This window comes from Mangrovimicrobium sediminis, assembly GCF_004745945.1.
Taxonomy (GTDB): domain Bacteria; phylum Pseudomonadota; class Gammaproteobacteria; order Pseudomonadales; family Halieaceae; genus Mangrovimicrobium; species Mangrovimicrobium sediminis.
The window spans coordinates 225920-283590 of sequence record NZ_SRLE01000004.1 but is presented as its reverse complement, the minus strand read 5'-3'; the positions used below and the strand labels follow the sequence as shown (position 1 = coordinate 283590).

Sequence of the window (57671 nt, the reverse complement as noted above, 5' to 3'; positions counted from 1 at the left end):
AGCGCAACGGCCACACCGTGCTGGATATCACCTCATTGCTGAGTTCCGACGGTAAGTTTGCGTCCGGAATGTACCAGGCCGGACCTTCACGGTGGGACATCACTGAGCCCTACGGCGTGGACGAGTTCATGTACTTCCTCGAGGGCAGCGTGAAGCTGACCTCCAGCGATGGCAGCGTGCAGACCATCGAGGCCGGGGAGGCCGTCACCATTCCCAAGGAGTGGACCGGGGTCTGGGAGACCGAGGGGTATACCAAGATCTGGGTGATTTACTCCGAGGACGGGTCCGCGTTCGAGTAACGCGTCGCTTCTCGTTTTACCTGTCGCGGGACACGCCAGGGTGTCCCGCAATTCAACTCCTTCCTGCCAGTCACGCTGTATCCGTTAAACGCATCCCAGCCGGCGGCCAGTCGGCGAATATTCCCCGGCCAGACGGCTGCCTTGGTTCGCTACAGATAGTTACAGCAGTTGTCCCTCGGAGCGCACCCAAACACGCTCAGGCCAACCAAAGACTTCACGAGGCGCCCGCATTCCGCGTACGACCCACTCAGCTTCTCGCCAATCGAACAGACGCTTAGCGGACCCGGACTGACAATCTGTCATCACTGGATGCCGCCCGTAAGGCCCGCAAACTCCCGGAAGTGCCTAAAACACCGCGTTTTACGCTGATCCCCACCCACGCCTGATTTATCCACACCTGCGCATAATATATATTATGTTAAATTAAGAATGTACACACGTATTCATCCACAGCCCTCCCTCCCTGCCTGATTCGTGCACGATGTTTTACAGGCCTAGCAGGCGCTGCCATACTTCCCCGCGATGTCAGTGCTGTAAACATTGGCCTCGTCGCGAGCGTCCCCACGACGTTGTGCTCGCAGGCGAAGCTACTCACCCGACCAATAACGAATAATTCGAATCAGGGAGAGCCATCATGTTGTATGCCTGTACCCGGCGTATCGCGCCGCACATCCTCGCGCTGTTGTGGTCTGTGTTGTTTGTTATTCCAGCCCACGCGCAGCACTCGGCCGGCAAGACCACGACACTGGGCACACGATCCCAGTTGGCCGTCGGAGTCACTTCCCAGCGATCGCCAGCGGCTGGGGCCTGGGACGCCTACGCGCGTCCGGCGGACTATCCGGGCATTGCGCGACAGCCACTGCAGTTCATCGAGACCGCCAACGGTGAACGCCTGGCGGTGCTGGTGACCCTGCCCGGCGACGCGGACGGCAACCCGGTGCCGGGGAAATTTCCGGTCATCCTCACGCAAACCGCCTATCGCATAGATCTGGGCGCCCTGCTGGGCCGCATAGAAACGTTGCCGGCAACGCTGATGATCGGTGGCGAAGACCCGTTCATGATCACCCGGGGTTACATCACCGTAGCGGTCGACGCCTATGGCACGGGAATGTCCTCCGGGGTATCCGCCTTGCTGGGCGCGGAGGAACAGGCGGGCTACGCCGCGGCGGTCGACTGGGTGACGCGCCAGCCCTGGTTTGACGGCAACATCGGCGTTGCCGGCACTTCCTACCTCGCCATCACCGCCCTGCTCACCGCGGCCCAGGGCCACCCGGCAATCAAGGCAGCGTTTGCCGAGATGCCGATGGGCGATGCCTACCGGGGCACGGTTGGCACGGGGGGCTTGATCAACGCGAATTTCATCAGCACCTGGATGACACTGACGCAGAACCTGAGCGTCGCCAACGGGCCGGCACTGCGGCGCTACCCGCAATACAGTGAACAGATTGCTGCGGCGGACGCCGACCATGTCGCCGCCGTCCAGCAGTGGTACCTGCCCACCGTAGAACGCGCTTTGGCCGGCGAGGCAGGTTACGCGTCGGACGACGGCGAATTCTGGGCGCTGCGCTCGCCGGTGGAGCTGGCGCGCGATATTCGTGTGCCAACCTTCATCATGGGCAGCGCCAACGATATCTTCCAGCGCGGCGAACCCCTGCTCTACGAGCAACTCAAGCAGCAGGTCAACAGCAAGCTGGTGATCCTGCCGGGCGCGCATGTGCAGTCGATCCTCGCTGCCGCCCAGGGAGCCAACAATTACATCAGCCGTGGCGCGCCGGCATCGGCCGAGCTGCTCCTGCGCTGGTTTGACCAGTACCTCAAGGGCATGGATACGGGCGCCGAAACCCTGCCCAATGTCACCCAGTACGTAGCCGGGCTCGGTCGCAACGACACGCCACGTTATGTAGTTTCCGCTGACTGGCCGCACCCGGGCCTGACGCCGCAGCGCTGGTTCATGAGGGGTGAGGGCCTGTCCCTGCAAGGGCCCCGGGAAGCAGACCAAAGCGCCCTGCTCTACGAGCCTGCGGCGCCCGTGGTCTCCATCAACGCCAGCGGGGACGGCCGGCACCTGCGTGGCAACGTCGAGCCCGCCGATGGCAGCGCCTGCTCTTCCAGTGCGGTGCAGTGGTCTTTGGGATTCGCCGGCCTGCTGCCCCAGGACTGCCACGAAGACAATTCCGAGGTCGAACTCGCACAGGACGCCCTTGTTTTCGAGACGCCTCCGCTGGAGGAAGACCTCTACCTGAATGGTCCGATGCAGGCGGATATCTGGGTATCGTCTGCTGCCCCTCACGCGACTGTGGCAGTACGCCTGAGTGACGTGGATCCCGCCGGCGTGGCGCGACCGATCACGACCGGCCTGCAGTCCGCGGCCTACCGCGCCCTGGACCCGACCCGCTCTCGTTTCGTGAAGGGCATCATGATGCAGCCCTGGCATCCGTTTACCCAGGCGTCATTGCAGCCCTTGATTGCGAACGAGCCGGTACGAGCTTCGGTGGAACTCTTCCCGGCGGCCGCACTGATCCGTGCGGGCCACCGACTGCGCGTTTCGATCAGTGCGAGCAACCAGGTCCAGGGCATCTGGCCGCTGGACCAACAAATGCTGGTGACGGCCAATGCGCTGCGTGTGCACTATTCAGCGACCTACCCCTCCAGTGTTGTACTGGCGGTAGTTCCTGGTGCGCAGATGGGCTTTTGAGGAAACCTCGGAGGAAGTTTGGAAAGTAACTTCAACTAATTGAAATTACAGACTTTATCGGGTGGCATCAGGACGGGAGTCGGGAGTTCTTCGCACTCTTTTTCCTGCTCCTGCTCCTGCTCCTGGTCCTGGTCCTGGTCCTGGTCTTGGCCATTGGGCGGTGTGGGAGGCGCAAAACACCAGGTGTCACGACCGCCCTGCTTGGCCTGGTACATGGCGAGGTCGGCCCGGTGCACGAGATGGGCCGCGTCCGGGTGCTGGGGCTCGAAGATAGCAATGCCCACGCTGGCGCCGATTCGGGCACTCTCCCCATTTTCCAACTCGATCGGCTTGTGGACGCGGCGGAAGAGTTTGTTGAGTACCGGCGACACTTTCGCCTGTTCGTAGGCACCCTCCAGCAGCAACACGAACTCGTCGCCGCCGAGGCGTCCGGCGTAGTCGGTCATGCGGCAGATTTCCCGCAGGGTCTGGGCGACGTACTTCAGCACGGTGTCCCCCGCGGCGTGGCCGTGGGTATCGTTGACCTGCTTGAACAGGTCCAGGTCGATCAGCATCACGGCAAACACGGCGGATGGATCTTTCCTGGCCTCGACGATCATCTGCTCCAGGCGCTGCTCGAAGCCCAGGCGATTCCCCAGTTCGGTCAGCGGGTCGGTCAGGGCAAGCTTGCGCGCCGCCTCCTCCGCGTATTTGCGTTCGGTAATATCGTTGACGACGCCCTGTATCATGCCGTCTTCCATCGGCGTCAGCACCACGTCCACCCAGCGTCCGCGGCCACCGCCATTGCGGCGTTGAATCTCGAAATCCAGGTTGACGGAGCTGTCGCCGAACTGGCACTGCCCGAACACCTCACGGACACCCGGGTTCTTGGCACAGATCGCCTCCAGCAGGTTGAAGCCATCGCCGCGCAAGTCTTCTGGTCGACGCGGAAGATCAGCGAAGCGCGCGAAGGCGGGGTTCCAGGACACCAGTATGCCTTCGCGGTCGACCTGGAAGATGCCGGTGGCAGCGTTGTCGAAAATCGCCCGGAAGCGGCGCTCCTCGACCTCCCGCTGCATGCGCAACTGGCGCTCGTCGGTGAGGATATTGACCAGGTAGTCGATCAGCGCGTTGACGTCGCTGACCAGCTGGCCGATTTCATCCTGTTCGTTGCCGTGCGGGAACTCGAGCTTTTCCCCGGTCTCCGCACGCAGGCCGTGCAGGCGCGAGGAGATAATCGTAATCGGCCGGGTGATCAGGCGCACCACGACCAGGATCGTGCCGATGGCAATCGCGGTCGCCAGCAGCGACACCGCCAGCACCACCCAGCGGCGCGCCTGCGTGATGCGGCTCTGGATCTCCCTGCCGTCCGGGACTACCACGATGTGGCCGATGATCTCGTTCGCGTCGAAGGGCGAGCGGATCTCGCGCTCAATGGCCTCGTAGCCGTGCTCCCCGGTGGCGTTGATATCGACATAACCCTCGAGTTGCTTCGACTGGGTGGCCAGTTGCTCGCCATCCGCTTCAATGACCACGCCGTTGATGGTCGCGTTCTTCATCAAACCACTGGCGACTTCCCGCGCCAGTTCACGATCCTGCAGGAATGCGGCGATACCGACCGTACTCTCCACTGTGCTGAGCAATTCCTCCAGCCGGTCATGCTGTCGCGATTCTTCCTGGTGCTGGGTGACCGTAATGACAACGCTGAGGAAGACGCCGCCCACCACGAACACGATCAGCAGCATGAAAGCCGAGCTGCGCAGTGCGAGGCGGGTGTGCATCATATTGCCGAACATCATGGCTGTCCTGCGGGCAGGCGGAAGACGATCAGCACGTTGCCGCTGACCTCGCTCTCGTCGAGGTAACCCAGGGCGCCACGGTTGCTGGCGACGGTTTCCAGCACCTCCTCACGGCTGCCCATCTGCCGCGGCGGCGAGGCGCGACCGGTAAACACCAGGCGTGCCCAGTAGGAGTTGATCTCGGCGATGGTCTTGTCCACCAGCCGCTTGTAGAAGCGCTCGCGCGCGTCGGCGAGGTCTACCGGGAAGGCGATGACCCCGGAAGAGAGTTTCTGGTAGCGCCCCATGTAGATGTTGATGACCTCGTTCTGGCTGAGTTCGGTCACCCCGCTTTCGGGGTTCGCGATAACTACCAGTTCGGCCAGTGCCGGCTTCGCCGCGAAGGTGGCGAGAACCAGGAAGATAGCGACGATTACTCTGCTCATGCTCGGGCCGCCGTTAGAAGATGAAGTCGACGGTCAGGCTGAAAACATCGGCGTCTCCATCCCAACCCGGTTTGACATCGCGCCAGTACGAGGGGTAGCCCTCGCTCTGGATGTGTTCCACCTGCAGCTTCAGCGCCGCCTTTGGCATGAAGTCGAAGCGCACTCCCCCTTTCCAGCTGTGTTGTTCCCAGTCCGTCGACTCGATCAGGAGCTCGCCGGCGAAATACAGCGGGTTATCTGGCGAAAGGTCGACGCTGTCGTCGAAGTTGTACAGCCAGGTGCCGGTGTAAATCAGGTAGGGCGTGAACTGGCCGATGCGGTAGCCGAGCAGGCCCAGCAACTGGTAGTGATCGGAGATCATGCGCTTGTTCGACTGGCTCAGGTTGGCCAGGAACTGGGCCTGCAGCCCGCCGTTGTCGTAGGCCACGCTGTAGTTGACGTTGTAGGTGTCTGAGCCGGCGATGTCGAAGTCGTTGGCGAACCCCGGAGCGAGCGGGTCGTCGGTCGCCCGCAGCAGGTCGGTAAACGTCGAGTACGGTGGCGGCAGGGAGTTCGGGTTGTGGTAGAGGCTGGCGCCAATCCGGTGTGACCAGTTGCGGGTCTGCAGCCCAAGATGTGCACCATAGGCCTCGATGCCCTTTAGGTCGAACAGGTCCCCGTCATCCAGTAGCGGCAGCTTTTCATCGGCCTGGCCCACGTAGAGCTTGAACGAGGCGATAGTCTCGCCAAAGGCATGGCGTACCTCGATATCAGCGCCGTCCAGGTGGGAGAACTGCAGGGCGCCGAAATACTCGATGGGCGGCCGGACCCACAGGTAGGAGTAGCCGATATTGCGCGAGTCGGCGAGCATGTAGGCATCCCAGCCGAGGCGGCCAGCGCGCACCGCCACATCCGGAGTGAGCTGGTATTTGATGAACGCCCAGGAAACGCGCGGCTGGAAGGTATCGTCGTAGCTGTAGCGACTGACTCCCTGGATGACCGCCTCGAATTTCTCGTTCGGGCGATAGGCGAGCTGCAGGCCGACCATGGAGTCCGTGGCGGTCTCCCACCCGGTTGCCCCCTTGGGCTGGCCGAGGTCGCGAATAAAGCCGGCGTTGTCCGTGGTGTTGTAGACGGCGCCCAGCGTGCCGAAGCCCTGGACCGAGAAAGGATTCATGGCCACGGCACCACTGCCAGCAAGCATGAGAATCAGGGTGGCGAAGGCGAGAATGCCCGTGCGTCCGGCAGCCAACATCGTTACTCCTCAAAACCAGGGTGAGCGCGTATGCTGTTGTTTTCGGCCTGAATTGACGGAAATTGAGGCCGTCGCTGGGGAGGAAAACAAATTGCGTGACAGTTTTGTGGCCCGGTTCTCTACCGGTGACGCGCAGGGGCGTGTCGAAGAAATCTCTCTTGGGCAAGAAAATACGCGAGAATAGCTAGATAATAGATTGATATTAATGGATTTTAGGTTCGAGAAATCAGGGCTTTCATGGGTGAGCTGATCGTCAACGCCAGGGTCTTCGACGGTGAGCAAATGGTCGATGCCGCGGGTGTCCTGCTCGCCGAGGGGCGGGTCCAAGGAGTACTGTCCGCGGACAAGCTGCCGGAGGATTGCCCGCGCTTCGACCTCGCGGGCGGCACCCTGCTGCCCGGCTTTGTCGATTTACAGGTCAACGGCGGCGGTGGCGTACAGTTCAACGATGCGCCCACGGTCGAGTCCCTGGCCACGATTGCCGCGGCGCACCGCCGGTTCGGTACTACCGGCTTCCTGCCCACCCTGATCAGCGACAGCTATGCAAAGATGCGCGAAGCCGCCGCCGCGGTGGATGCCGCGATTGCCGCGGACATTCCCGGTGTACTGGGCATCCACTTCGAAGGGCCCTTCCTGAATCCTGGGCGCTGCGGCATCCACGACCGCGGTCACCTGCGCCCTCCCGACGAGGAGGGTCTGTCCATCCTGTGCGCACCGCGGCGGGGTGTGACCCTGGTGACGCTGGCACCGGAAGTCTGCGACGCGCAGGTCATCAGCCGCTTGCACAGGGCCGGTGTGATCGTCGCCGCCGGGCACACCGAGGCCAGCTATGAGCAGGCCCAGGCCGCCATGGACGCGGGATTGCGCGGATTCACACACCTGTATAACGCCATGAGCCCACTGGCCAGCCGCGCACCCGGTGCGGTGGGTGCAGCGTTGGGCGACGATCGCGCCTGGTTCGGTATCATCGCCGACGGCCACCACAGTCACCCCGCCGCGCTGCGTGTCGCCCTGCGCGCCAAACCCCCGGGCGGTGCGCTGCTGGTCACCGACGCCATGGCCACGGTGGGCGCCGAAAACAAGCGGTTTACCTGGAACGGTGAACAGATCGAGGCGCGTGGCGGCTGCCTGCGCACCGCCGCGGGCACCCTCGCCGGCTCCGACCTGGACATGCTCTCCGCGGTGGACAACGCGGCGCGCTTCGCCGACATCGACTGGTTCGAGGCCGCGCGCATGGCCTCCCTCTACCCGGCTACTGCGCTCGGCCTGGAGGCGGAACTGGGTTGCATCCGCCCGGGCGCACGGGCCTGTCTGCTGGCCCTGGACGACGCGCGGCGCCCGTTGCGGGTGTGGGTAGACGGCCGCGGTTATACCCCCTCCCGGGCCTGAACTTTTCCGCTCCCGGGGAATCTCAGGAAAGCCCGACAGGCGCTTGAACCGCGCCTCGCCGGGGAGTACCTTTAGCTGTATTTCCTTGAATTTTCGGTAACTTCGATTTGAATATGCACGCCTTTCCCGCCGTTCGGGGCCTGATGCGCTCCAGCCTTTTCGCGCTCGGCCTGTCGCTGTTCGCTCTCCCCGCGGCCGCCAGCATTGACTACACCGATGCCCAACGCGACACCATCGCCGAACTGGTGGAGCAACTCGAGGAGCGCCACTACTCGAAGCAGCACTATGATGACACCTTGTCCGCCCAGCACCTGGACGCGTACATCGATGCCCTGGATGGCGGCAAGATGTTCCTCACCGCCGCGGACATCGCCGAGTTCCAGAAGTACCGCACACAGATGGACGATCAGCTGCCCAAAGGCAACCTGGATGCCGGCTACGCTATCTTTAACCGCTTCCAGGAGCGCCTCGAGGCCCGCCTGCAGGGTCTGATCGACGACATGCCGGCGCTGGTGGCCGCCATGGACTTCACCGTGGACGAGAACTACGAACTCGACCCGGAGGCCCGTGAATGGGCGTCCAGCGCAGCCGAACTCGACGACCGCTGGCGCAAGCACCTGAAGAACCAGGTGCTCAGCCTGCGCATGGCGGACAAGCCCGCCGAGGAAATCCCGGAAACGCTGGTCAGCCGCTACCGCAACCAGCTCAAGCGGGTGAAACAGTACAACAGCCACGACGTGTTCCAGATCTACGCCAATGCGCTGACCGAGCTGTACGACCCGCACACCAATTACTTCTCGCCGCGCCGCTCGGAAAATTTCAACATCAGCATGAGCCTCTCGCTGGAGGGCATCGGCGCCCTGCTACAGTCTGAGGACGAGTTCACCAAGGTCTCGCGCCTGGTGCCCAAGGGCCCCGCGGACAAACAGGGTGAGCTGCACCCCTCGGACCGCATCGTCGGTGTTGCCCAGGGCGACGACGGCGAAGTGGTGGATGTTATCGGCTGGCGCCTGGACGACGTGGTCGACCTGATCCGCGGACCGAAAGGCTCCACCGTACGCCTGCAGGTCATCCCGGCGAAATCCGCCGCCACCGACGAGCGCAAGATGATCACCATCGTGCGCAACGAGGTGAAACTTGAGGAACAGGCCGCGCAGAAGAAAATCCTCGAGATCCCCAACGGCGACCAGACCCTGCGTATCGGGGTTATCGATATCCCGGCTTTCTATATCGACTTTGAAGCCATGCGCCGCGGCGACCCGGAATACAAGAGCACCACCCGCGACGTCAGCGTGCTGCTCGACGAGTTGCAGTCCGAAGGCATCGACGGGCTGGTCATCGACCTGCGCAACAACGGCGGCGGTTCCCTGCAGGAGGCCAACGAACTCACCGGACTGTTCATTGAGTACGGCCCCACCGTGCAGATCCGCCACTCCTCACGCCGGGTATGGCGCGACGGCAAGCGGGTCAAGAGCGGTTACTACGAGGGCCCGCTGGCGGTGCTGATCAACCGCCTGTCCGCCTCTGCTTCGGAGATTTTCGCCGGTGCCATCCAGGACTACGAGCGCGGACTGATCGTCGGTGACCGCTCCTTCGGTAAGGGCACGGTGCAGACCCTGGTGCCGCTTACCGAGGGTCAGCTGAAAATCACCGAGAGCAAGTTCTACCGCATCTCCGGCGACAGCACGCAGCACCGCGGCGTCATCCCCGACGTCGAGTTCCCCTCGCTGTACGACGATTCCGAAATCGGCGAGAGCGCGCTGGACCACGCCCTGCCCTGGGATCAGATCAACCCGGTGCGCCACCGCCGCTACGACGACCTGAGCACCGTGCTGCCGCGACTCACCGAGATGTTCCAGGAGCGCAGCCAGCACAACCCGGACTTCATCTTCCTCGAAGACCAGATCGATCTCGCCGCGCAAACCCGCGACCTGAAGGAACTGCCGCTCAACGAGGCCAAGCGTATTGCCCTGCGCGACAAGCAGAAGGCGGACGCCCTGGCGATCGAGAACAAGCACCGCGTGGCCATCGGCGAAGAGCCCCTGAAGGAGCTTGAAGAGGAGGCCGACGAAGAGGATGGCGACAGCCTCGCAGCGGCCGAAGAGGCCGCAGAGGAAGATGCCGACGCTGAAGCCTCCGAAGAGGAAGCGGACGATGTCCTGCTGTCCGAGGCCGGCAATGTACTGGTCGACGCCCTGGTGCTGAAGCAGCAGCGCTACGCCATGCACACCCCGGAGCAGCCCGAGAATTAAGCCGGTTCGGCACCCCCGCCGAACCAGGCCAGGGAATCGCGCAATTTCACCACGTCGCCGACGATGATCAGGGTCGGCGCACGTGGCTGTTCCCGCTCCACGATCGCCGGCATGTCCTGCAGGGTACCCGCCAAAACCCGCTGCTCTGCGAAGGTTGCGCGTTCCACCAGCGCCACAGGCGTTTCCGGCCGGCGGCCGTGGGCGATAAGCTGCGCGCAGATCTCCGGCAGTCCCACCAGCCCCATGTAGAACACCAGCGTCTCGTTGCTCGAGCGGAACGATTCCCAGGGCAGGTCCAGGCTGCCATCGCGGCGGTGCCCGGTGACAAAACGCACGGACTGGGCGTGGTCGCGGTGGGTCAGTGGAATCCCCGCGTAGCAGGCGGCACCCGAGGCGGCGGTGATTCCCGGCACCACCTGGAACGGCACCTGGTGCGCCGCCAGTTGGTCGATCTCCTCTCCCCCGCGGCCGAAAATGAACGGGTCACCGCCCTTCAGGCGCACCACGCGGTTGCCGGCCAGCGCCAGTTCCAACAATAGCTGGTTGATCTGCTCCTGCGGCACCGCGTGGTCGTCTCGCTGCTTGCCGACATAGATCATCTTCGCGTCGCGGCGCGCCATTTCCAGAATGGGTTCGGATACCAGGCGATCGTAGAGGACGACATCGGCGCTCTGCAGCAGGCGCACCGCCTTGAAGGTCATCAGGTCCGGGTCGCCGGGTCCGGCACCGACGAGGTAGACCTCACCGGTGTACAGGCGTTCGGTATCCGCCAGCCGCTCCTCGAGCATGGCCTGGGCGCGCTCCTCCCGCCCTACCAGCACCTGCTCGGCGATGGCGCCCTCCATCACCTGCTCCCAGAACAGGCGGCGCGGCGTATCCGCCGGAATCGCCGTCTTGACCGTATCGCGCAGCCGCCCGGCGAAACGCGCCAGGCGACCGTAGGCTGCGGGTACGAGGGATTCGATCTTGCGGCGCATCAGGCGCGCCAGCACCGGGCTTTGGCCGCTGGAGCTGACCGCGATGATCAACGGGTCGCGATCGACGATCGAAGGGAAGATAAACGTGCACAGGTCCGGCGAGTCAACCACGTTGACCGGCAGGCCCCTGGCCGTTGCGTCGCGCGAGACCTGCGCGTTCACCGCGGACGAGGGCGTCGCCGCGACTGCCAGCGCGCTGCCTTCCAGGTCCGCGTCCCGGTACTCCCCTTCGCGCCAGTGCCCGCCGTGTTCGGTCAGCAATTGCGTCAGCCCCGGCGCGATGTCCGGCGCCACCACCTGCAATTGCGCGCCGGCCCGCGCCAGCAGGCGCGCCTTGCGTGTAGCCACCGTGCCGGCACCCACCAGGGTGACCCGGGCACCATGCAGGTCCAGGCAGACGGGCAGGTAGCGCATGTCAGGCGGTCAGGCTTTCCAGCCCACCGAGGTAGGGACGCAGGGCCTGCGGCACACTGATGCTGCCATCCGCCTGCTGGTAGTTCTCCATGATCGCCACCAGGGTGCGGCCGACCGCCAGGCCGGAGCCGTTGAGCGTGTGCAGGAGTTCGGGCTTGCCGGTCTCGGGATTGCGCCAGCGCGCCTGCATGCGGCGGGCCTGGAAGTCGCCGAAGTTGCTGCAGGAGGAGATCTCGCGATAGGTGTCCTGGGCCGGCAGCCAGACCTCGAGGTCGTAGGTCTTGCGCGCCGAGAAGCCGATATCGCCGCTGCACAGGATGACTTTGCGGTAGGGCAGCTCCAGCCGCTGCAGCACCGTTTCTGCATGGCCGGTCAGCGCCTCCAGTGCGGCATCCGACTGCGCCGGGCGCACCATCTGCACCAGTTCGACCTTCTCGAACTGGTGCTGGCGGATGATGCCGCGGGTGTCGCGGCCGTAGCTGCCCGCCTCGCTGCGAAAACACGGGGTGTGGCAGGCGAAGCGCACGCCCTCCTCGCCGAGTTCCGCATCCTCGAAGATTCGCTCGCGGGCGACGTTGGTCACCGGCACCTCGGCGGTGGGAATCAGGTAGTAGCCCTGCTCGCCCTCCAGGCGGAACAGGTCCTCGGCGAATTTGGGCAGCTGGCCGGTGCCGCGCAGGGAGTCGCGGTTGACGATGTACGGCACGTAGATCTCGCGGTAACCGTGTTCGTTCGTATGCAGGTCGAGCATGAACTGGATCAGCGCGCGGTGCAGGCGCGCCAGCGGGCCGTACATCACGGTGAAGCGCGAGCCGGTGATCTTGCCGGCGGTATCGAAGTCCATGTCGCCCAGGCCTTCGCCGAGGCTCACGTGGTCGCGGACCTCGAAGTCGAACGCGCGCGGCTCGCCCCAGCGGCTCACCTCGCGGTTGTCATCCTCCGAGGCGCCCGTGGGCACGGCATCGTCGAGCAGGTTGGGCACGGACAGCAGCAGGTCCTCGATCTCGGCCTGCACGTCCTTGGCCGCCGCGGTCGCCGCGTCGATCTGGCCAGCGATTTTCTGCAGGGTCTCCTCGACCTGGGCCTTGGCCTCCTCGATGCTCATGCCCTGTGCCTTCAACACACCGATCTGCTTGGACGCCGCCTTGCGCTCGGCGAGCAGGTTCTGGCTGTCGACGTCCGCCTGCTTGCGGCGCGCGTCCAGCGCCTCGAACTGTGTCACGTCGAAGTCGAATCCGCGTTTTTTCAGTACCGCGGCTACCGCTTGCGGGTCCTGCCTGACGGCCTTGATGTCCAGCATGTTGTTGTTTCCTGTAACTGCCAATCCGGTGATCGGCGCGGGTCCGCCTGAGGCTAGACCAGCGCCCGGGTGAGGTGAATGGAGAGTCCCGTCATCAGCACGCAGAGCACCACGCTGGCCAGGGTGTAGCCCAGCGCCGGTGCGAGTTGCCCCTGTTCCAGCAGTGCGATCACATCGAGGGAGAAAGTGGAGAACGTGGTGAACGCGCCGAGGAAGCCGACCATCAACACGCTGCGCCAGTCCGGATGCAGGACCTGCCGCTCGATAAGCACGAAAATCGCGCCGATACAGAACGAGCCCAGCGCGTTGACGAACAGGGTGCCCGCCGGCCAGCGCGCCTGGAACAACTCGTGCGCCCAATTGGAGAGCAGGTAGCGGGATACCGCCCCGCACGCCCCGCCCAGGGCGATGAACAAGAGGTATTTCATGTCGGTCGGGAGAGACTCAATCGTAGCGGCGTATTGTACTGGTTTTGTCCCGGCTGCGCAGGTAATCGAGCTTCTCGCGGATCTTCTGCTCCAGGCCGCGATCCACCGGGTGGTAATAGACGCGGTCCTTCAGCGACTCGGGAAAATAGTTCTCGCCTGCGGCGTATCCGCCCTCCTCATCGTGGGCGTAGCGGTAGTCTGCACCGTGATCCATGGACTTCAACAACTGGGTCGGCGCGTTGCGCAGGTGCAGCGGCACCTCCTGGCTGTCGCCCTGGGCGATTTCCGCGCGTGCCGCATTGTAGGCGGTGTACACGGCGTTGCTCTTGGCCGCACAGGCAAGGTAGATGATGGCCTGGGCGATGGCCAGTTCGCCTTCGGGGCTACCCAGTCGCTCCTGCACCTGCCAGGCGTCCAGGGCAATGCCCAGCGCGCGCGGGTCGGCGTTGCCGATGTCCTCGCTGGCCATGCGCACCACGCGCCGCGCCACGTACAGCGGGTCGCAGCCGCCGTCGAGCATGCGGCAGAACCAGTACAGGGCGGCATCCGGGGCGCTGCCGCGCACTGCCTTGTGCAGGGCGCTGATCTGGTCGTAGAACACGTCGCCGCCCTTGTCGAAGCGGCGCAGGGATTCCTGCAGCACTTCTGCCACGGTGGTCTCTTCGATGCGCCCGTCGACAGCCAGGTCCGCGGCCAGCTCAAGCAGGTTGAGCGCGCGGCGGGCGTCGCCGTCCGCCTGGGCCGCGAGCAGGTCCAGCACATCAGGGTCGGCGCCTACCGGCGTTTCCAGTGCGGCGATGCCGTTGTCGAGCACCGCGCGGATATCCTCGCGTTCCAGTGGACGCAGCTTGTACACGCGCGCGCGGGACAACAGCGCGTTGTTCAACTCGAAGGAAGGGTTCTCCGTGGTGGCACCGATGAAGATCAGCGTGCCGTCCTCCACGTAGGGCAGGAAAGCGTCCTGCTGGGATTTATTGAAGCGGTGGACCTCGTCGACGAACAGGACGGTGTCGCGCCCCAGTGACTTCAACTCGCGGGCGCGCGCGACCGCCTCGCGGATCTCCCTGACCCCGGACAGCACGGCGGAAATCTGCAGGAATTCGGCATCCGCTGCCTGGGCGGCGATACGCGCCAGGGTCGTCTTGCCCACCCCGGGGGGACCCCAGAAGATCATCGAGTGCAGCTGGCGCTGCTCCAGGGCGCGGCGCAGGGGCTTGCCCGGCGCCAGCAGGTGTTGCTGGCCGACGTAGCCGTCGAGGTCCTGCGGTCGCAGGCGGGCGGCTAACGGCTGGTAGCCCGAACCCTGCGCTGCGAACAGGTCACCGCTCATGGTAGAGCAGGTCCACACCCTCCGGCGGCACGAAGTGGAAGTCCTCCGGAGTGAGCGGCGGTGAGCTGAGTTCGCTGAACTCGATCAGCAGTTGCTGGCCGAGGTTGTCGAGAATTTCCATGCCGGCGAGCTGGCCCTCGGCGAACACCAGGGTGAGCTGGCGAAATGCGGTGTCCTCGCCGCGCGGTGTCAGCTGGAAGCGGCCGCGGCCGGTGGCGGAAACCGTGTAACGCTCGCGCAGCGCATCGCGATCACCCGCAAGTACCTGCAACGGTGTCGCGGTCTGCTCGCTGCGCAGGGGGCGCCGGGTCACGGTTTCGAGATCGCGGTCGTAGTGCCACAGGTACTCGCCGTCGGTGATGACTAGCTGGCTGTCCGGATTTTCGATGTCCCAGGCGAAAAAACTCGGGCGCAGCAGCCGGAAGCTGCCGCTGCTGTGGCTCAGCTCCCCGGATGGGCCGGCCTGCAGGCGGCTCTGGCTGAACTGTCCGGCAAGGGTGTGCAGCGCGTCCAGTTGCCCGGCGAGCTGCGCGCTGGCATCTTGGGCTTCTTCCGAGCGGGCGATACCGACGAACAGGCACAGGGCGAGCGCCGCCAGGAGCAGGTATTTGTACATAGGTGTCTCAGTCTTCCGGTGGCGGGGGCGCGAGTACCTCGCGCTGGCCGTTGCTGCCCATCTCGCTGACCACGCCGGCCATTTCCATCGCCTCGATCAGGCGCGCGGCCCGATTATAGCCGATGCGCAGCTTGCGCTGGACACTGGAAATCGACGCGCGCCGGCTCTTGGTCACGTAGTGCACGGCCTCGTCGTACAGGGCATCGCTCTCATCGTCGTCGTCACTGGCACTGGCCTGCAGCTCGCCGGCGGTGACCGGGGTCTGGCCACCCTCGTCGAGCAGGCCGTCGATGTACAGCGGTTCGCCGCGGCGCTGCCAGTCGGCGACCACCCGGTGCACTTCCTCATCTGAGACGAAGGCACCGTGCACGCGATTGGGTACGCCGGAGCCGGGCGGCAGGTAGAGCATGTCGCCGTGCCCGAGCAGTTGTTCCGCACCGCCCTGGTCGAGAATCGTGCGCGAGTCGATCTTGGACGAGACCTGAAAAGCGATGCGGGTGGGCACGTTGGCCTTGATCAGGCCGGTAATCACATCCACCGAGGGGCGCTGGGTGGCGAGGATCAGGTGGATACCCGCCGCCCTCGCCTTCTGCGCGATGCGTGCGATGAGTTCCTCGACCTTCTTGCCGACGATCATCATCATGTCGGCGAATTCGTCGATGACGACCACGATGGAGGGCAGCTTCTCCAGGTTGGGCGGGGTCTGCTCCTCGTTGGTCTCTGCGAATATCGGGTCCGGCTTCCACAGGGGGTCCGGGATCGGTGCTCCCGCCTTCTCGGCATCGAGAATCTTGCGGTTGTAGCCACCGAGGTTGCGCACGCCCAGGGCCGCCATCAGCTTGTAGCGCCGCTCCATCTCCGCCACGCACCAGCGCAGGCCGTTGGCGGCGTCCTTCATGTCGGTGATCACCGGCGTGAGCAGGTGCGGGATGCCGTCGTAGACCGACAGCTCGAGCATCTTCGGGTCAACCAGGATCAGGCGCACGTCCTCCGGGCCGGACTTGTACAGCAGGCTGAGCAGCATGGCGTTGACGCCGACGGACTTGCCCGAACCGGTGGTGCCCGCCACCAGCAGGTGGGGCATCTTGGCGAGGTCCGCACATACCGGCTGGCCGGAAATATCGTGGCCGAGCGCGAGTGTCAGTGGCGACTTGGACTGGTCGAAGGCACGCGACGAGAGCACCTCGCGGAAGTTGACCACCTCGCGGTGCTCGTTGGGAATCTCGATGCCGACCACGGACTTGCCCGGGATGACCTCGACCACGCGCACCGAGATCACCGCCAGCGAGCGCGCAAGGTCCTTGGCCAGGTTGGAGATGCGCGAAACCTTGACCCCTGCCGCCGGCTGGATCTCGAAACGCGTGATCACCGGCCCGGGGTAGACCGCAACCACCTCGGCGGTCACCCCGAAGTCAGCCAGCTTGAGTTCGAGCAGGCGGGACAGTGCCTCCAATGCCTCCTGGGAGTAGCCCTGTTCCGGATCCTTGCTGTCCGGGTCCAGCAGTTCCAGCGGCGGCAGTTCGCCGGTGATGGGCGCATCAAACAGCGGCTGCTGGCGCTCCTTTTCCGCCCGTTCAGAGGGTTCGGGCTTGGGTTTCAGGGGCTTGATCTTCGGCGGCTTGCGCTTGCGCTCCTTCTCGACGTGTTCCTCGATAACCACCTTGCGCGCTTCGACGGCCTTTTCCCGTGCGCGGCGGTCCTTCAGTTCATCCAGGGTGCGCGTGATCCACTCGCGGCTGGCGCTGAAAGCGCGCAGTGCCCAGCCGCCCAGGCGGTCCATCAGCCCAAGCCAGCTCAGGTCGGTAAAGATGGTGATGCCGAACAGGAACACCGCGAGCAGGATCAGCCGGCTGCCCACCGCGCTGAAAGCCACCTCGAAGGAACCGCCGATGGCCTGGCCGAGGATGCCGCCGGCGCCCTGCGGCAGGCCGGAGCTGCCGAGGTCGTTGAGCGCCGCGAGCGCAGTGCCGGCCACCATGACCAGCACCAGCCCGAGGGCACGGATGCCGAGGATCACCCAGTCGAAGGCCTTCGCCTCCTTGCGTTCGAGGAGGATGACCAGTGCGCGATAGGCGAGCATGAGCGGGAACAGGTAGGCGGCGTAGCCGACCAGGGAAAAGAACACATCCGCCAGCCACGCGCCGGTCGGGCCGCCGAGATTGGCGATACCGCCACCCATGCCGCTGGCCGACCAGCCCGGGTCGCGCGGGCTGTAGGTGAACAGCGCCAGCATCAGGTACAGGCAAACCGCGCTGATGCCGATGAACGCGCCCTCGCGCAGGCGCGTCGCCATCAGGTGTTCGGTGTTGGTCGTTTCTGCCACGCCGTTGCTGTCCTTTCCCACGCCCCTTACCGCAGTGCCGGCCCGCCCTTCAGCAGGCTTTCCGGAAAGGGAGTATTGTCCCCCAATTTATGAGAATTATCAAAGGCTTATAGGGCATAATTCGAGCGCGTCGGGACTTTGCCGACGGACGGGCTTTAAAGTAACATAGGGCGCCCCCATAGAGGTAACCTGATTCCCCGACACGCCCGCCAGGCCCGGGCGCAACCTCCCTGTGCAGAAGGAACCCTGTTGATGAGTGATGTACGCCATATTCCCCTGATCATCCTTGGTAGCGGCCCCGCCGGCTATACCGCGGCAGTCTACGCGGCGCGCGCCAACCTGCAGCCGGTGGTCATCACCGGGATGCAACAGGGCGGCCAGTTGACCACTACCACCGAGGTAGAGAACTGGCCCGGCGGACACGCGGAACTGCAGGGCCCCGAACTGATGACCAACATGCAGGCCCACGTCGAGCGCTTCGGCACCGAGGTGCTGTTCGACCATATCGAGGAAGTGGACCTCTCCAGCCGGCCCTTCAAGCTCAAGGGCAGCGGCAGCTACACCTGCGACGCCCTGATCGTCGCCACCGGCGCCTCCGCGCAATACCTCGGCCTGCCCTCCGAGGAAGCCTTCATGGGTAAGGGCGTCAGCGCCTGCGCCACCTGCGACGGGTTCTTCTATCGCGGCAAGGAAGTCGCCGTAATCGGCGGCGGCAACACCGCCGTCGAGGAAGCCCTGTACCTGGCCAACATCGCCAGCCACGTCACTGTGGTGCACCGCCGCGACGCCCTGCGCTCGGAGAAGGTGCTGCAGGACCGGCTGTTCGCCAAGGAGAAGGAAGGCAAGGTCACCATCCTGTGGAACCACGTTCTCGACGAGGTGCTGGGTGATGACAGCGGCGTGACCGGTATGCGCGTGCGCAACGTCAAAGACGACAGCACCAGCGACGTCGACCTCGCGGGCGTTTTCGTCGCCATCGGCCACAAGCCGAACACGGATATTTTCGCCGGTCAGCTGGACATGAAGGACGGCTACATCGTCATCCGCAGCGGCCTCGAGGGCAACGCCACGGCGACCAGCGTGCCCGGCGTATTCGCCGCCGGTGACGTCGGCGACCACATCTACCGCCAGGCGGTGACCTCCGCCGGTTTCGGCTGCATGGCGGCGCTGGATGCGGAGAAGTACCTCGACAACCTGTAAGCCGCACACGCCTCCTCGGCGGCGGCGTTTTCTGCTTCAATAAAGGCATGCGCTACCTCCGCCAACTCCAGGGCGGCGAAGATTTCCCGCCGAGCAGCGAAGCGCTGGATTATCCCAGCGGGCTGCTCGCCGTGGGTGGCGAACTCTCCCCCGAGCGCCTGCTCGGGGCCTACCGGCGCGGCATCTTTCCCTGGTTCGAGGAACCCCAGCCGGTATTGTGGTGGACGCCGGACCCGCGCTCGGTGCTGTTCCCGGAGAACCTGCATATCTCGCGTTCCCTGCGCAAAACCCTGCGCAGCGATTGTTTCTCCCTGGCGGTGGACCAGCGTTTCGAGCACGTGATGCGCGAGTGTGCGCAACTGCGCAAGGACGGCCTGGGCACGTGGATCGGCCCGGCCATGCTCGGCGCCTACTGCGACCTGCACGCGCTGGGGCACGCACATTCAATCGAAGTGCTCGACGCCCACGGCGAACTGGTGGGCGGCTTGTACGGCCTCGCCGTCGGCCGCAGTTTCTTCGGCGAGTCCATGTTCAGCCGTGAAACCGACGCGTCCAAGGTGGCCCTGGTAGCGCTGGTGGACATCATTCGGCGCGGTGGATTTCGTGTCATCGACTGCCAGGTTGAGAGCCAGCATCTCAACTCTTTGGGCGCGCAAAACATTTGCAGGGAAGATTTCGAACGCTTGCTTGACGAAACAATCGATGTGGCGCACGATTTAAATGTGTGGCGACTCCCGCCTACATGCGGAGAACTGTTGTGACGTCTTCACTGCGGGACCTCAAGGTCTACACAACCTACCCCCATAGCTGCAGCTACCTGGAAAACCGGGAAGCCACGACGCTGTTTGTCGATCCGCGGCAGGAAGTCGACCAGGCCCTTTACAGCAACCTCTCCGTACTCGGCTTCCGCCGCAGCGGCAACCACCTGTACCGCCCGCACTGCAGCCATTGCCAGGCCTGTATCCCGGCGCGTATCCCAGTGCGGGATTTCGTCGCCAACCGCACCCAACGGCGGACACTGAACCGCAACAGCGACCTCGAAGTGGAGTGCACCGGGGATATCCGCGATGCCGCCGCCTTCGATCTCTACCGCCGCTACATCGAACGCCGCCACTCCGATGGCGACATGTATCCCCCGGACCGGGAACAGTATCTGTCGTTCCTCAACAACGCCTGGGAGTGCACCCGCTACTACCGCTTTTACGATCAGGGCAAGCTCACCGCTATTTCCGTTGTCGACGAGCTGCTCGACGGCCTCTCGGCGATCTACACCTTCTTCGACCCCGGCGCAGTCAAGCGCAGCCTCGGCCGCTACGCCATTCTCTGGCAGATCGAGAAGACCGCGGCGATGGAACTCGACTACCTGTACCTCGGTTACTGGATCAAGGACTGCCGCAAAATGGCCTACAAGTCCGAGTACCGTCCCCTGGAACTTTACGTCAACGGTCGCTGGACCGCCCTGGTCTGAGTCCGGCTTTTCCCATCACCTGGCAGTCTTAAGGTAGAATCGAGCGCGTGTTTAGGGCAAAATGCGCCCCGGTTTCTGATAGAGGACTGCCAATAGAATGGCAAAGGAAGACCAGATTGAAATGGAGGGCGAGGTCATCGACACCCTCCCAAACACCACTTTCCGTGTCCAACTGGAGAACGGCCATGTGGTAACGGCTCATATCTCCGGCAAGATGCGCAAGAACTACATTCGCATTCTCACCGGCGACAAGGTTCGTGTGGAACTCACACCTTACGACCTGACCAAAGGCCGCATCACCTACCGCGAGAGATAATCCGCGCCGGGCTTTCGCCGCAGCGCGGACGCCGAATCAGGCCTGGCTCTCCTCCAGCACCGACTCTTCCTCCTTCACCTGCACCTCGAGGCGATCTTCCGCCTTGTTCAGGGTGACCAGGGCGATCCCCCCTGTGCGCGCGAGTTCGCCGAACAACACCATTTCCGCCAGCGGCTTCTTGATGTGCTCCTGGATTACGCGCTCCATTGGGCGCGCACCCATGTGCCGGTCGTAGCCCTTCTCCACCAGCCACAGGCGGGCATCTTCGTCGACATCAAGGGTGACGCTCTTCTCGTCGAGTTGGCCCTGCAGTTCGGTGAGGAACTTGTCGACCACGGTGAGGATGACATCCTCGCCCAGCGGCTCGAACTGCACGATGGAATCCAGCCGGTTGCGGAATTCCGGGGTGAACATGCGGTTGATCGCTTCCATGGCGTCCGTGGTGTGGTCCTGGTGGGTGAAACCGATGGTGCGGCGACTGATGTTCTCGGCGCCGGCGTTGGTGGTCATGACCAGGATCACGTTGCGGAAATCCGCCTTGCGCCCGTTATTGTCGGTCAGGGTGCCGTGGTCCATCACCTGCAGCAGCAAGTTGAAGACTTCCGGGTGGGCCTTTTCGATTTCGTCGAGCAGCACCACGGCGTGCGGGTGCTTGGTCACCGCGTCGGTCAGCAGGCCGCCCTGGTCAAAACCGACATAGCCGGGGGGTGCGCCGATCAGGCGGGACACGGTATGGCGCTCCATGTACTCGGACATATCGAAGCGGATCAGCTCCAGGCCCAGCTGGCGTGCCAGTTGTTTGGTGACCTCGGTCTTGCCCACGCCAGTGGGGCCGGCGAGCAGGAACGAGCCGATCGGCTTGTCGCCTGAGCGCAGGCCGGCGCGGGCCATTTTGATCGACGTCGCCAGGCTGCTGATTGCCGCGTCCTGGCCGAACACCACCATGCGCAGGTTCTGCTCCAGCCGCTGCAGTACCTCCTTGTCGTCCGAGCTGACGGTCTTCGGCGGGATACGCGCGATCTTGGCGATGACCGCCTCGATATCGCTGACACCAATCACTTTCTTGCGCTTGGACACCGGCAGCAACTGCTGGTAGGCGCCGGCCTCGTCGATCACGTCGATGGCCTTGTCCGGCAGGAAGCGGTCGGTGATGTACCGCGCCGAGAGGTTAGTGGCAACTTTCAGGGCCTTGTCGGTGTAGCGCAGGCCGTGGTGCTCCTCGAAGCGCGACTTGAGGCCCTTGAGAATCTTGTAGGCGTCCTCGGGGCTGGGCTCAAGCACGTCGACTTTCTGGAAACGGCGCGACAGGGCGCGGTCCTTGTCGAAGATGCCGCGATATTCCTGGAACGTGGTGGAACCGATGCAGCGCAGCTTGCCCGAGCTGAGCAGCGGCTTGAGCAGGTTGCTGGCGTCCATGACCCCGCCGGAAGCAGCGCCGGCGCCGATGATCGTGTGCACTTCATCGATGAACAGGATGGCGTGATCGCGCTTTTTCAGCTCCGCGAGCAGGCCCTTGAAGCGCTTCTCGAAATCGCCCCGGTACTTGGTGCCGGCCAACAGCGAGCCGAGATCCAGGGAGTAGACCACGGCATCCTTGAGCGTTTCGGGCACGTCGCCATCGACGATTTTCTTGGCCAGGCCCTCTACGATGGCGGTCTTGCCGACACCGGATTCACCCACCAGCAGCGGGTTGTTCTTGCGCCGCCGGGCGAGGATCTGTGCCACCCGCTCGACCTCGGGCGCGCGGCCGATCAGCGGGTCAATATTGCCCTGGGCCGCTTCCTTGTTGAGATTGGTGGCAAAGTTGTCCAGCGGGTTGCCCTCGCCGTCGTCGCGCGGGGCGTTCTCGGCCTCGGCAGCCGGGTCCGGCTCGCTGGACTCGCCCTCCCCGGACACCTTGGAGATGCCGTGGGTGATGTAGTTGACCACGTCGAGGCGGGCCACGCTCTGGGTCTTGAGGAAGAATACTGCCTGGCTCTCGGACTCGCTGAAGATCGCTACCAGCACGTTGGCGCCGGTGACCTCGCTTTTGCCGGAGCTCTGCACGTGGAACACGGCGCGCTGCAGTACCCGCTGGAAACCGAGGGTGGGTTGGGTGTCGCGCTCGGCCTGGTCTTCGGGGATCAGCGGCGTGGTGGCATCGACGAATTCGACCAGGTCGCCGCGCAGGGCGCCGATGTCGGCACCGCAGGCCTTGAGTACACGGATGGCGTCGTTGTTGTCGAGCAGTGCGAGCAGCAGGTGCTCCACCGTCATGAACTCGTGTCGCTTGGCCCTGGCCCCGCGGAATGCATCGTTCAGGGACTGTTCCAGGTCTTTACTCAGCATATACCACTCCCGGCCGCCTGGGCCTTTTCACACGAATTGGTCTCGTCGGACTAGCCCTCCGAGGCCTCGATCTCGCACAGCAGCGGGTGCTCGTGCTCCCGCGCGTACTGGTTGACTTGGGCTGCCTTGGTCTCGGCGATGTCGCGGGTGAAGATGCCGCAGACACCCTTGCCCTGTGTATGTACGGTGAGCATGACGTGGGTCGCCTGCTCGCGGTTCATGCGGAAAAAGATTTCCAGCACTTCGACCACAAACTCCATGGGGGTGTAGTCGTCATTGATCAGCACCACCTTGTACAGGGGTGGTCTCTTGAGTTCCGGCCTGGACTCCTTGAGCGCGGTATCGCCTTCGCCTTCGCGCTGCTCCTGGTCGCCCATACGCCAGCCGTTGCCGGGGCGGATATATCTCACGGGCCTGCTCTGCAAAATGGTCGCGGGTTCACTAGTGGACATATGTACAATACTCGGGTTTTCAAGGGGCCGCAAACTGGACAAGGGGCCCGTTTTGTAGTGATATTGTCGGCTAACCGCAGCGCATTTGTTGCTACGCGCGCGGCAAAAAAAAGGCCCACTGATGTGGGCCTTTTTGCGTTGAGGCGCTGGGCCTGGCTTACATGGCGTCGACCACGGCCTTGCCGAACTCGGAGCAGGACAGCAGGGTTGCCCCGTCCATCAGGCGCTCGAAGTCGTAGGTGACGGTCTTGGCCTGGATGGCGCCGTTCATGCCGTTGATGATCAGGTCCGCGGCCTCGTTCCAGCCCAGGTGGCGCAGCATCATCTCGGCGGAGAGGATCAGCGAGCCCGGGTTGACCTTGTCCTGGCCGGCATACTTCGGCGCGGTGCCGTGGGTGGCCTCGAACAGTGCCACGGTGTCGGACAGGTTGGCGCCCGGCGCGATGCCGATGCCGCCGACCTGGGCGGCCAGCGCGTCGGACAGGTAGTCACCGTTCAGGTTCAGGGTGGCGACCACGCTGTAGTCTTTCGGGCGGGTCAGGATCTGCTGCAGCATGGCGTCGGCGATGACGTCCTTGATGACGATCTCCTTGCCGGTGTTCGGGTTCTTGATGGACACCCAGGGGCCGCCGTCGAGCAGTTCGCCGCCGAATTCTTCCTGGGCCAGTTCATAGCCCCAGTCGCGGAAGGCGCCTTCGGTGAACTTCATGATGTTGCCCTTGTGCACCAGGGTCACGGAGGGCAGGTCCTGGTCGATGGCGTACTGGATGGCCTTGCGCACCAGGCGCTTGGTGCCTTCCTCGGAGACCGGCTTGATGCCGATGCCGACGTTGTTGGGGAAGCGGATCTTGGTGGCGCCCATTTCATTGATGATGAAATCGACGACCTTCTTGGCTTCCTCGGAATCGGCCTTGTACTCGATGCCGGCGTAGATGTCCTCGGAGTTCTCGCGGAAGATCACCATGTTGCAGGCGCCGGGATCCTTCACCGGCGAGGGCACGCCCTCGAACCAGCGCACCGGGCGCAGGCAGGTGTAGAGGTCCAGTTCCTGGCGCAGGGCCACGTTCAGGGAGCGGAAGCCGCCGCCGACCGGGGTGGTCAGGGGGCCCTTGATGCCCACTGAGTATTCCTTGATCGCGTCCAGGGTCTCCTCGGGGAACCAGTCGCCGTCGTACATCTCGGCGGCCTTTTCGCCGGTGTAGATCTCCATCCAGGAAATTTTCTTCTTGCCGCCATAGGCTTTCTCGACAGCCGCGTCGACCACGTCGATCATTACCGGGCTGATATCCACGCCGATACCATCACCTTCGATGTAAGGAATGATAGGATTGTCCGGAACGGTCAGACTGAAATCGGCATTGACGGTGATCTTCTCACCCTCAGACGGAATCTGGATATGCTTATAGCCCATATGTTTACTCCAATGCTGCTTGGGTTATCTGGATGGCAGGGGGATCCGGTCGGGTGCCCCGGACGAAGCGGCCGGCATTGTAGCATGAAAGCCGCGTTTTCTGACCTCTCACCGGTCAATTTCAGCACCGCGGACTGATCTGTGGCGGAACTCCTGCTGTTCAACAAGCCCTTCCAGGTGCTCAGCCAGTTTACCGACAGCGACGGTCGCGCCACCCTCGCCGATTACCTCGACGCGCCGGGATTTCGCGCCGCCGGCCGGCTGGACTACGACTCTGAGGGGCTGCTTTTACTCACCGATGACGGCGGCCTGCAACAGCGTATCGCCAACCCGCGCCACAAGCTGTGGAAGACCTACCGGGTGCAGGTCGAGGGCGTGATCGACGCCGCCGCACTGGCCAGCCTGGAGCGCGGCCTGGAACTCAGCGATGGCCCCACCCTGCCCGCCCGGGCCCGGCGCATCGAGCCGCCCACCCTGTGGCCGCGCCAACCCCCGGTGCGCACACGCAAGACGGTTCCAGACAGCTGGCTCGAACTCGCTATTCGCGAGGGTCGCAACCGCCAGGTGCGGCGCATGACTGCCGCAGCGGGCTTTCCCACCCTGCGCCTGGTGCGCTGGGCAGTGGGCGACTGGACACTGGATGGCCTGCAGCCCGGCGAACACCGCCGCGTCTTCGTACACGAGAGGGGTCAGAGCCCTTTTTCCTCCCCGCACGCGGGGAGGAAAAAGGGCTCTGACCCCGGTGCTTCACGCGCGAGAAGGAGAAAGGGCTCTGCCCCCGGTCGAGGACACCGCCGATGAGCGACTGGCCGCCCCACGTCACCGTGGCCACCGTGGTCGAGCGCGACGGTCTCTTCCTGATGGTCGAGGAGCGCGACAAGAGCACCGGTGAGATGGTGTTCAACCAGCCCGCCGGGCACCTCGACCCCGGCGAGAACCTGCGCGAGGCCGCCCTGCGCGAGACCCTGGAGGAGACCGGCTGGGAAGTGGAACTCACCGGTGTGCTCGGCATGGCGCTGTACAACGCGCGCAACGGCACGGTGTACTACCGCACCACCTTCCTTGCCCGCCCCGTGCGCGCCGTTCCCGGGGCAACGCTGGACCCGGATATCCACGCTGTGCACTGGCTCAGCTACGAGGAAATCGAGGCCAATTCTGCTAAACTGCGCAGCCCGCTGGTACTGGCGGCCATCGAGCAATATCGCAAGGGCCTGTGTGGCCCGTTGGACCTCGTATACGGATGAGCCTCAACGCTTCCACCAAGGTCATCGTCGGCATGTCCGGCGGTGTGGATTCTTCTGTTGCCGCACTGCTGCTGCGCGAGCAGGGCTACGCCGTGGAAGGCCTGTTCATGAAGAACTGGGAGGAGGACGACGGCACCGAGTACTGCACCGCGAAAGAGGATTTCGCCGACGCCCAGGCGGTGGCGGACAAGCTCGGCATCACCCTGCACGGCGCCAACTTCGCCGCGGAATACTGGGACAACGTCTTCGAGCATTTCCTGGCGGAATACCGTGCCGGGCGCACGCCGAACCCGGACATCCTGTGCAACCGGGAGATCAAGTTCAAGGCCTTTCTCGACTACGCGCGCATGCTCGGCGCCGACCTCATCGCCACCGGTCACTACGTGCGCCGCGGCGAGGACGACACCGGCGCCACCCTGCTCAAGGGACTGGACCCGAACAAGGACCAGAGCTACTTCCTGCACGCGGTGGGCCACAGCGAACTGGCCGACTCGCTGTTCCCGGTGGGCGAACTGGAAAAACCCGAGGTGCGCGCCATCGCGGAGAAGCACGAACTGGCCACGGCAAAGAAGAAAGACTCCACCGGCATCTGTTTCATCGGCGAGCGCCGCTTCAAGGATTTCCTCGAGCAATACCTGCCCGCCAAGCCCGGCGAGATCCACTCCCTGGACGGCGAGTGCCTGGGCCGCCACCAGGGACTCATGTACCACACCATCGGCCAGCGCCAGGGCCTGGGTATCGGCGGCCTGGCCGAGCACGGCGACGCGCCCTGGTACGTGGTGGGCAAGGACCTGGAACGCAACGTGCTGCTGGTGGCCCAGGGCAACGACCACCCCGCACTGTTCAGCGACAGCCTGGCCACCGGCGATATCTACTGGGTCGCCGGCGAGCCCCCCACCCTCCCGCTGCAGTGCCAGGCCAAGGTGCGCTACCGCCAGCCGGACCAGGCCTGCACCGTGCAACGCGAGGGCGACGGTTATCGGGTCGATTTCGCCGAGCCACAGCGCGCGGTGACGCCGGGACAGTCCGTCGTCTTCTACGATGGCGAGCGCTGTTTGGGCGGCGGCGTGATAGAACAGGCCGCGTAGCGTGGGCAGGGAACTGACAAGCATCGAGAAGCAGACCCTGGCGCTGGCCGGGGTCACCCAGGCGGCGCGCATCGTCGACCAGGTATCGCGTACGGGTACCTATCCCGTGGAATTCCTGGAGTCGTCGATGCACAGCCTGTTCACCTTCGACGCCTCGGACGTGGCCGAGGTCTACGGCGGCATCGCCGGGGTCAAGCTGGGATTGATCAACCTCTCCGCGATGCTCGCCAATCGCGACGAGGCGGAGAACCGCGACGTGACCCGCTACGTGTTCAACCTTCTCTACCTCGAGCGCAAGTTCGCTGCCAGCCCGGAGATGATGTCCGTTGTGCACTCGCGACTGGAGCACGCCAGCTTTCGCGCCGAGCACTTCGCCTCCCATGTCGGCGCCATCTGCCACAGCGTCTCCGGCATCTACCAGGATACGCTGAGCCAGTTACGCTACCGCATCAAGGTCACCGGCAGCGAGCAGCACCTGCGCGACGAGGGCAACGCCGACATCATCCGCGCCCTGCTGCTGGCGGGGATTCGCTCCGCCTTCCTCTGGCGCCAGCTGGGTGGTCGACGCTGGCGTTTGCTGTTCCAGCGCAAGCAGTTACTGCAGACCAGCCAGGCGCTGTCGCGCAATCTCCCGGTAGTGTAAAATCCGCCCCCCTGCGATTTCCGGAGCCGAGCATGGACCTCTCTGCACTCACCGCCATCTCCCCTATTGACGGCCGTTACGCCGGCAAGACCCGCGCCCTGCGCGAGGTGTTCAGCGAATTCGGGCTGATCAAGCGCCGCGTGCTGGTCGAGGTGCGCTGGCTGGAGTGTCTCGCGGCGCATCCCGGCATTCCCGAGGTGCCGGCCCTGTCGCCAGCCGCCCGCAAGCAGCTGGCTGTCATCCTCGACCAGTTCAGCGAGGTCGATGCGCGGCGCATCAAGGACATCGAAGCCACTACCAACCACGACGTGAAAGCAGTGGAGTACTTCCTCAAGGAGCGCTTCGCCGGCGATGCCGAGTTGGAAGCCATCGAGGAATTCGTGCACTTTGCCTGCACCTCCGAGGACATCAACAACCTGTCCCACGCGCTCATGCTGCGCGACGGCCTCAGCGTACTGCAGGCGGAGATGCACGGGGTGACCGAGGCCCTCGCCGCGCTGGCACGGGAGCACGCCGACCAGGCCATGCTCTCGCGCACCCACGGCCAGACCGCCAGCCCCACCACCATGGGCAAGGAACTGGCCAACGTGGTCGCGCGCCTGCGTCGCCAGCTGCAGCAACTCGCCGGCATCGAGTGCCTGGGCAAGATCAACGGCGCCGTGGGTAACTACAATGCCCACCTGGCCGCCTACCCGGATGTCGACTGGCAGGCCAACGCCGAGCAGTTCGTCACCTCGCTGGGCCTGGCCTGGAACCCCTACACCACGCAGATCGAGCCGCACGATTACATGGCCGAGTTATTCGATGCCATCGCGCGTTTCAACACGGTGCTGATCGACTTCAACCGCGATACCTGGGGCTATATCTCGCTGGGCTACTTCAAGCAGAAAACCATCGCCGGCGAAGTGGGTTCCTCCACCATGCCGCACAAGGTCAATCCCATCGACTTCGAGAACTCCGAGGGCAACCTGGGCCTCGCCAACGCGGTGTTCGGCCACCTCGCCGCCAAGCTGCCGATCAGCCGCTGGCAGCGCGACCTCACCGACTCCACCGTGCTGCGCAACATGGGTGTCGGCTTCGGCTACGCGATGATCGCCTACCAGGCCTGCCTCAAGGGCATCGGCAAGCTGGAGCTGAACCGCGCGCGCCTGGCCGAGGACCTCGACGCCAGCTGGGAAGTGCTGGCCGAACCGATCCAGACCGTGATGCGCCGTTACGGCATCGAGAAGCCCTATGAAAAGCTCAAGGCGCTCACCCGCGGCCAGGACATGAGCCGCGAGGTGATCCGCGAGTTCGTCGAGAAGCTCGACATCCCCGAACCGGCACGCCGCGCCCTGCTGGAACTCACTCCGGCCGACTACACCGGCAACGCCGCCAGCCAGGCTGGCGCTATCGAGTAACCGGCTTGGCCGACACAGTGGCGCTACAGCTCGACCGCGAGGACTTTCTCGCCCGCTACTGGCAGCGCGAGCCGCTGCTGTTGCGCAATGCCCTGCCCGGCTTTACCCCGCCACTGGACGCCGGTGAGCTGGCTGGCCTGGCCATGGAGGACGAGGTCGAATCGCGCATTATCGAGGAGGCCGGCGGGGGCTGGCTGCTCAGCCACGGCCCCTTCGGCGAGACCGAGTTTCACCGCGACACACCATGGACGCTGCTGGTGCAGGCGGTCGATCACTATGTGCCGGAAGTGGCAGAGTTGCGCCAACTGGTCGACTTTATTCCGCAGTGGCGCATCGACGACGTCATGGTCAGTTATGCCGTGGACGGCGGTAGCGTCGGCCCCCACTACGACAACTACGATGTCTTCCTGCTACAGGGCGAGGGACGCCGCCGCTGGCGGGTTGGCCAGCAATGCGATGCCACTACTGCGCTGCTGCCTCACGATGAACTGCGCATCCTGCGCGATTTCCAGTGCCGTGCGGAGTATGTCCTGGGGCCGGGTGATATCCTGTACCTGCCGCCGGGTGTCGCGCACTGGGGTATCGCCGAGGGCGAGTGCACAACCTTCTCGATTGGCTTTCGGGCACCGCGGGTAAGCGACCTGCTTTCACGCATGGTCGATGCCCGTCTGGAGGGCCTTGATCCACAGTGGCTGTTTACCGATCCGGGCCGCAATGCCGTTTCCCGTCCCGGTGAAATCAGTGCGATGGACCTCGAACGGGCCCGGGCTCTGGCGTTGCAGGCCCTGAGTGCCGAATGCGATGGACGCTGGCTGGGGGAACTGGTTACCGAAGCCGGTGAAAAAACCTGCCTGCCTGAACCCGAAGAGGCCCCGGCATGGTCCGAGGCAGGGGCTGCGTTTCTGGACGACGCCGCACGCGTCGCATGGCTGGAGCAGGACTGCGCCGTGCTGGTATTCGCCAACGGCCAGAGCCGGGAGTTCGACGGCGCGCTGGCCCCGGCCATCGCTGCACTGTGCGCGCAGCGCCAGTGGCAGCGCGCCGAGATCGAAACACTGCGCACGTCGGCGCAGGGAGAAGCGCTACTGGACTTCCTGGTCCAGGCGGCGTGCCTCTACAGCGACTGAGTTTCGCCCTCCTCCTGCACCGAGCAGGTCTCTACTCAACCGCCCCCCTGCCTATGCGAAAGGCGGTGGCGATACCGAAGATCACAAACAACGCACTCAGGAAGCCGAAGTCGGCGGCGATAATATCGGCGCTGGAGTAATCCTGGATGGATTCCACCGTTTGCGCCTGCCATTGTTCGAAGCTGGGTTGTTCCTGATCGATCCACAGCAGCGTGGGCGCATCGTACTCGTTAAATTCGGCAATCTCCTGCTCGCTGACGCCGTTCTCGCTGTCGGCCTCGGAGTAACTGCGTGTGACGAGAAAGTGGCGCAGGGCAGCGTCACTGCCGTCGAGTTCCCGATACAGCTGCGCATCCTCGCGCAACTCATCGTACAGTGCTACGGCTTCGGCGGAAGCGCCCATATGCTGGGAGAGACTGTCCACTACCTCGTTTTTCATGGCCTCCGCTGTGAGGTATTTGCCGCCCATGATCGCAGCCAGCGCCAGTGCGCCGCACAGGATGCCGTTGGCCTGCCCGCGCCCGCCCAGCAGGACGGACGCGATACCGACCGCACCGCCAATGCCCCAGGCGACGATGCCAAACTCCATGCCGGCGTTCACCGCGATCAGCATCCACAACACCGCTCCGGCCACCGCGGCAGCAGCGGCTGCGGCGATGGACGGCAGGTTGGTGGAGTCAGGCGACTCGTCGATGACCATGGCGGCAGCGGCCGGCTCTTCGTCAGGACCGGCGGTGTCGGCCGCGGCAGGGGCTGGCGCCGATCGCGCGCGTGGTGTGCTTGCCTCGGCGGCGATCGGAGGCGTGTACTTTTTGACGAAAATGCCGCACTCGCCACATTGCTCGGCGCGCGGCTGGGTCGTCTGGCACTTGGGACAGACCATGAGCGCCTGCTCGGGCTCTGACGCCTGCGCAGGACTCTCGATGGCCACCAGTTCCAGTGCCGGGGCTTTTTTCGGCTCCTCGGGCTGTTCCGGGACTCGGCGGCTGGTCAGGCCGACCGAGCGCAGCGCCTGCTCGTAGGTGTTGGCCTGTTTGGCGTCGAGGTGGCGTTGCAGGACGCGTGCCCTGCCCTGGAAGTACTTGTCAGCCCTTGTCGCATCGACGTTGAACGTCGCGCAAAATGCCGCCTTGGCCTCGTCGGCGCTGCGCCCCTCCAGCAGCTCGCCGGTGACCTCCACGGTGTACTTGAGTTGTTCCCCTGGCATGTAGACGTCCTTGTGTCTATCTTGTTGTCCCCGCCGGTCAGACTACTGCGACCTCGGCGGATTTGCCCAGCACAGAGCGACGAAGCTGCTAGGTGCGTCACAGTTTTTTGCGGCCTCTCCACCTGTACCGATCCGTCCTGGCACCACGGGTAGCAGTGGAGAAACGAGAGTGCAGTACGCCGGGCACGCCCGATCGAGTATTGCGAGCCAGGCAGCAGTCTTGCTAGCCTGCCAACACTCAGGAAAAGACGGGTTTCTCACATGTCTAACGATGGCTCGCTGACAGCGATAGACTATCCACAGCCTTTCGATGCAATCACGGTAGAACTGTGTAAGAGCGCGCGGCGCTATGTCGCCATCCTGAGCCCGGCCCTGGACCACGCAGCCTTCGACAACCCGGAACTGGTCTCCGCACTCAGCGAACTGGCACGTGAAAGCCGCCAGACCGAGGTGCGCATCCTGATTGCCGATTCGCGCCCCCTGGTCACCCGTGGTCACCGCTTGATGCACCTGGCGCGCCGTATTCCGACCGCGGTGCGCCTGCGCAAACTCCCCGAACACCCACAGTGGAAAGGCGAGACACTGGTGATCCGGGACCGCGATGCGCTGCTGCACAAACCCGCCGACCAGGGGGAACGCGCCTTCTACCATCCAGAGGACCGGGCGCGCGCCGAGCAGGCGCTGGAGTTGTTTGATGAACTGTGGCGCTACAGCGAGGAAGATCCGGACCTGCGCACCCTGACCGTCTAGTCCGCCGGGCCGTCCGCCAGCATCACCCCGACTTCATTGCCCTCATAGATCAGCTCGAACAGGCGCAGCCCGCGGCAGGCGTCGCTCCCCTCCTGCAACAGGCGGCCGTCGTCCAGGGAAAAGCGCAGGCCGTGCAGGGGGCAGCGCAGGATAGCATCGGTGAACGTCGCCTCCTCCAGCGGATGTCCGCGGTGCGGGCAGGAGGCTTCGAACAGGTAGCGCTCGCCGTCGCGCTGTACCAGTAGCAACTGTACCTGGTCGATCTTGAAGCGGCAGACATAACCGTCGTGCAGGTTGATAAGTTTGTCCAGCGGGTAGAAGCGCATGGCGGGCTCCCAGGCGCCACCTGGGCGGACAATCGCGTCGCGCGATTTCCCCGACCTGCCAGCGCCGCCCTAGAGGGCGTCGATTATCTGCTTTGCCGCAGCGTAGGCTGTGATCTGTGCGCTGGCAACCCCCTGCTCCAGCTCGGGCAACATGCGCCGCACCTCGGGGTTACCGCGTAGTTTCAGCAACAGCATCTCCTGTACCAGCTGGTGCATCCAGTCGCGGTTCTGCTTGGCGCGCTTCTCGGTAAACCAGCCGTTGTCCTGGGCCTGCAGGTAATAGTCCACCAGCATGCCCCACACCGCGTCGATATGCAGGTTCTTCAGCGCCGAGCAGGTCATCACCCGGGGTGTCCAGAAGCTGGTGTGGCGCAGCAGGTTCATCGCGCTGGTGTACTGCTGGCGCGTCAGCATCGCCAGGCGCTCGCTGTCGCCATCGGCCTTGTTGATCACCAGCGCATCTGCCAGCTCCATAATGCCCTTCTTGATGCCCTGCAGTTCATCGCCGCCGCCGGGCAGCATCAGCACCATGAAAAAATCCACCATGCCGGCAACCTGGTACTCGCTCTGGCCAACGCCCACGGTCTCCACCAGGATCACGTCGTAGCCCGCCGCCTCGCACAGCAGCATGGTCTCGCGGGTCTTTTGCGCTACGCCGCCCAGCGCGCCTTCGGAGGGCGACGGACGGATATAAGCGCCCTCGGCCCGCGACAGGTGTTCCATGCGTGTCTTGTCGCCGAGGATCGAGCCGCCGGCGATCGGCGAACTGGGGTCCACGGCCAGCACGGCGACGCGCTTGCCCTGCTCGATCAGGTACAGGCCGAACGCTTCGATGAACGTGGATTTGCCGACACCCGGTACGCCGGTGATACCCACGCGCATGCTGTTGCCGCTGTGCGGGAGCACCTGCTCAAGGATGTCCTGGGCCTGTTCGCGGTGGGCGGGCAGCTTGCTCTCGACCAGGGTGATGGCCTTGGCCAGTGCGCGGCGGTTGCCGGAGAGGAGTTTTTCGAGGTCAAACGCGGTCATACAGGATTTTGTCTCGATCTTGTTCCGGTGTGCTGGCCGCGCCGCGCCGACAATCGGGCGCTTCGCGGACACGCCAAAAAGCGTACGTCCATGTACAGGCTCGGCAGCGGCCATCCATGGCCGCTGACGGTCCGAGAAGCGCCCGATTGCCGGCACTTCGCTTGTACCGGCGTCTAAGGCAAATACGTACCTCAGGCGGGATTGGGGCCTGAACTGAGCGCTTCAGCACCGAACACGCCTTTGCGGACCATCGACCGCCATGGATGGCGGGCGCCGAGCCTGTACATGGACGTACGCTGTTTGGCGTGTCCGCAAAGGCGTGTTCGGTGCTGGAGCGCGCCGGGTACAGAACAGTAGAGAACCCTTCGCCCCGGTCAGCCCTGCGCTTCGCTAACAGCGTCGAGCACCTCCCGCGCACACACCGGAATCGGCGTGCCGGGCCCAAAGATGCACTTCACGCCAGCGTTGTACAGGTAGTCGTAGTCCTTGCGCGGAATCACCCCACCGGCGATCACCACGATATCCTCAGCGCCCTGCTTCTTCAGCTCTTCGACCAACTCGGGTACCAGGGTCTTGTGACCGGCAGCCAGGGAGGAGGCGCCCACCACGTGCACGTCGTTCTCGATCGCCTGGCGCGCGACTTCTTCCGGGGTGGAGAACATCGGCGAGAGGTCGATATCGAAGCCCGCGTCGGCGAAGGCCGTGGCGACGACTTTCGCGCCGCGGTCGTGGCCGTCCTGGCCCATCTTGCACACCAGCATGCGCGGCCGGCGGCCGTGTTGCTCGACGAAGGCGTCGATGTCGGCGCCGATGGCTTTCCAGCCCTCGTCTTCCTGGAAGGCGCTGCCGTAAACACCGGAGACTGTCTGTGCGTGGGCGTTGAAGCGGCCGAACTCGCGCTCCATGGCGAAGGAGATCTCGCCGACGGTGGCGCGGCGGCGGGTGGCCTCGACGGACAGGGCCAGCAGGTTGCCGTCGCCGGAGATTGCGGCCTGGTAGATGTCCTCGAGGATCGCTTCCACGGCAGCTTCATCGCGTTTTTCACGCAGGGCGGCGAGGCGCTTGAGCTGTGCTTCGCGCACCGCCTGGTTATCGATCTCCAGGGTGTCGAAATCTTCCTCTGTGTCGATCTTGTACTTGTTGACGCCGACGATGACGTCTTCGCCGCGGTCGATGCGCGCCTGTTTCTGGGCGGCGGCTTCCTCGATGCGCAGCTTGGGCATGCCGGTTTCGATGGCCTTGGCCATGCCGCCGGCTTCCTCGATCTCGGTGATCAGTTCCCAGGCCTTATCGGCGATGTCCTTGGTCAGGCTTTCCATGAGGTAGGAACCGCCCCAGGGGTCGACGACCTTGGTGATGCCGGTCTCTTCCTGGATGATCAGCTGGGTGTTGCGGGCGATGCGCGCGGAGAATTCGGTGGGCAGCGCGATGGCCTCGTCGAAGGCGTTGGTGTGCAGGGACTGGGTACCGCCGAACACCGCGGCCATCGCCTCGATGGTGGTGCGCACCACATTGTTGTAGGGGTCCTGCTCGGTGAGCGACCAGCCGGAGGTCTGGCTGTGGGTGCGCAGCATGGAGCTCTTCGGGTTGCTCGGGTTGAACTCGCCGACAATCTGCGCCCACAGCAGGCGCGCGGCGCGCATCTTGGCGATCTCCATGTAGAAGTTCATGCCGATGCCCCAGAAGAACGACAGTCGCGGCGCGAACTGGTCGATATCCAGACCCGCGGCCAGTGCGGTGCGGATGTATTCCTTGCCGTCGGCCAGGGTGTAGGCCAGCTCCAGCGCGGCGTTCGCACCGGCTTCCTGGATGTGGTAGCCGGAGATGGAAATGGTGTTGAACTTGGGCATGTGCTCCGAGCAGTAGGCGATGATGTCGCCGATGATCTTCATGCTCGGGGCCGGCGGGTAAATGTAGGTGTTGCGCACCATGAACTCTTTGAGGATGTCGTTCTGGATGGTGCCCGCCAGCAGGTCCTGGGATACACCCTGCTCTTCCGCGGCGACGATATAGCCCGCCAGTACCGGCAGCACGGCGCCGTTCATGGTCATGGAAACAGAGACCTTATCCAGCGGGATGCCGTCGAACAGGATTTTCATGTCCTCGACGGAGTCGATGGCGACACCGGCCTTGCCCACGTCGCCGGTGACCCGCGGGTGGTCGGAGTCATAGCCGCGGTGGGTGGCGAGGTCGAAGGCCACGGAGATGCCCTGCCCGCCGGCGGCCAGCGCCTTGCGGTAGAAGGCGTTGGATTCCTCGGCGGTGGAGAAGCCCGCGTACTGGCGAATGGTCCACGGGCGCCCGGCGTACATGGTCGCCTGCGGGCCGCGGATGTAGGGGCTGATGCCAGGCATGGTGTCGGCGTACTCGAGCCCTTCGAGGTCCGCCGCGGTGTACAGCGGCTTGACGTCGATGCCTTCCGGGGTGTGCCAGATCAGCGAATCCAGCGGCTTGCCGCGCATCTGCTTTTCGGCCGTCGCGGCCCAGGTTTCGGGGGTCGCCTTGGACTTGTCGTAGATTTTGTCGCTCATGGGTTATGTCTCTCGTGATTGGGGTCGGCGAGATAGGGGCCGATAGGGGCCAGAGCCCTTTTTTACAAAGCTAAAAAAGGGCTCTGACCCCGGTGCTCGGTGACCAGTCAGTGGCCGTCGGCCGCGGGCTGGTTGATTTCGATCAGCACGCCGTCGCAGCTCTTCGGGTGAATGAAGATTACCTTGCAGCCGTGGGCGCCGGGGCCGGGGGCGTCGCTGAGGAACTGGTAGCCCTTGGCCTTGAGGCGCTCGACGTCCTCCACGATGTTGTCCGAGCGGAAGCAGATGTGGTGCAGCCCGCCCGGCTTCTTCTCGAGGTACTTGGCGATCGGGCCCTCGCCATTGAGCGGGTGGACCAGTTCAATCTGGGTCGGCGGCAACGGGAAGAACGCAGTGGAAGTCTTCGCCTCGGCGACATCCTCGGTGCCCTTGAATTCCAGGCCGAAGTCTTCCATGAAACGCTTGATCGCCGCCTCGAAGTCGGGGACGGCGATCGCGATGTGGTCGAGTGCGGTAATCATCTGCAACTACTCCTTAGGCGATTTGCGCGAGGAAGGCGTCGGTGGCCTGGCGGCGACGGGCGGCGATATCCTCGGGGGATTCCACCACGATCTTCTCGTCCGGGGTGACCTTGAAGATCGGCTGGCCCTTGCTGACGATGACGCCGTCGGTGTCCACCAGCACATCATCCACGGTGCCGGCGAACGGCGCGTAGACCTTGTTGAACATCTTCATCACTTCGATGATGAACAGCGGGTCGCCCGCTTCGAAGTGGTCGCCGGCCTTCACATACACGTCGTGCGCCGGGGTTTCGCGCGAGTAGAACATGCCGCCACTGGCAGCGACGATCTCGTCGGACTTGGCCACCGGCGGCGGCGCCAACACCTTGGCCATGGCCGACTGGTGCTCGGCGTCGAGCAGGCGCTCGGGGATGTGAATGGTCAGGTCGTCGTTGACGCTAAGCTCGTAGTACTGGGTGGCCAGGGCGATGCTCGGCAACACGGCCAGCAGGTCGACACCGGCCTGGAAGCCCTTGTGCGCCGCGCGCACCTGCGCCCAGGTCGCGGCGTCGATGCCCGCCGGGGCCGCCTCCTGCGCCAGCAGCGAGTCCAGTTCCACCCAGTTGCCTGCGTCCAGGCGGTTGTTGAGCTCGTTGTAGAAATCCAGCGCAGACTGCAGGACCTCGTTGTCGTGATCCCAGATCATGCTCGCCGCGGGCAAGCCGTGGACGAAGTCCATGTTCAGGAAGTGGTAGGTATCCGCGAGCAATTCCACCGGGTTCTCGTTCCAGCTCAACTGCCCGTCGACGATGGTGCAGGCGTCGGCGTTGATGCTCAGCCAGCCGCTCAGGATATGCGCCTCGGACAGCAGGATCTGCAGCGGGCGCAGCAGCAGGGTCTGCTTGCGCTCCAGGGTTTTCTTCAGCGCGGCGGCGCCGTCGCCGCTCTCTCCGGCCAGCGCCGCGGCGCAGATGCGCTGCCAGGCGTAGTCGAGGTCCAGGTTGTTGGCCTGGCGCTTCAGTTCACCGACCGCGGTCAGGTAGGGCACGATGAACCGCGTGGTCGGGCGGGCGTTGATGTTCTGGCCGATAAACCAGTTCACCAGGCCGTAGTGGAACTCCAGGTTGGTGTGCAGGTCCTTGCCGCGCATGCTGGTCTGGCGGATCACCTCGGCCATGCGCTCGTAGGTCTGCATGCGCGTCTCACCCACGGTCAGCAGCAGCGCGATATTGGAATCGTAGGCGCCGGCCAGGGTGTACTTCATGAAGGTGTCGGTATCCGGATTGTGCAGGCTGATGCCCTGGTCGTCCCGGATCTCGCCTTCCGCGGCGTCGGACCAGTACTCGATCACCCCGCCCGCGTTCGGCTGCAGCGCCTGGTTGGTGGCGTTCAGGCGCGCCTCCACCGAGTCGTCATGACGCACGATACGTCGCGGCTCGGGCAGCTTCGGCCCGTGGGCGGCCAGCAGCACCATGGCCTCGACCAGGGATTCGACGACGAAGCTGTCCTCCGGGTTATCCGGGTTGGCGAATTCCAGCGCGTAGCACAGCTCGGTGACGCGGTGTTCCACCTGGATACGGGTGTTCATCTCCATGAAGAAGTGCTTGTCGCGGTCGACGATGCACTCGAAGGTGGACACTGAATCCAGCCCCACTGCCTTGCCGAAGCGCGCGGCCTCTTCTTCCATGGCCTGCAGGGTTTTCACGTCCTGCGCCAGCACCCGCGCCTCCTCGGTGCGACCCGCGGCCTGCGCCTGTTCCAGCGAGGCCTTCAGGGATTCCACCGTCACCGAGACTTCCAGCAGCTTCTGCTCGTGCATCTGCAGGGAGCAGTCGCGGCCGCCCATGGTCGTGCACCACTGGCCGTTGCCGATCACCTGGATTTCCTGGTGGCGGGTGGTCTCGATGTTGAGTTCCACCAGCACGTTCTTGTTGTCGCCGACGCCGGTGGTTTTCACCTCGTTGAGGATCTCGCGTACCATCTCCGGCGTGCGCTTGGCCTCGCCGATGCCGAGGATACGCTGGCCCTTGCCGCCGCCGCCGGAAATCGCTTTCAGGCGCACGCGGTTCTCGGGGTAGTCCGCGGCCATTTTCTCCACCGCTTCGGTGAGTGCCTCGCACAGCTCATCGACGGTGTAGAGGTCTACACCCTTGTCGTAAGACGCGGCCAGGACAATGTCCGCCTTGTCCACCAGTTCGATCTCGGGGTCGTCCAGTTGCGCGGCATCCACCTCGAGGCCCTGCTCGGCGACCAGCGCCTTGAGCGCGGCAACGTCCGGGTGTTTCTTCAACAGGGTGAGCGCGGTGCCGTTGTCGATACCGGGGGTGACCGACACACCGGATTTCAGCGCGGTGCGCTTGGCTTCGTCCTTGAGGCCGGCGTCGTGCACGGTGCGCGAGCACGGGCCGATAAAGTTCAGGCCCGCCTCTTCCATGGCGGCGACCATGGTCTCGTCCTCGGCCATGAAGCCGTAGCCGGCGAAGATCGAGTTGTAGCCGTTCTCCCGCGCGATGGCGATGATCTGGCGGATGCGCTGGTCGCGCTCCTCCTTGTTGGCGCCGGTGTAGTCCGGCACGCGGTGGATGCGGTCCGGATTGGTGATGGTGCGCAGTTCGGGCGCCAGGGCATTCTGGTAGACGATGGAGTCCTTCTCGGACAGCAGGATGCCGAATTCGGTGATGCCCATCTCGGCGAAGACATCCATGGCTTCCTTGCGAATCGGCCCGCGGCAGATGATCAGCGGCCGCATGTGGGTGCAGTCGAACTGGTTGGCCCAGTTGCTGTGGCGGCGACCCAGCCGGCGGTCGCGGTGGATGAGCGGGTTGTTCAGATAGTGCTCGTTGGACACGTGATAAATCCTCGTTGTTCTTGCGGCGGGCCGGTCAGTGGAATTCGCGCTGCACGGATTGCAGCGGTTCCGGCTGGTAGTGACGCAGGCAGAAATCCATGTGCTCGGTAAGCACCTGGCGCAGGTCGGAGGGCATGACGATCTGCGAGATCGAGCCCAGGCTCAGCGCCTCGTCCGGGTTCATCAACTCGCGCTCGTAGCGCTGGGCCAGCAGGGCCTCTTCCGACTTCACCCAGTCCTTGACCAGCTGCTCGGCGGCAGCTTTGGCGTCCTCGTCGCCGAGACCAGCGGCCTTTTGCGCCTCGGTCTCTTTGGCGATGCGCTCTTTCACCGAGCCGCGGATTTTCTTCAGTTCGTCCTTGTACACGTACTCCACGCCCGCCGGGCCCATTACCGCCACCCGGGTGGTGGGCAGCGCGACGACGAAATCCGCACCGGTGGGATAGTTGTTGTAGGAGGCGTAGGCGCCGCCGAAGGCGTTGCGCACCAGCACCAGGAAGCGCGGCGTGCGCAGGTCGACGATGGCGTCGAGCATGGCGCGGCCGGCCTGCACGATACCGCCTGTCTCTTGTTCGCGACCGGGCAGAAAGCCGGTGGTGTCCTCGAGGAAGATCATCGGGATGTTGTACAGGTTGCAGAAGCGGATGAAGCGCGCGTTCTTGTAGGCCGCGGCGATGTCGATCTGCCCGGAGGCGACCGACGAGTTGTTGGCGACGAAACCGATGACGTGGCCGCCCATGCGGCCCAGGGCGGTGATCGTGTTGCGCGCGCGCTCGGACTGCACTTCCACGAAGTCGCCGTGGTCGCACAGCTGCTGGATCATGATGCTGATGTCGAAGGGCGTGTTGAACCCGGTGGGCGAGTTGAAGGCTTTTTTCAGCAGGATATCGATGTCCCAGGTCTTGCGGCTGACCGGGTCCGAGGACGGGCGGTACGGGGCCATCTCGCCGTTGTTGCTGGGCAGGTAGTCGAGCAGCGCGCGCACCTTGCGCAGGGCCGCCACCTCGTCGGGGACCACGAAATCGGTGACGCCGCTCTGGCTGTGTACGCCGGGGCCACCCAGTTCATCGGGGGTTACGTCCTCGCCGAGCACGGACTTGACCACGCCCGGGCCGGTCAGGCCGAAGAAGGTCTCGTTGGGCTGGATCAGGAACGAGCCCTGGCGCGGCAGGTAGGAGCCGCCGCCGGCGTTGAAGCCGAACATGCACATGATGCTGGGAATCACGCCGGAGATCTTGCGCAGCGCGGTGAAGGCGTCGGCGTAGCCGTCGAGGCCGCCCACACCGGCGGGAATGTAGGCGCCGGCGGAATCGTTCATGCCGACCAGCGGAATGCCGCGCTTGGCAGCCAACTCGAACAGGCGGGCGAGTTTCTCGCCGTTGGTGGCGTCCATGGAGCCGGCGCGCACGGTGAAGTCGTGGCCGTAGATGGCGACATCGCGGCCGTTGACCTTGATCAGCGCGGTGACCAGCGAGGCGCCGTCGAGGTTCGGGCCCCAGTTCTGGTACAGCACGGTGGGCTCTTCATCGGCCAGGCACTGGATGCGCTCCCACACCGTCATGCGGTGCTTCTGGTGCTGGCGCTGGGTGTTCTTCACGCCGGCGGCCTTGTAGGGGCGCTGTTGCAGCTCCCAACCGTGCTTCAGCGCTTTTTCGTAGATGCCGGGTTCCGTGGCGATCTGCCCGGGCACGCGAAATTCGTGTTCGTCCTTCTCCGCGAAGGGGTTTTCAAGGCTGGCGATCAGGTCCTGGGTGCTGTCTGTTGTCATATTCCTTGATCCAAAAGTCGGCCACGGGCCGGGGAGAGCTTGCGCGACCTTCTGCGAGGTGCTGGATTTGCAAGACGGGGTGGACAGGCGGACCTGGGTCGCAACCTACCCGAAATTCGGCGTGTTACCTTAATTGCGAAGACCTGCAAAGTCAATTGCATGGCGAACGTAAAGCCATGTTTTAACAGCAAATTAACAGTGCCATAGGGGTCCCGCGGGGGGATAGTTTACACTAGCGGCCAGGAATATCGGCACCGGTGTACGCGGGTGCCAATTGTGGTCAGTGTCAACATTGTTTCGGGAGTGGTCTACGCCAGGTCTATGAGCGCCACGCTATCGCTGGAAGAGATCACCTACCGCGCGGACAGCGGCGCCCTGTTCGAGGCGATTGCCGACCTCCCCGGAGCCGCATTCCTGGATTCGAGCCACCCGCACAGCCAGCGCGGCCGCTACGACATCCTCTGCGCCCTGCCCGCCCCCACGCCCGCGCCGCCCGCTCCAGACGCAGACACCAGCGCATGGCGCAGCTACTACGACGAACTCGCGCGCTTTCACCGCGAGCGCTATGGCGACGTACACGCGGCGACGCCGGACATCCCCTTCAGCGGTGGCCTGCTCGGTTTCCTCGGCTACGACAGCGGCAATCCGCTAAACCACGTCGCGGCACGCACATCGCCGGGCGAGTATTCCGGCGCCCGCGTGGGCGCCTACGACTGGGCCCTGGTCCAGGACCACCTGTTGCAACGCGCGGTGCTGGTGGCGCAGCCATCACTCGCGCCCGGAGTGCGCGAGGACCTGCGCCGCCGCCTTGCCGCTGCGCAGAAACCGCCCTCCTCGCCCTTCGCCCTCAAAGGCCGCTTCCAGTCCAACTTCACCGCAGACGAGTACCGCGCCGCGTTCGCCCGCATCCGCGATTACATCGAGGCCGGCGATTGCTACCAGGTCAATCTGGCGCAGCGTTTCCACGCCGCCTGCCACGGCGACCCCTGGCACGCCTACCGCGCCCTGCGCGTCACGGCTGCCGCGCCCTATTCGGCCTACCTGGCGCTGCCGGAAGGCGGCGCGATCATGAGCCTCTCGCCGGAACGCTTCCTCGCCCTGCACGGCCAGCACGTGCAGACCGCGCCGATCAAGGGCACCCGCGCGCGCCACGCGGACACGGTGATCGACGAAATGAACGCCGCACAGCTGCGTCGCTCAATCAAGGACCGCGCCGAAAACCTGATGATCGTCGACCTGCTGCGCAACGACCTGGGCCGCAACTGCGTACCGGGCTCGATCCACGTCGACGCGCTGTTCGAAGTACACAGTTTCCCCACGGTGCACCACCTGGTCAGCAGCATCAGCGGCGATCTGCGTCCGGGGCGCGGCGCCTACGACCTACTGCGCGACAGCTTTCCCGGCGGCTCGATCACGGGGGCCCCGAAGCGCCGGTCGATGCAGATTATCGCGGAACTCGAGCCAGACCCGCGGGAGGTCTACTGCGGCAGTATCTTCTACGTCAGCGCCGACGGGCGGATGGACAGCAATATCGCGATTCGCACTTTGCTCTGCGCGGGGGGCGAGATTCGCTGCTGGGGCGGCGGCGGGATTGTCGCCGACTCGGAGTGGGACGCCGAATACCAGGAGACTTTCGACAAGGTTGGGCGCTTCCTCGAAGTGCTCGAGGCTATGAACTAGTCCTCGCCCCTGCTGCGCGTTCGGATTCGGACCGACGCGTTCTGCCTGACCGGCATGCTCAACGCTTGGGACGTCGCTTCTGAGTTCTGCTCGGGTTTGCCGAGGTTTGCTGGCGCGACAATTTCGCTACCCGACGGCTCTTACCCGTACTGGTCGTATCCAGAATCGCTAGAATGCGTGCGTCGATATTTCGCTTGGTTTGCCGAGGTTTGCCGATGAGATTGGTTCATTACCCGACGGCCCCGCACCCGTACCGCCCCTCACCGGGATCGCCAAAAAGCGTACGTCCATGTACAGGCTCGGCGGCGGCCATCCATGGCCGCCGACGTCCCGGTGAGGGGCGGTACGGGTGCGGAGCCTCAGTGTTGGGCGAGGCCGGAAATTCGGGTGAATAATCTGGGAGCCGCCGAGATGCGGCGAGGTGGTGAGCGCTCTCGAAGAGTAGCGATCCTGGTGCGCAGGAGTTCAACGGAGGCGATGTACCGTGTAACGACTGGCAAAGCGTTCTCGCAATCAGCGACGCAATACTCTCGATTGCGCATTTTCAAATACGCCGTTTCCAACTAGTTGCGCCCAATCCAAGGATTTACGACGGCTTACCCCTGTCCGGGACGTCGGCCGCCATGGATGGCGGCCGCCGAGCCTGTACATGGACGTACGCTTTTTGGCGATCCCGGACAGGGGTAAGCCGTCGTAAAGCCGCCGGGTGACGAACCCAGGCCAGTTCAAACCGCAACCAACGAAGCATCTGCAACAACCGATACACGCTATTGTTCGGTCAATCTATCTGACCAACGCATATCAGCTCGCCCCAGCAGGAGCAGTCGAAAAACCTAGAGACTCAGGTCCCGATCACTGGCCTCGAGGAACGCAACCTTCAGCTCCTCCAGCGTCTTCACCGAGCGGAACTGCGGAAACTCGTCGATCACGTTCTGCGGCGCATGGATCAGGATGCCCACGTCCGCCTCGCCCAGCATCGTCGTGTCGTTGTAGGAGTCGCCCGCCGCGATAACGCGGTAGTTGAGGGAATGCAGGGCCTTTACCGACATCCGCTTCGGGTCTTCCTGGCGGAGCTTGTAGTCGACCACGCGGCCGTCCGCATCGGTGACCAGGCGGTGGCAGAACAGCGTCGGCCAGCCCAGCTGGCGCATCAGCGGCTGGGAGAATTCGTAGAAAGTGTCGGAGAGGATGATCACCTGGAAGCGCTCGCGCAGCCAGTTGACGAAGTCGATCGCGCCCGGGAGCGGTTCCAGCGTGGCGATGACCTCCTGGATGTCGTCGATCTTCAGGCCGTGCTGGTCGAGGATGCCCAGGCGCTGGCGCATGAGGACGTTGTAGTCCGGGATGTCCCGGGTGGTGGCGCGCAGTTCCGGGATGCCGGTTTTCTCGGCGAATGCAATCCAGATTTCCGGGACCAGGACACCTTCCAGGTCGAGACAGGCCAGTTCCACGCGGTATTCTCCTGCGGCAGTCAAAACAGCCGCACAATCTACGGGTTTGCGGCGGCAGGCACAAGCCCCGGACGGGGCGTCAGTAGACCGGCAGGTCGATGCCCGCGAACAGCTGCTCGACTTCCGCCTTGGTGCTGGCGTGGAAGGCGGCATCGACCACGTCGCGGGTCAGGTGCGGGGCGAAATCCTCGATGAATTCGTACATGTAACCGCGCAGGAAAGTGCCGCGGCGGCAGCCGATGCGGGTCACGCTGGAAGAGAACAGGTGGCTGGCGTCGAGGGCGACGAGGTCCTCGTCGATCTCCGGGTCGTGGGCCATGGCGGCGACGATGCCGATGCCCAGGCCCAGGCGCACGTAGGTCTTGATGACGTCGGCGTCGGCGGCGGTGAACACCACCTTGGGCACCAGGCCGCGCTGGACGAAGGCCTCATCCAGCCGCGAGCGGCCGGTGAAGCCGAACACGTAGGTGACGATGGGATGTTCGGCAACATCTTCCAGGGTCAGCTCCGAGACCTGCGCCAGGGCGTGGTCGCGCGGCACCAGGATGCAGCGGTTCCAGCGGTAACAGGGCATCATGATCAGGTCGGAAAACAGCTCCAGGGCCTCGGTGGCGATGGCGAAATCCACAGTGCCGTCGGCGGCGAGCTGCGAGATCTGCATTGGCGTGCCCTGGTGCATGTGCAGGGCGACATCCGGGTAGCGCTCGATAAAGCCGCGGATAGTCGCCGGCAGGGCGTAACGGGCCTGGGTGTGGGTGGTGGCGATGGACAAACTGCCCTTTTTCTCGTTGGAGTACTCCTGGGCGACCTGCTTGATGCTCTCGACCTTGCGCAGCACCTCCCCCGCCGCCTCGAGGATAGCCTCTCCGGCCGGGGTGATGTGGGTCAGGTGCTTGCCGCTGCGGGCGAACACCTCGACGCCGAGTTCGTCTTCCAGCAGGCGGATCTGTTTGCTGATGCCCGGCTGGGAGGTGTACAGGCTTTGCGCGGTAGCGGACACATTGAGGTCGTGGTGGGCCACTTCCCAGATATAGCGCAATTGCTGCAATTTCATGCAAGGCCTCCGAAAACCGCATGCTGTCCTGGCTCGCCCACCAGCGATACGCGATGAGAAAAAAGCGCGTTCATGTCCACCCCGCCAGGCCACGTCTTATAAAGAGTAGCCATAGGCGAGGCCAAATGCCATGGGGTATGGGAATAAGTCTGGGCCCGTCCGGGTCAGGAGTTGGCCACCCCGTGGGGCACGTGGCCGGTGGCCACATGGGGGCTGGCTGACTGGCAGTGAGTCTGCTGGTCGTCGAAGAACACGTCCGCGCGGTAGGCGCGCAGGAAGTCCGCCTTGTCCAGGCCGCCGAGGAAGATCGACTCGTCGATACGGATATTCCAGGCGCGCAGTGTGCGGATGACGCGCTCGTGGGCCGGCGCCGAGCGCGCGGTGACCAGTGCGGTGCGGATCGGTGCCTCGCTGGCGGGAAAAGCCTGTTGCAAACGGTGCAACGCGGCGAGAAACGGCTGGAACGGACCGCCCGCCAGCGGCTCGCGGGCGGAGGCTTTTTCGCTGGCGGTAAACGCCTCCAGTCCCTCGCGCTTGAACACGCGCTCGGCCTCGTCGGAGAAGATCACCGCGTCGCCATCGAAGGCAAAGCGCAGTTGCTCGCTGCCCAGGTCCTGGCTGCCGCCGGAGAGCAGCGTCGCCGCGGCGACACCGCAGTCCAGGGCGTAGCGCACGTCCTCAGCCTCGTTGGACAGGAACAGCTGGCAGCCGAAGGCGTTGATGTAGCGCCAGGGACTCTCGCCGCCGCAGAACGCGGCGCGGCGGATGGACAGGCCGTAGTGCTCGATGGAATTAAACACACGCAGGCCGGTGTCGGCGCTGTTGCGCGAGAGCAGCACGATCTCTACGCGGGCATCCTCGCCCAGTTGGTCGTTGATGCGCAGCAGCTTCTGCGCCAGGGGAAACGCCTCCCCGGGCTTGAGCGGCTCGTCCTCGTGGGCAATCTGGTAGGCGGAGTACGCCTCCAGGCCCTCGTTCTCGAAGACCTGGTGACTGGCCTTCAGATCGAACAAAGCGCGCGAGGAAATCGCGATAACCAGTTTGTCGTCGGTGCGTTCGGGCATGGCTTCGAGCTTAACCAGTTGTCCGCTGCGCCGCCAGCCCCTCAGTGCGGCGTGTCGCGGTCGGCAAAGTACTCGCGGGTGATGCGAAATACCAGCGGACCCAGCAACAGCAGCGCGATCAGGTTGGGAATGGCCATGAACGCATTGAGGGTATCGGCGATAAGCCAGATCAGGTCCAGGTGCACGAGTGTGCCTACCGGGATGGCCAGGACCCAGAGGATGCGAAACGGCAGGATGCCCCGCGCACCGACCAGGAACACCAGGCAGCGCTCGCCGTACACGGACCAGCCGATCATGGTGGTGAACGCAAACAAACACAGGCCGATTGTCACGATGTACTGGCCGCCGGGGAACGCCATGGCGAAGGCCGAGGAAGTCAGCGTGGCGCCGCTGTCGCCACTGGGCAGCACATCCATGATGACGATCACCAGGCCGGTCATGGTGCACACTACCAAGGTGTCGATGAAGGTGCCGAGCATGGCGATCATGCCCTGCTGCACCGGCTGGTTGGTGCGCGCGGCGGCGTGGGCGATGGGCGCGCTGCCCAGGCCCGCCTCGTTGGAAAAGATACCGCGCGCCACACCGAAGCGCAGGGCCATCCACACGCTGGCGCCGGCGAAGCCGCCAGTCGCTGCGGAACCGGTAAACGCGGACTCGACAATGGTGACCACGGCACCGGGAATTTCACTGGCGTTCAGCAGCAGCACCAGCAGCGCGAGCAGCACATAGGACAGCGCCATGATCGGCACCAGGTAACTGGCCACCGAGGCGATGCGCTTGATGCCGCCCAGTACTACCGCGCCGACCAACACCATCAGCACCAGGCCGGTGACCAGCGGCGGCACGTTGAAGGCGTCGCCGAGCACTTCGGCGACGGAATTGGACTGCACGGTGTTGGCCAGGCCGAAGCCGGCGAGGGAGCCGAACAGCGCGAACATATAGGCCAGCCAGTGCCAGTGGGACTTTAGCCCGTTGCGGATGTAGTACATAGGGCCGCCGCTGTAATTGCCCAGTTCATCCTGTTCGCGGAAGGTGACCGCGCATACCGCCTCCGCGTACTTGGTGGCCATGCCCACCAGTGCGGTGATCCACATCCAGAACAACGCCCCCGGACCGCCCAGGGCGACCGCGGTGGCCACGCCGGCGATGTTACCGGTACCGATGGTGGCGGACAGCGAGGTCATCAACGCGCTGAACGGCGAGATATCGCCCTCCCCCTTGCCACTGCGGCCCTGCAGCAGCAGGCGCAGGGCCACGGGGATTTTGCGCAAGGTCATGAAGCGCAGGCCCAGGCTCAGGTAGACGCCGGTGCCCAGCAACAGGACCAGCATGATCGGTCCCCAGGCGTAGCCGTTGATAACGGTGATGATCTCGGTCATGTGACTCCCCAGTCGAATAGGTCAGGCGGGCGGCGTGTCCCAGGCGAAGCCCCCGCTTTGCGGAAACACGCCGAATACCCCGCCGGTGTGCACGAAGACAATATCGCGCACGCCGGCGAAGCGCCCCGCCGCTATCTGGTCCAGCATGCCGGCGAAGGCTTTGCCGGTGTACACCGGGTCGAGCAGGATACCTTCCAGGCTCGCCAGCGACTGGATCAGGGCGAAAATCTCGGGGCTGGCCTTAGCGTAACCCGCGCCGACGTAACCGTCGATGACCCGGGTGTCCGGTTGGATGTGCGGCACCTGCGGGTAGCGTTCGCGCCACTGGGCGGCATCGGCGGCGACCTTGTCGAGGAAGTAGCGCTCGTCGTCGCACACGTTCACGCCCCACACCTGCGCCGGCAGCCCGTGCAATTGTGCCCCCAGGGTCAGGCCGGCCTGGGTGCCGCCGGAGCCGGTGGCGCAGACGATATGCGCGGCCTCGATGCCGACGACGTCGAAATCTTCAGACAATTCACCGCAGGCGGCGATGTAACCCCAGATGCCCAGGCCATCGCTGCCGCCGGTGGGCACGGCCAGCGCCTTGCGCCCGCGCGCCGCGTAGTGTTCCTGCCAGTGGCGGAACAGTTCCTCCAGGCCGCTGACATACTCGCGCAGCGAATAGCAGCTGACCGCGGCGCCGGCGAGGTGGTCGAGCAACAGGTTGCCCTCTGGCGCCTCAGGCGCCTCGCCGCGCAGGATCAGGTGTGCGCCCATACCCAGTTGTGCGGCGGCGAATGCCGTGGCGCGGGCGTGGTTGGACTGCAGACCGCCGCAGGTGATCAGCGTGTCGTAGCCGTGGTCCTGGGCGTAGGCGGTGATGAACTCGAGCTTGCGCACCTTGTTGCCGCTGAGCAGGCAGCCGGTGAGGTCGTCGCGCTTCATCCACAGGCGATGGCCACCACCCCAGCGGGCGGTAGCGCGTTCGAGAAACTGTAGCGGGGTCGGGGTGCGCGCCAGTGCGTTGCGACGGGGGTACTCGAGACCTGGGCGCACCACGCGGGATCAGCCGATGGTCTTGAGCGTGCCCTTGGGCAGGACGGCGTGCACGTGCACGCGCTGGAACTTCATATCGACGTTGTTGGCGACGTTGAGCACCATGTAGTTGTCGTCGAGCGCGGTCACCTTGCCCAGGATGCCGGAACTGGTAACCACCTCGTCGCCCTTGGACAGGCTGGAGACCAACTCGGCGTGCTCCTTCTGCCGCTTGCGCTGCGGGCGGATAGCGATGAAGTAGAACAGGACGAACAGCAGCACCAGGAAACCGATCTGGAACAGTTCGCCGCCGGGCGGGGGCTGGCCGCCCGCCGCCTGGGCGTGGGCGCTGGCAATAAACAGGCTCATGCGTGAGTCACCTTGCAGTTGGTATGAATCATTGGAACGGGTTTCCCGGGGCAGTCCGGCCACTCCGGAAAGCGGCACAATGTACCGGGTTTGCCCACGACCCGCAACGCGTCGCGGCTCAGGCGCCGATCTCGAAATCGTAGTCCATGATCTGCGGCGCGTGGTCGGAAAAACGCTCGTCGCGGTAGATGTCGGCGGCCAGGACCTTGTCGCGCAGCTTCGGGGTGATGACCTGGTAATCCAGGCGCCAGCCCACGTTCTTGGCCCAGGCCTGGCCGCGGTTGGACCACCAGGTGTACTGCTCGGGTTCCCCGTTCACCAGGCGGAAGGAGTCGATATAACCGACCTCGTCGTAGAGGCGGTCCAGCCAGGCACGCTCCTCGGGCAGGAAGCCGGAATTCTTCTGGTTGCCGCGCCAGTTCTTGAGGTCGATCTCCTTGTGGCAGATGTTCCAGTCGGCGCAGATCACGAACTCGCGGCGCTTGCGGCGCAGGCTCTTGAGATGCTCCAGGAAGCGGTCCATGAAGCCGTATTTCTTCTCCAGCGCGGCCTCGCTGGAGGAGCCCGAAGGCATATACAGGGAGATCACGCTGAGACCGTCGTAGTCGGCCTGCAGGTAGCGGCCCTCGTTGTCGGCCGGGTCCCAGCCGAGGCGGCTGACAACCTGCCGCGGTTTCACCCGGCTATACAGGGCGGTGCCGGAATAGCCTTTTTTCTCGGCGTCGTTGTAATAACAGTGGTAGCCCTCGGGGTAGAACACTGAATCCTCAAGCTGGTGCTCCTGGGCCTTGGTCTCCTGGATGCACACCACGTCCGCATCCTGTTGCGCCAGCCACTCGAAGAAGCCCTTGCGCGCCGCCGAGCGAATTCCGTTGGTGTTTACCGTGATGATTCTGGCCACGCCCTGCTGCTCCTGTTTCAAGTCGCGGCGCAGTGTAACGGAAGCGATAATCCGTGTTCAACGCGCGCCGCGTCATGGGTAGAATAGCCGCAGGCGGGCCGGAAGCCCCCACGAGCTTGGTACCATCACGAGACAACAACAACAGGAACCGGCGGCTGGCACCAGGTAGCCGCACAGGGGAGGCGCATACATTGACCAAGACCACGTCCGAAGCCAATCGCGAGATCGCATTCAAGCTATCCAATAACCTGCCGCGCCTGCTGCAGGAGTTCTATCGCGATTACGACCGCCGCGTCCTGCGCGGTATCGCCGAACGCGGCTACAGCGACATCCGACCGTCCCACAGCCAGGTGCTGTCCAACCTCGGCACCGGCTCGGTGCGCGTCACCGAACTGGCCGAGCGCGCCAAGGTGACCCAGCAGGCCATGGGCAAGCTGCTCAAGGAACTCGAACGCCTGGGCTATGTCGACCGCGCCATCGACAGCAGCGATAAACGGGCCAAGGAAATCCGCTTCACCGAGCGCGGTCTGCAACTGGTGGCGGACGCCCTGGAGGTGGTCGACGAGGTGCGCGCGCACTACGTGCAGAAAATTGGCGCCCGCGAACTGGATGACCTGGAGCAGCGCCTGCGCCAGGCGGTAGACCGCCTAGAGCTCGACTACCTGCCGGAGTCCTGGGCGGACCAGAACTGAACGAACTGCCCACACCTGAAGCTCTGTCGAGCTTCAGGTGTCCCTTCTAAGCTATTGATTTACCTATACCTGCAGCGGCTGCCAGTCGTCCTTCGGATCCCTGCGCTGGCGCAGGCGCAGCGGCAGGGTGTCGTCCACCGAGGTATACAGGAAGCGCCCCTGGGCATCCGTGCGGCGCGCCACCTGGCCGCGCTGGAACAGGTAGTTGAGGTGCGACAGGCACTCACCGAGGGCCATCCCCACCTGCTCCTCGGTCAGCTTGCGGTGAAACATGAACGGCACCAGTTCAATGGCGGTACGCTCGGTATCCACCAGCGCCTCCTCCAATGCCAGCAGGTTGTCCTCATGGTGTTCGATCAGGTGGCGCAGGCGGTGATGCAGGCCGTGGAACGGCACGTTGTGCGCGGGCAGCACCAGGGCATCGTCGGGCAGCGCCTCGAGGAAGTGCTCCAACGAATGCAACCACTCCTTGAGCGGGTTGGCATCGGGTTCATCCGCGGCAACGCTGATGTTGCTGGAAATGCGCGGGATGACCTGGTCCCCGGAAATCAGCACGTTCAGTGATTCGCTGTACAGGCAGGCGTGCTCCGGCGAGTGGCCGCGGCCGATCAGCACGCGCCAGCGATGGGCGCGAATTGGCAGGGTCATGCCATCGGTGAGGCGCTGGTAGGAGCACGGCAGCGGGCTCACCATATCGCGCAGGCCGCCCATGGATTTCTTCACCACCGCGGCATCCTCGGCGGAGCGACCGCAGCGCTGCTGGTGCTCCTCCAGCTCGGCGCCGATCTGTTCGGGACTGGAGCGGGTGTAGAACATACCGGTGAGGAACTCGGTGCGGGTAATGTAAAACGGCACCTGCCAGCGCTCGCACAGCCAGCCCGCCAGACCGGTGTGGTCCGGGTGCCAGTGGGTGGAAAGCACCGCCTTCACCGGCTTGCCATCCAGGTGTGCGGCAAACACCCGCTCCCACAGTTCGCGGGTCTCGCCCAGCGCCATGCCGGTATCCACGATCCACCAGCCGTCGTCGTCCTCCAGCAGGTAGAGGTTGATGTGGTTGAGCACCAGCGGCAACGACATGCGCACCCAACGCACGCCGGGGGCGACGTCGATGGCCTGGCCGGCGGGCGGCAGCGTGTCCTCGAAGGGGTAAGTCAGCATGGGAGGTGACGCCCTACAGCGCGTCCAGCTCCGCCAGCACATCCTCGTGGTGGGTCTTGGTCTTGAACTTGTCCATGACAGTCTTCAGGCGGCCGTCCTTGCCGATGATGTAAGTGGTGCGGATCAGGCCCATGAACTCCTTGCCCATGAACTTCTTCATGCCCCAGCAGCCGTATTTTTCCGCGATTGCATGGTCCTCATCGGACAGCAAGGTGAAGTTCAGGCCCTCTTTCTCGATGAATTTGGGCAGGCGCTTGACCGGGTCCGGGCTGACGCCGAGCACCACCGCGTCACGCTTGTCGAGGTCCTTTTTGACGTCGCGCAGGCCACAGGCCTGCACCGTGCAACCGGGGGTCATCGCCTTCGGGTAGAAGTACAGCACCACGTTCTTCTTGTCGCGGAACTGCTTCAGGCTGACCTTGTTGCCGTCCTGGTCGAGCAGGGTGAAGGCCGGGGCCAGGTTGCCGATCTTGGGGTACGTCATGGGATTGTCCTCGTTCTCGGAGCGTTAGTGGGGGCGGTATTCGAGCGGCATCACCTGTATCGGGTAGCTGCCGGCGCGGCGGTCGCGAAAGTAGTCCTGCAGGGTTTCACGCACCACCGGGAAAGCGATCTCGTCCCAGGGAATCTGGTCCTCGCGGTACAGCCCGCTCTCCAGGCTCTCGGGGCCGACGCCGTACTTACCGTCGTCGAGATCGCAGCGGTAGAACATGTATACCTGGCTGATGTAGGGCAGGTCGAAGATGCGGTACAACTCGAGGTTGCTGACCCGGGCGCGGGCCTCCTCCCAGGTTTCGCGGGCGGCGCCGGCCATGGTGGTCTCGCCGTTTTCCATGAACCCGGCGGGCAGCGTCCACAGGCCGTAGCGCGGCTCGATGGCGCGCTTGCACAACAGGACCTTGTCCTCGTACACCGGCAGGCAGCCGACGATGATGCGCGGATTGGTGTAGTGAATGAACTCGCAGGCGGTGCAGACATAGCGCTCGCGGTCGTCGCCCTCGGGCACGCGCAGCGCCACCGCGTGACCGCAGCTGGTACAGAATTTCATCGGGGTATCGCGCCGGAAGCCATAAGCCCCTCAGTATAAAGCGTCGCCGCTCGCGGGGCGAGCGGGCGCGACAGGCTCAAACCTTTTGCTGGGTGTGGTCTTTCGACTTGGGGACAGCGCGCTGCGCGTCAGTGCAGTTCGCGATACGCGCCGCAGTAGAACAGCAGCGGCTCGCCGGTGGGCCGGGTCAGCATGTCGCGGATGCGGCCGACGATGATCACGTGATCACCACCGTCGTGGGTGGCATGCAACTCACACTCGAAGCTGACCAGCGCATCGCGCAGCACCGGCGCGCCGTGGCGGCCGAAGCGGATATGCGCCGGGTCCAGGCGGTGATCGCCCTTCTTGGCGTAGCGGTTGGACAGCGCCATGTGCTCGCTGGCCAGTACGTTGATGGCGTAATAGCGCGGACTGGCGAAGGCGTCGTAGACCTCGGAATTGTTCTGCAGGCTCCACAGCACCAGCGGCGGCTCCAGCGACACCGAGGCGAAGGAATTGGCGGTCAGGCCCAGGGGCTCCCCCTCACGGCTCACGGTCGTAATCACGCAAACGCCGGTGGCGAAACGCCCGAGGGCGTTGCGCAGGTCGCGCGGGTCGATATCCATCTTGTTCTCCCTGTATTGTTATGTGATACGGCCCGGGCCTGTGCCTGCCTGTAGCCTGCCAGTTGGTTACTGCTGTGCCTGCCAGCGCTCGGCCCGTTCGCTGTCGCTGTCGCGGGCATCCACCCAGTGTTCGCCCTGCGGGCCGCGCTCTTTTTTCCAGAACGGTGCACGGGTCTTGAGGTAGTCCATGATGAACTCGCAGGCGGCGAAGGCGGCCTCGCGGTGCGCGGCGCTGACACCGACCCAGACGATCTGGTCGCCAGGTGCGAGTTCGCCCACCCGGTGCACGACCCGCGCGGCGAGCAGCGGCCAGCGTTCGGCGCTCTCTTCAAGGATAGCGAGGATGCTGCGTTCGGTCATGCCCGGGTAATGTTCCAACAGCAGGGTACTGACGCCGCGCTGATCGTTGCTGCCGCGCACGTAGCCGGTGAATGTGGCAACCCCGCCCTCTTCCGCGGCGCCGCGCAACAGGCTGCCCTGCAGTATGCGCAAATCGAAATCGCTTTCCTGCACGCTGACTTCGAGCAACGCCTTCACGCTCAGCCCCCGGTGACTGGCGGAAAGAAGGCGACTTCGTCGCCATCGGCCAGCGGCGCATTACCGCTGACCATCACCTGGTTCAGTGCGCGGATGGTGTTGGCTGCGCCAAGTGCGCGCGTCCAGCGCTCGCCGTTGGCGGCACACAGCTGCGCCTGCAGGGCGTCGAGGTCGCGACAGCTGTCGTCCGCAATGACCTCGATTTCGCCGCAACCGAGTTCCTCGCGCAGCCGGCCGAAGAACAGCACGCGCAGCATTACTCGCCGTCCTCGCGTTGCCAGTGCCCGGATTTGCCGCCGAGTTTTTCCACCAGGCCGATGTTGCGGATCTGCATGCCGCGGTCGATCGCCTTGCACATGTCGTACAGGGTCAACGCTGCCACGGAAACGGCTGTCAGCGCTTCCATCTCCACGCCTGTCTTGCCCGAGACCTTGCACTGGCCGGTGATCGCCACCGCGCTACTGGCCTCGTCGAACTCGAAATCGACCTTGACCGAGTTGAGCATCAGCGGGTGGCACAGCGGAATGAGGTCCGAGCATTTCTTCGCGCCCTGGATACCGGCAATGCGCGCCACGGCGATGACGTCGCCTTTCTTGTGCCCGCCCTCGCGCAACAGGCGCAGGGTTTCCGGCAGCATGTGCACCTCGGCGCGGGCAATGGCAACCCGCTCGGTCACTTCCTTGGCACCGACATCGACCATGCGCGCAGCGCCGGTTTCGTCCAGGTGGGTGAATTGCGACATGGTGCAGCTCTTGTCGTGAGTGAGCCGGGAAGTCTAGCGAATGGCAGCGGCCAAGGACAGTCCCGAGCGCTCAGTCAGCGGGCGGCAGCGCGGCGAGTAAGTCGGCAAACCGAGCCTCCATCGGGTAAGTACCCTGGGTCCAGCCCAGGCGCACCAGCACCGTATCGCGCGATGGCACGATCACGACTTCCTGGCCGTTGTGCCCGGACATGGCGAAGGTATCCACGGGCAACGCCGGCCAGCGCAATTCGCCTTGTGTGCCGTTGAGCCAGAACTGGTAGCCGTAGCGCGGTTCGTTGTCGCTGGGGTTCGGCGCGGTGGCGCGCGCCACCCAGCCTGCGGGCAGCCACTGGGCATCGCCCACCCGCCCGTCGCGCAGCAGGGGTTGAGCAAGCCGCGCCCAGTCGCGGGCGCTGGCGTAGATGTAGGAACTGCCGACGAACACCCCGGAGGGGTCCAGTTCCAGGGTGGTGTTTTGCAGGCCCAGCGGTGCGACCACTTCGCGCTGGAAGAAGTCTACCAGCGCCTGCGGTCCGCCAGTGAGGCGCTCGCTGACGAGTCGGCACAACAGGTTGGTGGTCCCCGACGAGTAGGCGAAGTGTGACCCCGGGGGGAACGCCAGCGGGCTGGCCATGGCCACCGCAGAAGCGCTGGGAGCGGTGAACAGCATGCGCGTGGAATCGTTGCCCGGCACATAGGGCTCGGAGAAGTCCAGGCCGGAGGACATTTGCAGCATCTGCTCAAGGGTTATCGCGGCGCGCTCGTCGCCGGACCAGGCGGAAAACAGGTCCGTCTCACCCGGAGTGAGCAACCCCAGCGCCTCCAGTCGTCCCGCCATCATGGCGGTGACACTTTTGCCCATGGACCAGCCGAGCAATGCGGTCTGCGCATCGATGCCAGGCGCGTAGGCCTCGCCGAGCACCTTGCCTGCGCGCACCACCAGCAATGCGCGGGTGTCCAGGCCGGCGTCGCGGTCTGCCGCGAGTTGTGCCTCCACCAACGCCTGCATGGGCGTGGCGTCTGCAAGTGGCAGGGCTGCGGCAGGCGCCGGCACCGCGGGAACCTCGATGGATTCCAACGGGAACATCTGCGCGTGTTGCAAGGTGCAGCCGAGGCCGGGATAAAAACGCGCGGTGGCGGATACACCGAACAGTTCCGCGCGAACCTGTTTCGAGTCGGGGTAACTCAGTGCAACGTGGTCCAGCACCGGCGAAAAGCGCCCGATGTCCCGGCGCACCTGTGCCTCGTCGAAGCCGGACAGGTGCATGGCGGAGCAGGCGAGCTTGGCCGCCAGCCCGGTCGCTACCGGCAGGGCGTCATCGACGCCGCGCAGGGGAATGCCGGCCAGCCGCAAGGCCGCGAAAAACAGTAGCACCAGCGCCAGCAGGCTCAGCAGGATGGCGCGTGACCAGCCAGACAGGGCCATGCTCAGTACCCCGCCCGCGTGGCGAGCACGGCACAAACGTCGTCCACCGTCTCGTCCTGCGCGCGGCGGATAGCGTGCGCCAGAGGCACAGGGAAAAAGCCACCCGGCGCAGCGCAGTTGAAACGGCGCCCGCCACAGGGGCTGGAAGCCTGTAAGCCGGCGGAATGGCGTGAAAACCTGTAGCTGCATCGGGATGATTTCATCCGCGGAATTTTAACGCGGCAAGCCCCGGGTCGTCAGTCACTACCGCCGCGCCAGCCGCCAGCAAGTCATACCCATATCTTTCTTAAGGTTATGTTAAGCCCTGCATGGTATCCCTGCGCAACACAATGCCCTGAATCCAGCTCGAGGGTTCCTATGCGCTCGCCTGCCCCCCGCCTAGCCGGCCTGTTAGGCCTTGTTCCTGCCCTTGCCCTGGGTGCCCCGCCGCAAGTCAGTATCGGCGGTGTGAAGGTGTCTGAATCCGCCGGCACCGCGCTGTTTCCCGTGTCGCTGAACAAGGCGCCCAAGGCGGACCGTCCAGTCTCAGTGCCGATCTCGACCCGCGATCGCAGCGCCGAGGCCGGCAGCGACTATCTCGCCACCAGCGCGACCCTGGTATTCACCAGCGAAGACTGGGAGCAGCCGAGATTCTTTGCGGTGGTGATCCTCGACGACGGTGTTGCGGAAGAGAATGAACGCTTCCAGGCGGTGCTGTCCAAACCGCAGAACGGACGCATCGCCGACAAGACCGGCGTCGCCAGGATCATCGACGATGACGAGCCGGTGGCTGCAGTCTCGATTAACTCCACCAGCGTCCCCGGCCTGCAACCCCTGCCCTTCTCGCCGGTACCGGAGCGGCCAAGAGTGAGCGGCGGCGTCTATACGTTACTCGCTGTCAACGACCTCGGCATGCACTGCCTGGACCTCGACGGCCGTATCGCCAATATCCTGCCCCCGTTCCAGGTTATGCTCGCGCAGGTCGTGCGCCGCGGTGCACGCCCGGAACTCAACCCGGCCGAAGTCGCGCTTTACTACTCGGCGGCTTCCAACCCTGACGACCCGATCCTGGCAGCTGGCGGACCGCGGCCGGGCATCGCCCCCGACGGCAGCCTGTTCAAGACCAACTTCTGGCAGATGATCGACCGCGGCGCCTGGGCGAGCTTCTACCCGCCGGTGCTGCCAGTGCCCCTGGCGGACCTCGTCAACGCCGACCAGGGCCTGTTGGTTCCCAATACCGAGTTGCTGTACATCGGCCCCGATGGCATCGTCGACGGCGTGGCGGGTAGCGCGGACGGCGAACTCGAAGTCTCCCAGCAACTGATGCCCGGCAGCGGTGATCCACTGGTCACCAACCAGCCGCAACCGGTGCTGGAGCGCTACGGGGACAAACCGTTCTTCATCAACTTTCCCTTCGGCTACGTCGCCGCCGATGTCGACTGGCACGAGGCGGCGGGCATTCCCTTCTCGCCCTTC

The 57671-nt window shown here is 64.5% G+C and carries 52 protein-coding genes (2 of these 52 running past the window's edge); 18 read left to right on the top strand and 34 right to left on the bottom strand.

Annotation, left to right across the window (positions count from 1 at the left end; genetic code table 11):
* Together E4634_RS04690 and E4634_RS04685 are read left to right on the top strand one after the other, a co-directional pair.
* Positions 1-299, top strand: the 3' portion of a protein-coding gene (locus E4634_RS04690; protein ID WP_135441433.1) for a cupin domain-containing protein. It extends 139 nt beyond the left edge of the window; only the last 299 of its 438 coding nucleotides appear in the window; its start codon lies off the left edge, out of view; it ends in the stop codon at positions 297-299.
* 634 nt (positions 300-933) lie between these two features.
* Positions 934-2994, top strand: a complete 2061-nt coding sequence (locus tag E4634_RS04685; RefSeq protein ID WP_135441432.1) for a CocE/NonD family hydrolase — start codon at positions 934-936, stop codon at positions 2992-2994.
* 35 nt (positions 2995-3029) lie between these two features.
* On the opposite strand, the gene E4634_RS04680 is transcribed toward E4634_RS04685, so the two are convergent.
* The 3 genes from E4634_RS04680 to E4634_RS04670 are packed head-to-tail and all read right to left on the bottom strand — an operon-like array spanning position 3030 to position 6431.
* Complete coding sequence (locus E4634_RS04680; RefSeq protein WP_135441431.1) at positions 3030-4772, bottom strand: sensor domain-containing diguanylate cyclase; 1743 nt, start codon at positions 4770-4772, stop codon at positions 3030-3032.
* Positions 4769-5197 (bottom strand): type 2 periplasmic-binding domain-containing protein, encoded by a 429-nt coding sequence (locus E4634_RS04675; protein WP_135441430.1) that lies wholly within the window; start codon positions 5195-5197, stop codon positions 4769-4771. Before E4634_RS04675 ends, E4634_RS04680 begins: the two co-directional genes overlap by 4 nt.
* A 13-nt stretch (positions 5198-5210) precedes the next feature.
* Entirely contained in the window at positions 5211-6431 is a 1221-nt protein-coding gene (locus E4634_RS04670) for a hypothetical protein (RefSeq protein WP_135441429.1), read from the bottom strand.
* A gap of 237 nt (positions 6432-6668) precedes the next feature.
* Between E4634_RS04670 and nagA the strand changes: the two genes are divergently transcribed.
* Entirely contained in the window at positions 6669-7820 is a 1152-nt protein-coding gene (gene nagA / locus E4634_RS04665; protein ID WP_135441428.1) for an N-acetylglucosamine-6-phosphate deacetylase, read from the top strand.
* A 143-nt stretch (positions 7821-7963) separates the two neighbouring features.
* Positions 7964-10072, top strand: a complete 2109-nt coding sequence (locus E4634_RS04660) for a carboxy terminal-processing peptidase (protein WP_240725085.1) — start codon at positions 7964-7966, stop codon at positions 10070-10072.
* On the opposite strand, the gene cysG is transcribed toward E4634_RS04660, so the two are convergent.
* From cysG to E4634_RS04630, 6 genes are read right to left on the bottom strand one after another with little or no spacing between them, the layout of a single operon-like run.
* Entirely contained in the window at positions 10069-11463 is a 1395-nt protein-coding gene (cysG, locus tag E4634_RS04655) for a siroheme synthase CysG (protein ID WP_135441427.1), read from the bottom strand. The genes E4634_RS04660 and cysG overlap by 4 nt on opposite strands.
* Before the next feature lies 1 nt (position 11464).
* Positions 11465-12763 (bottom strand): serine--tRNA ligase, encoded by a 1299-nt coding sequence (gene serS / locus E4634_RS04650; protein WP_135441426.1) that lies wholly within the window; start codon positions 12761-12763, stop codon positions 11465-11467.
* Between the two features lie 53 nt (positions 12764-12816).
* On the bottom strand, positions 12817-13191 hold the full coding sequence (gene crcB / locus E4634_RS04645) for a fluoride efflux transporter CrcB (protein WP_135441425.1): 375 nt from the start codon (positions 13189-13191) through the stop codon (positions 12817-12819).
* Positions 13192-13207: 16 nt separating this feature from the next.
* The gene (locus E4634_RS04640) at positions 13208-14521 is read right to left on the bottom strand and encodes a replication-associated recombination protein A (protein ID WP_135441424.1); all 1314 of its coding nucleotides are present in this window, start codon (positions 14519-14521) and stop codon (positions 13208-13210) included.
* Positions 14511-15137: an outer membrane lipoprotein periplasmic chaperone LolA gene (gene lolA, locus E4634_RS04635; RefSeq protein WP_135441423.1), complete on the bottom strand. Its 627-nt coding sequence runs from the start codon at positions 15135-15137 to the stop codon at positions 14511-14513. The genes E4634_RS04640 and lolA overlap by 11 nt, the downstream gene beginning before the upstream one ends.
* Positions 15138-15144: 7 nt before the next feature.
* Entirely contained in the window at positions 15145-17430 is a 2286-nt protein-coding gene (locus tag E4634_RS04630; protein WP_135441505.1) for a DNA translocase FtsK, read from the bottom strand.
* Positions 17431-17712: 282 nt separating this feature from the next.
* Between E4634_RS04630 and trxB the strand changes: the two genes are divergently transcribed.
* The 4 genes from trxB to infA all read left to right on the top strand — a co-directional run bounded on the left by trxB (position 17713) and on the right by infA (position 20444).
* Positions 17713-18660, top strand: coding sequence for a thioredoxin-disulfide reductase (gene trxB, locus E4634_RS04625; protein ID WP_135441422.1), 948 nt, complete (start codon positions 17713-17715; stop codon positions 18658-18660).
* Positions 18661-18707: 47 nt separating this feature from the next.
* The gene (gene aat / locus E4634_RS04620) at positions 18708-19421 is read left to right on the top strand and encodes a leucyl/phenylalanyl-tRNA--protein transferase (RefSeq protein WP_135441421.1); all 714 of its coding nucleotides are present in this window, start codon (positions 18708-18710) and stop codon (positions 19419-19421) included.
* Entirely contained in the window at positions 19418-20128 is a 711-nt protein-coding gene (locus tag E4634_RS04615; protein ID WP_135441420.1) for an arginyltransferase, read from the top strand. Before aat ends, E4634_RS04615 begins: the two co-directional genes overlap by 4 nt.
* A gap of 97 nt (positions 20129-20225) precedes the next feature.
* Positions 20226-20444 carry a translation initiation factor IF-1 gene (gene infA, locus E4634_RS04610; protein ID WP_027948202.1) on the top strand — a complete coding sequence of 73 codons (219 nt, stop codon included), beginning with the start codon at positions 20226-20228 and terminating at the stop codon, positions 20442-20444.
* 36 nt (positions 20445-20480) lie between these two features.
* Here infA and clpA read toward each other — a convergent pair whose 3' ends face one another.
* The 3 genes from clpA to icd form a co-directional block, all read right to left on the bottom strand.
* Positions 20481-22772 (bottom strand): ATP-dependent Clp protease ATP-binding subunit ClpA, encoded by a 2292-nt coding sequence (gene clpA / locus E4634_RS04605; protein ID WP_135441419.1) that lies wholly within the window; start codon positions 22770-22772, stop codon positions 20481-20483.
* A 50-nt stretch (positions 22773-22822) separates the two neighbouring features.
* On the bottom strand, positions 22823-23149 hold the full coding sequence (gene clpS, locus E4634_RS04600) for an ATP-dependent Clp protease adapter ClpS (protein ID WP_135441504.1): 327 nt from the start codon (positions 23147-23149) through the stop codon (positions 22823-22825).
* A 232-nt stretch (positions 23150-23381) separates the two neighbouring features.
* The gene (icd, locus tag E4634_RS04595) at positions 23382-24635 is read right to left on the bottom strand and encodes an NADP-dependent isocitrate dehydrogenase (protein WP_135441418.1); all 1254 of its coding nucleotides are present in this window, start codon (positions 24633-24635) and stop codon (positions 23382-23384) included.
* Between the two features lie 141 nt (positions 24636-24776).
* On the opposite strand from icd, the gene E4634_RS04590 reads away from it, so the two are divergent.
* Genes E4634_RS04590 through E4634_RS04565 form a run of 6 tightly spaced genes read left to right on the top strand, consistent with a single transcriptional unit; the run spans position 24777 to position 30137 of the window.
* A complete protein-coding gene (locus E4634_RS04590; RefSeq protein ID WP_135441417.1) occupies positions 24777-25436 on the top strand; it encodes a pseudouridine synthase in 660 nt (219 codons plus the stop codon).
* Positions 25433-25879: an NUDIX hydrolase gene (locus E4634_RS04585; RefSeq protein ID WP_135441416.1), complete on the top strand. Its 447-nt coding sequence runs from the start codon at positions 25433-25435 to the stop codon at positions 25877-25879. Before E4634_RS04590 ends, E4634_RS04585 begins: the two co-directional genes overlap by 4 nt.
* On the top strand, positions 25876-26967 hold the full coding sequence (gene mnmA, locus E4634_RS04580; protein WP_135441415.1) for a tRNA 2-thiouridine(34) synthase MnmA: 1092 nt from the start codon (positions 25876-25878) through the stop codon (positions 26965-26967). Before E4634_RS04585 ends, mnmA begins: the two co-directional genes overlap by 4 nt.
* Before the next feature lies 1 nt (position 26968).
* Positions 26969-27610 carry a high frequency lysogenization protein HflD gene (gene hflD / locus E4634_RS04575; protein ID WP_240725084.1) on the top strand — a complete coding sequence of 214 codons (642 nt, stop codon included), beginning with the start codon at positions 26969-26971 and terminating at the stop codon, positions 27608-27610.
* A 32-nt stretch (positions 27611-27642) separates the two neighbouring features.
* Complete coding sequence (gene purB / locus E4634_RS04570; RefSeq protein WP_135441414.1) at positions 27643-29010, top strand: adenylosuccinate lyase; 1368 nt, start codon at positions 27643-27645, stop codon at positions 29008-29010.
* Between the two features lie 5 nt (positions 29011-29015).
* Positions 29016-30137, top strand: coding sequence for a cupin domain-containing protein (locus E4634_RS04565; RefSeq protein ID WP_206046793.1), 1122 nt, complete (start codon positions 29016-29018; stop codon positions 30135-30137).
* A 31-nt stretch (positions 30138-30168) separates the two neighbouring features.
* Here E4634_RS04565 and E4634_RS04560 read toward each other — a convergent pair whose 3' ends face one another.
* A complete protein-coding gene (locus E4634_RS04560) occupies positions 30169-31344 on the bottom strand; it encodes a hypothetical protein (protein ID WP_135441413.1) in 1176 nt (391 codons plus the stop codon).
* Between the two features lie 261 nt (positions 31345-31605).
* Between E4634_RS04560 and E4634_RS04555 the strand changes: the two genes are divergently transcribed.
* The gene (locus E4634_RS04555) at positions 31606-32094 is read left to right on the top strand and encodes a DUF7931 domain-containing protein (protein ID WP_135441412.1); all 489 of its coding nucleotides are present in this window, start codon (positions 31606-31608) and stop codon (positions 32092-32094) included.
* Here the strand turns inward: E4634_RS04555 and E4634_RS04550 are convergent.
* The 6 genes from E4634_RS04550 to E4634_RS04525 form a co-directional block, all read right to left on the bottom strand.
* On the bottom strand, positions 32091-32420 hold the full coding sequence (locus E4634_RS04550; RefSeq protein ID WP_135441411.1) for a Rieske (2Fe-2S) protein: 330 nt from the start codon (positions 32418-32420) through the stop codon (positions 32091-32093). The genes E4634_RS04555 and E4634_RS04550 overlap by 4 nt on opposite strands.
* A 69-nt stretch (positions 32421-32489) precedes the next feature.
* The gene (gene meaB, locus E4634_RS04545; protein WP_135441410.1) at positions 32490-33449 is read right to left on the bottom strand and encodes a methylmalonyl Co-A mutase-associated GTPase MeaB; all 960 of its coding nucleotides are present in this window, start codon (positions 33447-33449) and stop codon (positions 32490-32492) included.
* A gap of 374 nt (positions 33450-33823) precedes the next feature.
* Positions 33824-35980, bottom strand: coding sequence for a methylmalonyl-CoA mutase (gene scpA, locus E4634_RS04540; RefSeq protein ID WP_135441409.1), 2157 nt, complete (start codon positions 35978-35980; stop codon positions 33824-33826).
* A 107-nt stretch (positions 35981-36087) separates the two neighbouring features.
* On the bottom strand, positions 36088-36501 hold the full coding sequence (gene mce, locus E4634_RS04535; RefSeq protein ID WP_135441408.1) for a methylmalonyl-CoA epimerase: 414 nt from the start codon (positions 36499-36501) through the stop codon (positions 36088-36090).
* A gap of 13 nt (positions 36502-36514) precedes the next feature.
* Positions 36515-39328: an ATP-binding protein gene (locus E4634_RS04530; RefSeq protein WP_135441407.1), complete on the bottom strand. Its 2814-nt coding sequence runs from the start codon at positions 39326-39328 to the stop codon at positions 36515-36517.
* A 34-nt stretch (positions 39329-39362) separates the two neighbouring features.
* Positions 39363-41096, bottom strand: a complete 1734-nt coding sequence (locus E4634_RS04525) for an acyl-CoA carboxylase subunit beta (protein ID WP_135441406.1) — start codon at positions 41094-41096, stop codon at positions 39363-39365.
* 321 nt (positions 41097-41417) lie between these two features.
* On the opposite strand from E4634_RS04525, the gene pabB reads away from it, so the two are divergent.
* The gene (pabB, locus tag E4634_RS04520; RefSeq protein ID WP_135441405.1) at positions 41418-42776 is read left to right on the top strand and encodes an aminodeoxychorismate synthase component I; all 1359 of its coding nucleotides are present in this window, start codon (positions 41418-41420) and stop codon (positions 42774-42776) included.
* Between the two features lie 833 nt (positions 42777-43609).
* Here pabB and thrH read toward each other — a convergent pair.
* The 7 genes from thrH to E4634_RS04485 all read right to left on the bottom strand — a co-directional run bounded on the left by thrH (position 43610) and on the right by E4634_RS04485 (position 50008).
* A complete protein-coding gene (gene thrH / locus E4634_RS04515) occupies positions 43610-44227 on the bottom strand; it encodes a bifunctional phosphoserine phosphatase/homoserine phosphotransferase ThrH (protein WP_135441404.1) in 618 nt (205 codons plus the stop codon).
* A gap of 79 nt (positions 44228-44306) precedes the next feature.
* On the bottom strand, positions 44307-45281 hold the full coding sequence (gene cysB / locus E4634_RS04510; RefSeq protein ID WP_135441403.1) for an HTH-type transcriptional regulator CysB: 975 nt from the start codon (positions 45279-45281) through the stop codon (positions 44307-44309).
* Between the two features lie 164 nt (positions 45282-45445).
* Positions 45446-46345, bottom strand: coding sequence for a 5'-nucleotidase (locus E4634_RS04505; RefSeq protein ID WP_135441402.1), 900 nt, complete (start codon positions 46343-46345; stop codon positions 45446-45448).
* Between the two features lie 41 nt (positions 46346-46386).
* Entirely contained in the window at positions 46387-47724 is a 1338-nt protein-coding gene (locus tag E4634_RS04500) for an alanine/glycine:cation symporter family protein (RefSeq protein ID WP_135441401.1), read from the bottom strand.
* A gap of 21 nt (positions 47725-47745) precedes the next feature.
* Positions 47746-48762, bottom strand: coding sequence for a 1-aminocyclopropane-1-carboxylate deaminase/D-cysteine desulfhydrase (locus tag E4634_RS04495; protein WP_434783494.1), 1017 nt, complete (start codon positions 48760-48762; stop codon positions 47746-47748).
* Positions 48763-48768: 6 nt separating this feature from the next.
* Positions 48769-49107 carry a preprotein translocase subunit YajC gene (gene yajC / locus E4634_RS04490; protein WP_135441400.1) on the bottom strand — a complete coding sequence of 113 codons (339 nt, stop codon included), beginning with the start codon at positions 49105-49107 and terminating at the stop codon, positions 48769-48771.
* A gap of 118 nt (positions 49108-49225) precedes the next feature.
* Positions 49226-50008 (bottom strand): exodeoxyribonuclease III, encoded by a 783-nt coding sequence (locus E4634_RS04485; RefSeq protein ID WP_135441399.1) that lies wholly within the window; start codon positions 50006-50008, stop codon positions 49226-49228.
* Positions 50009-50199: 191 nt separating this feature from the next.
* Here E4634_RS04485 and E4634_RS04480 point away from each other — a divergent pair, with 191 nt between their 5' ends.
* On the top strand, positions 50200-50700 hold the full coding sequence (locus tag E4634_RS04480) for a MarR family winged helix-turn-helix transcriptional regulator (protein WP_167854768.1): 501 nt from the start codon (positions 50200-50202) through the stop codon (positions 50698-50700).
* Positions 50701-50763: 63 nt separating this feature from the next.
* On the opposite strand, the gene E4634_RS04475 is transcribed toward E4634_RS04480, so the two are convergent.
* From E4634_RS04475 to E4634_RS04440, 8 genes are all read right to left on the bottom strand, one after another.
* Complete coding sequence (locus tag E4634_RS04475; protein ID WP_167854767.1) at positions 50764-51858, bottom strand: MBL fold metallo-hydrolase; 1095 nt, start codon at positions 51856-51858, stop codon at positions 50764-50766.
* Positions 51859-51871: 13 nt separating this feature from the next.
* A complete protein-coding gene (gene bcp, locus E4634_RS04470; RefSeq protein WP_135441396.1) occupies positions 51872-52342 on the bottom strand; it encodes a thioredoxin-dependent thiol peroxidase in 471 nt (156 codons plus the stop codon).
* Between the two features lie 24 nt (positions 52343-52366).
* Positions 52367-52906: an NUDIX hydrolase gene (locus tag E4634_RS04465; protein ID WP_135441395.1), complete on the bottom strand. Its 540-nt coding sequence runs from the start codon at positions 52904-52906 to the stop codon at positions 52367-52369.
* Positions 52907-53034: 128 nt separating this feature from the next.
* The gene (locus tag E4634_RS04460; RefSeq protein ID WP_135441394.1) at positions 53035-53511 is read right to left on the bottom strand and encodes a flavin reductase family protein; all 477 of its coding nucleotides are present in this window, start codon (positions 53509-53511) and stop codon (positions 53035-53037) included.
* A gap of 66 nt (positions 53512-53577) precedes the next feature.
* A complete protein-coding gene (gene moaE, locus E4634_RS04455; protein WP_135441393.1) occupies positions 53578-54048 on the bottom strand; it encodes a molybdopterin synthase catalytic subunit MoaE in 471 nt (156 codons plus the stop codon).
* A gap of 2 nt (positions 54049-54050) precedes the next feature.
* On the bottom strand, positions 54051-54305 hold the full coding sequence (locus tag E4634_RS04450) for a MoaD/ThiS family protein (protein WP_135441392.1): 255 nt from the start codon (positions 54303-54305) through the stop codon (positions 54051-54053).
* Entirely contained in the window at positions 54305-54790 is a 486-nt protein-coding gene (gene moaC, locus E4634_RS04445; protein WP_135441391.1) for a cyclic pyranopterin monophosphate synthase MoaC, read from the bottom strand. The genes E4634_RS04450 and moaC overlap by 1 nt, the downstream gene beginning before the upstream one ends.
* Before the next feature lie 70 nt (positions 54791-54860).
* Positions 54861-56216: a serine hydrolase domain-containing protein gene (locus tag E4634_RS04440; RefSeq protein ID WP_167854766.1), complete on the bottom strand. Its 1356-nt coding sequence runs from the start codon at positions 56214-56216 to the stop codon at positions 54861-54863.
* Between the two features lie 453 nt (positions 56217-56669).
* Here E4634_RS04440 and E4634_RS04435 point away from each other — a divergent pair, with 453 nt between their 5' ends.
* On the top strand, positions 56670-57671 hold the 5' portion of the coding sequence (locus tag E4634_RS04435; RefSeq protein WP_167854765.1) for a Calx-beta domain-containing protein. 1569 nt of this gene lie beyond the right edge of the window; only the first 1002 of its 2571 coding nucleotides appear in the window; the start codon lies at positions 56670-56672; the stop codon falls past the right edge of the window.

Excerpts from the sequence above, each read along its gene's own strand:
- E4634_RS04685 (WP_135441432.1), top strand. The coding sequence starts at position 934 with ATGTTGTATGCCTGTACCCGGCGTATCGCGCCGCACATCCTCGCGCTG.
- E4634_RS04680 (WP_135441431.1), bottom strand. The coding sequence starts at position 4,772 with ATGATGTTCGGCAATATGATGCACACCCGCCTCGCACTGCGCAGCTCG.
- E4634_RS04675 (WP_135441430.1), bottom strand. The coding sequence starts at position 5,197 with ATGAGCAGAGTAATCGTCGCTATCTTCCTGGTTCTCGCCACCTTCGCG.
- E4634_RS04670 (WP_135441429.1), bottom strand. The coding sequence starts at position 6,431 with ATGTTGGCTGCCGGACGCACGGGCATTCTCGCCTTCGCCACCCTGATT.
- nagA (WP_135441428.1), top strand. The coding sequence starts at position 6,669 with ATGGGTGAGCTGATCGTCAACGCCAGGGTCTTCGACGGTGAGCAAATG.
- E4634_RS04660 (WP_240725085.1), top strand. The coding sequence starts at position 7,964 with ATGCGCTCCAGCCTTTTCGCGCTCGGCCTGTCGCTGTTCGCTCTCCCC.
- cysG (WP_135441427.1), bottom strand. The coding sequence starts at position 11,463 with ATGCGCTACCTGCCCGTCTGCCTGGACCTGCATGGTGCCCGGGTCACC.
- serS (WP_135441426.1), bottom strand. The coding sequence starts at position 12,763 with ATGCTGGACATCAAGGCCGTCAGGCAGGACCCGCAAGCGGTAGCCGCG.
- crcB (WP_135441425.1), bottom strand. The coding sequence starts at position 13,191 with ATGAAATACCTCTTGTTCATCGCCCTGGGCGGGGCGTGCGGGGCGGTA.
- E4634_RS04640 (WP_135441424.1), bottom strand. The coding sequence starts at position 14,521 with ATGAGCGGTGACCTGTTCGCAGCGCAGGGTTCGGGCTACCAGCCGTTA.
- lolA (WP_135441423.1), bottom strand. The coding sequence starts at position 15,137 with ATGTACAAATACCTGCTCCTGGCGGCGCTCGCCCTGTGCCTGTTCGTC.
- E4634_RS04630 (WP_135441505.1), bottom strand. The coding sequence starts at position 17,430 with ATGGCGACGCGCCTGCGCGAGGGCGCGTTCATCGGCATCAGCGCGGTT.
- trxB (WP_135441422.1), top strand. The coding sequence starts at position 17,713 with ATGAGTGATGTACGCCATATTCCCCTGATCATCCTTGGTAGCGGCCCC.
- aat (WP_135441421.1), top strand. The coding sequence starts at position 18,708 with ATGCGCTACCTCCGCCAACTCCAGGGCGGCGAAGATTTCCCGCCGAGC.
- infA (WP_027948202.1), top strand. The coding sequence starts at position 20,226 with ATGGCAAAGGAAGACCAGATTGAAATGGAGGGCGAGGTCATCGACACC.
- clpA (WP_135441419.1), bottom strand. The coding sequence starts at position 22,772 with ATGCTGAGTAAAGACCTGGAACAGTCCCTGAACGATGCATTCCGCGGG.
- clpS (WP_135441504.1), bottom strand. The coding sequence starts at position 23,149 with ATGGGCGACCAGGAGCAGCGCGAAGGCGAAGGCGATACCGCGCTCAAG.
- icd (WP_135441418.1), bottom strand. The coding sequence starts at position 24,635 with ATGGGCTATAAGCATATCCAGATTCCGTCTGAGGGTGAGAAGATCACC.
- E4634_RS04585 (WP_135441416.1), top strand. The coding sequence starts at position 25,433 with ATGAGCGACTGGCCGCCCCACGTCACCGTGGCCACCGTGGTCGAGCGC.
- mnmA (WP_135441415.1), top strand. The coding sequence starts at position 25,876 with ATGAGCCTCAACGCTTCCACCAAGGTCATCGTCGGCATGTCCGGCGGT.
- purB (WP_135441414.1), top strand. The coding sequence starts at position 27,643 with ATGGACCTCTCTGCACTCACCGCCATCTCCCCTATTGACGGCCGTTAC.
- E4634_RS04560 (WP_135441413.1), bottom strand. The coding sequence starts at position 31,344 with ATGCCAGGGGAACAACTCAAGTACACCGTGGAGGTCACCGGCGAGCTG.
- E4634_RS04555 (WP_135441412.1), top strand. The coding sequence starts at position 31,606 with ATGTCTAACGATGGCTCGCTGACAGCGATAGACTATCCACAGCCTTTC.
- E4634_RS04550 (WP_135441411.1), bottom strand. The coding sequence starts at position 32,420 with ATGCGCTTCTACCCGCTGGACAAACTTATCAACCTGCACGACGGTTAT.
- meaB (WP_135441410.1), bottom strand. The coding sequence starts at position 33,449 with ATGACCGCGTTTGACCTCGAAAAACTCCTCTCCGGCAACCGCCGCGCA.
- scpA (WP_135441409.1), bottom strand. The coding sequence starts at position 35,980 with ATGAGCGACAAAATCTACGACAAGTCCAAGGCGACCCCCGAAACCTGG.
- mce (WP_135441408.1), bottom strand. The coding sequence starts at position 36,501 with ATGATTACCGCACTCGACCACATCGCGATCGCCGTCCCCGACTTCGAG.
- E4634_RS04525 (WP_135441406.1), bottom strand. The coding sequence starts at position 41,096 with ATGACAACAGACAGCACCCAGGACCTGATCGCCAGCCTTGAAAACCCC.
- pabB (WP_135441405.1), top strand. The coding sequence starts at position 41,418 with ATGAGCGCCACGCTATCGCTGGAAGAGATCACCTACCGCGCGGACAGC.
- cysB (WP_135441403.1), bottom strand. The coding sequence starts at position 45,281 with ATGAAATTGCAGCAATTGCGCTATATCTGGGAAGTGGCCCACCACGAC.
- E4634_RS04505 (WP_135441402.1), bottom strand. The coding sequence starts at position 46,345 with ATGCCCGAACGCACCGACGACAAACTGGTTATCGCGATTTCCTCGCGC.
- E4634_RS04500 (WP_135441401.1), bottom strand. The coding sequence starts at position 47,724 with ATGACCGAGATCATCACCGTTATCAACGGCTACGCCTGGGGACCGATC.
- yajC (WP_135441400.1), bottom strand. The coding sequence starts at position 49,107 with ATGAGCCTGTTTATTGCCAGCGCCCACGCCCAGGCGGCGGGCGGCCAG.
- E4634_RS04475 (WP_167854767.1), bottom strand. The coding sequence starts at position 51,858 with ATGCTGACTTACCCCTTCGAGGACACGCTGCCGCCCGCCGGCCAGGCC.
- bcp (WP_135441396.1), bottom strand. The coding sequence starts at position 52,342 with ATGACGTACCCCAAGATCGGCAACCTGGCCCCGGCCTTCACCCTGCTC.
- E4634_RS04465 (WP_135441395.1), bottom strand. The coding sequence starts at position 52,906 with ATGAAATTCTGTACCAGCTGCGGTCACGCGGTGGCGCTGCGCGTGCCC.
- E4634_RS04460 (WP_135441394.1), bottom strand. The coding sequence starts at position 53,511 with ATGGATATCGACCCGCGCGACCTGCGCAACGCCCTCGGGCGTTTCGCC.
- E4634_RS04450 (WP_135441392.1), bottom strand. The coding sequence starts at position 54,305 with ATGCTGCGCGTGCTGTTCTTCGGCCGGCTGCGCGAGGAACTCGGTTGC.
- moaC (WP_135441391.1), bottom strand. The coding sequence starts at position 54,790 with ATGTCGCAATTCACCCACCTGGACGAAACCGGCGCTGCGCGCATGGTC.
- E4634_RS04440 (WP_167854766.1), bottom strand. The coding sequence starts at position 56,216 with ATGGCCCTGTCTGGCTGGTCACGCGCCATCCTGCTGAGCCTGCTGGCG.